Genomic DNA, 57671 nt, shown 5'->3' with positions numbered 1-57671 from the left:
TGTCTTTAGTAACCTGGTTATTCATTAATTGATGAATCGCTTCTTTTTTCTTTTCTCCAAATGCAAGCAAAATAATACGTTTAGCCTTTAAAATACTTGCTAATCCCATTGAAACAGCTTGTTGTGGAACATCTGATTCACTTTCAAAATAACGACTGTTTGCACGTATCGTACTCTCTGTCAAATCAACAATGTGCGTTTCACTATGTAAATCAGTACCAGGTTCATTAAATCCAATATGACCATTTTCACCTATACCTAATATTTGTATATCAACAGGACCTCTATCATTAAGCAATTGGTTATAACGTTCAGCCTCATCCTCTAATTGAGAGCTGTAACCATTTGGTATATGAATATTTTCTTTATTGAAGTTCGGATATTGATCAAATAATACCTCATTCATATAATAATGATAACTTTGAGGGTGTTCAGCTTTTAATCCAACATATTCATCTAAATTAAATGTTTCAACATGAGAAACATCTAATTGATTCTTTTCTAATAACTCAACTAAATATTTGTATACCTCAGTCATTGTGCCACCAGTAGCTAAACCTAATTTACTTGTAGGTTGGCAACTCATTTCTTTATATAATTCACATGCAACATAAAATGACGCAAGTTTCTTAGAACCTAAGTTGATGATTTTCAATTTTTAAACACCTCGATTTTTAAATCTATGTTCTTACACCTTTCCAACTCCACTTATATAATATACCCTTCAAATACATATTTAACAAAATTTAATTCTTAATTTAAAGAAATTTAACAAACTTCATTATCTATCTTTTTATCTATAACTAAAAAATTTTCCTAATTATTTCAAGCATTCGTGTACAAATATACATCGCTTTCTAGTAAAATATATAGATAAACACATTTACTGATTTTTTATAAACACATTAGTACACGTTGTAAAATATTAAAGAGATAATATAAGTAGTCACTAATAATAAAGCGTAAAAAATCGCGACTTTGGAATCTTTTTAGTGAAGTACTTAACACTAAAATAAACATCTCTAATTTTAATAACTACAAAACCTGTGAAGACTCACACAACTCGGCTACGCATAAAGGCGTCGTAACTCATCGAGTTATAAACGCTCTATTACTATTGATGTAATATGATAAAGTCTTTAACTAATGTTTAAAATTTCGACAGTTTACAATCAACACACTGCAAAATACAAGGGAGTGAACGTGTTGGAACCGATTAATGAACAAGAAGTACTTAACTTACTTACTTCTTATGCAAATAAACCCGTGTACTTACATGTCGAAACTACAAATGGCGCATACGCTAACCATTTCGACGAACGCGTTTTTAACGCAGGTACCTTTTTAAGAAATATACAAGTCACATATGAACACGCACAACTTAAAGGTGGCGAAAAAGATCCATATCGTGTCGGATTAAAATTACGAGAAGGTGGTTGGGTTTATGTACAAGGATTAACGCACTATGAAGTTAATCACGACAACGAATTCCTCATCGCCGGATTTAATTATGAAGGACAATTGGCAGCTACAATAGAAATTAGCGTTAAGCCATTCACAATATAGAGGAGGTTATGAATCATGACTGATGAAAGACACGTACTTGTAATCTTTCCACATCCAGATGATGAAACCTTCTCATCTGCTGGAACCATTGCAAGTTATATTGACGCAGGCGTGCCAGTCACGTACGCATGCTTAACACTAGGACAAATGGGACGTAACTTGGGTAACCCTCCTTTTGCGACAAGGGAATCTTTACCTAATATTCGAGAACGAGAACTTGAAGATGCTTGCCGAGCAATTGGAATTACAGACCTAAGAAAGATGGGGTTACGAGATAAAACGGTTGAGTTTGAACCACATGATCAAATGGACGATATGGTAAAAAATCTCATTGATGAAACTAACCCGTCGTTAATTATTTCATTTTATCCTAAATTCGCCGTGCATCCAGACCATGAAGCTACAGCAGAAGCTGTTGTACGTACAGTAGGACGTATGCCAGAATCAGAACGTCCACGACTCACACTTGTAGCATTTAGTAATGATGCACCAGAAATACTTGGTCAACCAGACATTCAAAATGACATTTCTAAATATAGTGATTTAAAACTTAAAGCCTTTGAAGCGCATGCTTCTCAAACAGGACCATTCTTAAAACAAATTGCGAGCCCTGACATTGATGGACAAGCACAAAGTTTCTTAAAGGTTGAGCCATTTTGGACTTATCACTTCGAATCTTAAATGGAGGTAAAACATGACAGAATTTGATTTATCTACTCGAGAGGGTCGTTGGAAACACTTCGGTTCTGTAGATCCTATCGAAGGTACGAAACCTACAACTAAAAATGAAATGACTGATTTACAAAGCACTCATAAAAATTTCCTATTTGAAATAGAAGAAGTAGGAATTAAAAATTTAACGTATCCTGTATTGATTGATCAGTATCAAACTGCAGGATTATTTAGCTTTTCAACAAGTTTAAATAAAGATGAAAAAGGCATTAATATGAGTCGTATATTAGAGAGTGTTGAAAAGCATTATAATAATGGAATTGAGCTTGAATTTAATACACTTTATCAAGTATTACGCACACTTCAAGAAAAAATGAATCAAAATGCTGCTGGGGTGGATGTCTCAGGAAAATGGTTCTTTGATCGCTTTAGTCCAGTGACTAATATTAAAGCTGTAGGTAACGCAGACGTCACGTACGGACTTGCAATTGATGGCGAGAAAGTAACACGTAAAGAACTAACGATTGAAGCTACTGTTACAACACTTTGTCCTTGTTCTAAAGAAATCAGTGAATACTCAGCGCATAACCAACGTGGAATCGTTACAGTTAAAACTTATTTAGATAAAGATGCTAAAGTCGTGGATGATTATAAAGATAAAATTTTAGACGCTATGGAAGCTAACGCGAGTTCCATATTATACCCTATCTTGAAACGTCCAGATGAAAAACGTGTCACAGAACGTGCTTATGAAAACCCACGTTTCGTAGAAGATTTAATTCGACTCATTGCTGCTGATTTAGTTGAATTCGACTGGATTGATGGCTTTGATATTGAATGTCGCAATGAAGAATCTATTCACCAACACGATGCGTTTGCTCGTTTAAAATATAGAAAATGATAGAAAAAAGAGAGTTGCTCCACACTTCTTTAAAGCAACTCTCTTTTTTTATGCGATATAAAATTTTAATATATCGTGTGCGTATTACATAGACATTTTCAAAAATAAATTAATATTAAGTTAATGTCTACTCATATTCTTCTCCCCTGGTCTAACGAAACACATTGCAATAATACTAATCAATGAAGCTACAACCGCTGAAATAAACATTGTTGAATAACCGTGAGTAGCGACTAAAATACCTGTAAGTGTAGGCGCAATCACTGTCGCTGTATTAACAAAGAAGTGAGTTATACCACCATAGGTACCAGTTTTATTTGGTGCTGTATCAATAATCACTGACCAGTAAACTGCGTTAGGTAAGAAGATAAACGCATTCCCTATCATCATTAATATCATGACTGCAACGATACTATGTGTGAATGGAATGATTAGGAAACATATTGCTGCACAAATCATGCCTGCAATCGCAAAGTATGAACGTGCGATACGTAAGCTACCAGTCTTTTTACGTAGCCAGTCAGACATTTGACCACCAAAATATGCTGTAAAACAAGCACCGATCCAAGGAATCATCCCCAAATACCAAAGTGAATGGATTTCAAAATGATATTCATCCTGCAAGTATTTCGGTGTCCATGTTAATATAAGAAAATTAACATATTGGAAACCAAAATAACCAATCATGTTTCCTACGAGTGTTGGACTTTTAAAGAAATGATACCACTTTTCACTTGAATCTTCTGTTTCTACTGTTTTTTCAACATTTAAACTCTCATTTGTAGAGCGAATATCATTTAATTCTTCTTCTGAAACTTTTTTATTGTCCTCGGGATAATCTGTAAATACCTTTGCCCAAATAATTACCCAGACTAACCCAAGTATGCCTAATAGGACAAAGAGTAAACGCCAACTTGCTATAGTTAAGAAACCAGATACGATAGGTGCAGTAATAAGTGCTCCTAAAGGTACGCCAATTAAACCAAGAGCTGATAATAAACCACGTTCTCTAGGTGCCGCCCAGTTCGCATTAGTTTTACTAATCGTTGAAAAGATAGGACCTTCTGAAATACCGAAAAGCACTCGAAGTAAACCAAATCCAGCAATAGCTGAACCTCCAAATATTGCCATACCAAGTTCACCTGCAAAAGCCATTGCAATTTCAACTAAAGACCAAGCCGTCCCAGCCAATATCCAAACAAATTTAGGTCCCTTTTTATCGGCAGTAATTCCACCAAGCAATGAACCAAACATGTAACCATAGCCAAAGTATCCTAGTATAGATCCCCAAGCAATCGTATCAAAACCAAATTCTTTAATAATATCTTCTTGAGCATATGAGATTGCACCACGATCGATGTAATTAATCATCGTCATAATAACAATCATGGTAATGATAAAATAACGATAACGTTTCATAGTCATCCCCACCCCTTTGTTCTAAACATCTCTACCGTGTAAGTTTATCACAAAGTTGAGTGTAAGCGCTAACATTATTTTAAATATTCAGAATGTTAAGGTGTTAAAAAAGTGCTATAGATAAGGAGGTTAATAATTTCGGACTAAGTAGAATAGGAATGTTTTTAATATTATTGAATTTTTATTTTTAGTTTATTTAATATTTGAAGATTTTATTATGTTATAATATTTGTAAAATAAATTAAACAGATGAGGTATCGAATGTTTTATTTTGTAGGAAACAATATTGGTCAAAAAATCACAGGTATTGAAAAAGCTATTATTAATCGTTTAAACCTTTTTAAAGAAAATAAATATTCATCAAAAGTTATTCTATTAGCATGGAATCGTTACTTAACTGATACAGCATCAAATTATTTAATGCATGAAGATTACATAAATATGTACGATTATTTTCAAGAAGCTACGCAAGTAACTATAAATATTGAATCGATAAATAGTAAAAATTGGTTACATGATTGGCAGCATGATTGTGGATACACAATTAAGTATGTTGAACATTCTAATGATGTACGCGTTTATGATGGTAACAACTTTATAATGTATGCCCATTTTACAGATGAGACTTATAAAAAACTTGATTATCTTAATTATTTCGATACATCTCGTAGGAAAATCAAAAGAGAGCTGTATGATACTCGAGGATTCTTAAGTTGTACTAGAATTTTATCAACTGATCAAAAAATTCAATCGGAGTTTTACTATTCTCCTCAAAAAGAAGTTAAATTAGAGAAATATTATGATATTGATTCAAATGAACCTAATATAGCTAAGAAAATACTATTACATCATCAGGGGAAAACGTATTTCTTCAATAATGATACTGAGTTAAGTGCATTTTTCATAGAACAAATTTATTGCAGTGGTGATCTTTTCTTTAGTGACAGAAATTTAATTTCATCACATGTTTTTAATTCTACAATTCATACAATACCGGTTGTAGCCGTTTTACATAGTACTCATGTCAAAGATATTAATGATTTGATGCATTCAAGGATTAAAAATGTCTATAAAGGCGTCTTCGATCATTTAAAACGCTACAAAGCCATTGTAGTTTCAACGGAACAACAAGCCGAAGATGTACGTCATAGAATTAAGGACTGTATTCCAGTTTATGCGATACCTGTAGGTTTCTCTGAAAGTACATCACAACATAATATAGGATATACATCTCAAAAATTAATTTCTGTAGCAAGATACTCCCCTGAAAAGCAATTAGAACAACAAATTAAGCTGGTTAGTAAATTAAAAGGGGTATTCCCCAAAATTGAATTACATTTATATGGTTTTGGGCCTGAAGAAAGTAAGCTTAAAACATTAATTAATGATTATCATGTAGAAAATCATGTATTTCTAAGAGGATTTCTTAATGACTTAACAGAAGAATTTAAAACAGCATATGTTAATTTAATTACAAGTAATATGGAAGGATTCTCATTAGCATTATTAGAAGCTCAATCGCATGGTGTTCCTTCTATTAGCTATAATATTAAATATGGACCAGGTGAATTAATTATTCCTGATTATAATGACTCATTAGTAGAATTTAACAATGAAGATCAACTATATGAAACTGTGAAGGCTCTACTAGAAGAACCGGAATTACAACAAAAATATGCTCAAAATAGTATTGAATCATCCAAAAATTTTAGTAAGGATGCCATTATAAATAGATGGCAACAATTAATAAATGATATCAATACATAGATTTTAGAATATCAGCCCATAAAAATAATAGCAGTAAGTCGGTTTTAATTAAGAACCTTCTTACTGCTACTTTTATTTAAAATTATATTGTATAACTGTACGTTTTATTTTAAGTGTTCATAAGGACTGTTATTTACAAATGAAACGATTTGATCTACGAATAATTTTGCACGTAATTGGAATTCACTATCCTCTAGGTATAATGTGCCATCGTCTAATTTTGCGTAATCTGAATCATGTGTAGCAATTTGTGTAGGAACTGCAATACCTAATAAACTGCGTATAATCACTCTTAAATGTGATAATGGTTCTGAACTTACAATACCTCCACTATTTCCAATGAGACCCACCGGTTTCATTTTGAAATAATCCATATTCAAATGATCTAGAGCGTTCTTAAGTATGCCAGAAAATGAGCCATGATAATTAGGCGTTCCAAGAATAAAGAAATCCGCTTCCATTACTTTATCCTGAAGCTCTTTAACATTTTTTTTAATATCTTCAGCAGCTTGTGTTGTACCAGAAAAGTCCAATTGATGAATTGGTTTCTCAGCTAAATCAAATATATCTACATCAACATCATGTTCATCTAATTGACCTATAAGGTATTTAGCTAAAGCATTTGTATGAGAACCTACTCTAGCACTGCCTACAATTATTAATCCTTTCATCTTTTACACCTCTTAATTATGTTAATTGATTCTCTTCTTTTAAAAATTTCTTAATTGCTTTACCGACTCCGCTGTTTTCATTTGAATCAGTCACATACTTAGCGACTGTCTTAACTTCTGGTGCAGCATTATCCATTGCGACCGAATAACCGACTCTTTCAAGCATAGAGACATCATTTAAGTTATCCCCTAGTGCCATGACATCTTTTAAATCAATGCCGAGTTGTTTCGCAATAGTAGATAAAGCTATGCCTTTTTGCGCATCTGAATGTGTAATTTCTAAATTACCTCTTGAAGATGAAGAAACTGCAAGGTTTGGTGATTGAGCTAATTCTTGACCTACAAGATCAATTTTTCCTAAATCAGAATCGAACGCTAAAATTTTCATGATTAATTCACCAGGAATATCTTCAATTTTGTCATAATTATCAACAATTTTTAAAGTTCCATTATCTATACGTTTTTGAATACTGTTCTCGATTTTCTCAACATCTGCTTTTTGACCAGCACGTTCAGCGATATCAATATAAATTTCTAAGTCTCTTTGAGGATTTTCCGTATAAATCCCTCTATTTGTGTAAACTTGATAATATATGTCTTTTTCTTTCAATGTAGACGTTATCTTACTCACTAAAGAATGATTAAGATGAGATGTACTCATAATATTGAACGTTTCATCGCGAACTTCGGCTCCGTTCAAGCAGATATATGGTACTTTTAAATCTGTTTCAGCAACTGGTGTATTCGCTTCGTAAAATGCACGCCCTGTCGCGATAACAACAGTGATACCATGTTCTTGTGCAAATTTAATCGCTTCTTGGTTCTCTTGAGAAATTTCGTGTGCAGCATTAAGGAGCGTTCCATCCATATCTGTTGCAATTAGCTTTATCATTCGTTGACCTCGTTTCTTCCCGTTTGTAGTTATTTATTTTTAATTTAGGTTTTTAAATTTAATTTTTGAAAAGGTTAGCATGTATTGTCACTCTTTTCATACACAATTATTCTAACAAATTTGTGTCATTTTGTATCTTTGCTTGTTTGAGTGCCTTCTTTTGTTGGCGAATATTTTTGAAGAAATCACGTAAAAGTGTGCTGCATTCATTTTCCAAAATACCCGACTCAACAATAGCTCTGTGGTTGAATTGAGGCTGCTCTAACAAGTTCATCAAACTGCCGGTACATCCTCCCTTAGGATCAACAGCACCATAAACCACTCGTGGTATTCGACTCATCACGATGGCTCCTGCACACATCACGCAGGGTTCAAGGGTGACATAAAGAGTACATTCTTCTAAACGCCAACTACCCACTACCTTAGATGCACGTTCAATCGCAATGTGTTCAGCGTGTGCAGTAGGTAGTTGTAAGGATTCTCTTAAATTATGAGCGTGTGCAATGACTTGATCGTTTTTAACAATGACAGCTCCAATGGGCACCTCCCCTAGAGCTTGTGCTTTCTGAGCTTCTTTGATTGCTAAACGCATGTAATCTTTATCAGTTCTCATATGTGTTGCAATACCTCACTTATGGTACAATACTCATTGTCTATTTTAACATTTGGAGAAGTGAATATGAATAAACCATTTATTGCAATTGAAGGACCTATAGGTGTTGGTAAATCTTCACTTGCACGAATGCTAAGTCAAACGCTTGGTTATTACGAAGAGAAAGAAATTGTTGACGAAAATCCTTTTCTATCAGACTTTTATGACGACATAGAAAAGTGGAGCTTTCAAACAGAAATGTTCTTTTTATGTAACAGATATAAACAAATTCAAGATATTAAGGCGTTAGAACAAGGCGTTGTAAGTGATTACCACATACATAAAAATAAAATATTTGCAAATAACACATTAGATTCGAAAGAGTTCGATAAATTCAGTCGCATTTATGATATTTTGACTGAAGATCTTGAAATGCCTAATATGATTATCTTTTTAGATGCAGATTTAGATGTTCTCAAAACTAGAATAGCTAAACGCAATCGCGATTTTGAACATACTATTGAAGATGATTATTTATTAAAGCTGAAACAAGATTATAAAGCTTATTATGAATCCTTAAAAAATGAGGGCGCGAATGTCATACGTATTGACACAACTGAGAAAGATTTTGTTAACAATAGTGACGACTATAAAGAAATTTTAGAATTAATAAAACCAATGATTGGAGATAATATAGATGAATAATTTTGGTATTCCTCAAAATGCAATTATCACTATTGCAGGTACTGTGGGCGTCGGAAAGTCAACATTAACACAGGCGCTTGCTGATAAATTAAATTTTAAAACTTCTTTTGAAAATGTTGATCATAATCCTTATTTAGATAAATTCTATCATGATTTTGAGCGTTGGAGTTTTCATCTACAAATATACTTTTTAGCGGAACGCTTTAAAGAACAAAAGCGTATGTTTGAATATGGTGGTGGCTTCGTACAGGACCGTTCTATTTATGAAGATGTTGATATTTTTGCGAAAATGCATGAAGAACAAGGTACAATGAGCCCGGAAGATTTTCACACGTATTCAGAATTATTTAACGCTATGGTAATGACACCTTATTTTCCTAAACCAGATGTGTTAATTTATTTAGAATGTGATTATGATGAAGTGATTGATCGTATTAAGCAACGTGGTCGTGATATGGAAATTAATACAGACCCTGAATATTGGAAAAAATTATTCAAACGTTACGATGATTGGATTAATAATTTTAATGCTTGTCCAGTGGTGCGCGTCAATATTAATGAGTATGATATTCACGAAAATCTGGATTCACTAGACCCAATTATCGATAAAATAGCTCATATCATCCAGACTCATCGCCAAGTTGATACAAGACCTTAAAGTGAATTGAAACTTTGCTTATATTCTATTTTTTGACAAACGATCTAATTATATATAGGTTAATACTACAAGTTAATGATTTACACTAGGGGTGTTTTTAACTGAGATGGAATCTATCCAAACCCTTTGAACCTGAATCTAGTTTAAACTAGCGTAGGAAAGTGTGATGACGCTCTTAATATTAATTTGTCATAATATGTGATGACTAAGAAGCACAACTTTTTTACGGAAGTTGTGCTTCTTTTTTTAAAAAATTTTAGGAGGATTAAAAATGTCAAAAACTGCAATTATTACTGGAAGTAGCCGTGGTTTAGGAGCGGTAATTGCTCAAACATTAATTAATAAAGGTTATAACGTTGTTGTGAATTATAAACATAGCAGAGAAAAAGCTGAAAAATTGATTGAGAATATTAGTCATGAAAAAGCAATTGCAATTCAAGCTGATGTGACAGAACGTGCCGAAGTTAACCGAATGGTCAAAGTTGCAAAGGAACATTTTGGTAATATAGACATTGTTATTAATAATGCACTAGTTAATTTTAAGTTTGATCCAAACCAACAAAAGAACTTCAAAGATTTAACTTGGGAAGATTATCAACAACAACTTGATGGCACTTTAAAAGCTGCATTTAATGTTACACAAAGTGTCATACCTCAATTTATTGAAAAACAGGAAGGCAGAATTATTAATATCGGAACAAATCTATATCAAAACCCAGTCGTCCCCTATCATGAATACACGACTGCTAAAGCTGGCTTAATAGGTTTTACCCGTAATATCGCTGCAGAGCTAGGCCAATATGGTATAACAGCCAATGTGGTTTCTGGAGGATTATTAAAAACTACTGATGCTAGTGCAGTAACGACGCCTGAGGTATTCGACTTAATCGCTCAAACGACACCGCTCAAAAAAGTGACTACGCCACAAGATGTAGCAAATATGGTTGCTTATCTAGCTTCTGATGAAGCAAGTGGTATCACTGGTCAGAATTTAACTGTTGATGGTGGGTTAACAATGAATTAATGTATGATGTTAATAGAAAATATCGATTAAAACTTACATCTAAAATTAAATGTAGAGTGAAACCTCTTTTTTTAAAGACAAATATAATAAAAGCATGGTTACTTGAACTCACTCAAATATCCATGCTTTTTAATTAATTTTGTTATTTTTTATATTGATCTAAAATTTGTTTTACATCTTTAGCACTGTCAATAATGACATCCGCATCCGCTTCATGAAGTTCCTCTCTTTTTGCGATACCAGTTAATACACCTATACTTAAACCTAATTTAGCGTTTACCGCAGTTTTCATATCATTTGTAGTGTCACCAATGATGGCAACTTGATCTGGTGAAACATCATAAGCGTCAAATAAAGGATTCATCACTTTTGGATTGGGTTTTTCTTCAGCATGAGTTTCTGTAGAAATAATTAAATCAAATAATTCTTTAGATTGCGTTTCTTCTAGAAATTGATCTACGCCTTTTTTGGTATCACTAGTGACAATACCAATTTTATAACCTTCGTTTCTAAGTTCCTGAATAGTCTCTTGCACACCTTCAATCCAATTATTTTCAGGAACACGAGTATCAACAAGTTCTTGGCTAGTATTTCTTGCCCAATCAGATGTATCTTCTCCAGTAACTTTATTAAAAGATTTAATCATATCTCCTAATGATCCTGAACCCATAATTGAATCAGGAACAATTTTATCGTCAATAATTCCAAGTTGGCGGTGTGCTACTTCTTTGTCGTGTACAGGAAATGTCTCTAATAGTTTATCAACAAGGCGCACACCGATTTTTTCCCAACTCTTATCAAATTCTATTAGCGTGCCATCTTTATCAAATAATATCCATTCCATTTTTACTTCTCTCCTGAAAATGATTTTTTGTAGTACATTCATTTACATATTATTGTAATATAGAGACTTCAATAATTATAGAAAAGTGGATTATGGTTTCTTTATTTCACAAAAAAGAGCTTTCTCGAATGAGAAAGCTCTTTCAGTATATAACACATTAATAGTTAGGGACTTCAACTCTCCAACCATATTTATCTTCTAATTTACCGCTTTGAATACCAGTATATGTGTCATATAATTTTTGAGTGATTTCACCTGGCTCATTATTATTAATAACAATTTCTCTGTCTTCATAGCGTAATGTACCAACTGGAGAAATAACCGCTGCAGTACCTGCACCAAATACTTCTGTAAGTTCACCTTTGTCGTAAGCGTCGAATAATTCGTCAATTGAAACTTTTCTTTCTTCAACTTCATAACCTAAGTCTTCAGCTAATTGAATAATTGATTTTCTAGTAATACCTGGTAAGATACTTCCATTTAATGCAGGTGTGACTATTTTTCCATTTTCAACGAAGAAGATATTCATACTTCCAACTTCTTCGACATATTTTTGTTCCACACCATCTAGCCATAATACTTGGTCATAACCTAATTTGTTAGCATTAGTTTGTGCAAGTAGACTAGCAGCATAGTTACCGGCAACTTTCGCAAATCCTACTCCTCCACGTACGGCACGAACATATTCGTCTTCAACATAAATTTTAGTAGTTTTTAACGTGTCTCCACCATAATACGCACCTGAAGGCGATAAAATGATTAATAACTTATATTGTTGAGATGCACGTACACCTAGAATACCTTCCGTAGCAAATACGAATGGACGAATATATAATGATTGCCCTTCACCCTCTGGTACCCAGTCACGTTCAACATCAATAAGTTGTTTTAATCCCTCTAATAATGCTTCTTCGTCAACTTCTGGCATTTCTAAACGCGCTAAAGAATTATTAATACGTTTAAAGTTTTGGTCTGGTCGGAATAATACCACTTCACCGTTGTGTTTATATGCTTTAAGCCCTTCAAATACCGCTTGACCATAATGTAAACCTTGTGCTGCTGGTGAAATTTCAAATGGTGCATAAGGTACAATCTTCATATCATGCCAACCTTTATCCGCATCATAATCCAAACTTAGCATATAGTCTGAAAAATATTGACCGAATCCTAATTTCGATGTGTCTGGTTTTTCTTTCAATGTATCTCGTTGTTCAAATTTTACCTTTTCTGACATGAATATAGCCTCCTAGTAATTTCTCCGAATTGAATAGTTACTCTAAATTATATCAATCGCATTTATACTATTCAATGAGTTTTCTAAATATTCAAAATAAATATACAAATGTAATTATGTACTCTTTATTAGTTAAACATTACCATATTAAACTTACAAGTTTAGTTATTTACGTATGTTATAGATACATTGGATTTAAAATATAAAAAAACTCCTTTTAAAAGTTTTAATTTTAAAAGGAGTAAGTTTTAGCTAAACTACGTTATTAATTATATAAGATTTTCTATTTAGCAACCTTTTCTTTTTCTTCAATTGCTGCGAGCATCAACTTAGTCATTGAGGCTAAATCATATTTTGGATTAAATCCCCACTCACCACGTGAACAGCTCGTATCGATACTATCAGGCCATGTTGAAGCAATATTTTGACGTTCTGGATCAACATCATAGTCTAGTTCGAAATTAGGGTAGTACTCTTGAATGGCTTTTTTAACCATTTCAGGTTCTATACTCATTGCACTTAAATTATAACCATTACGAGTTTCTAATTTGGCACCATCTGCTTCCATTAATTTTATAATAGCGTCGATGGCATCATCCATATACATCATATCCATATATGTGTTCTTATCGATATAGCTTGTATAACGACCTTCTCTTACTGCTTTAAAATAAATTTCAACAGCGTAGTCAGTCGTGCCGCCCCCTGGCTCCTTCACATGTGAAATAAGTCCTGGGAATCTTACGCTGCGAGTATCTACGCCAAACTTAACATAATAATACTGACACAGTAATTCACCCGCAACTTTATTAACACCGTACATTGTAGTAGGTTGTTGGATTGTTACTTGTGGTGTATTTACTTTAGGCGTTGACGCGCCAAAAGCACCAATAGAGCTTGGTGTAAAGAATTGTAGTTCATACGTACGTGCAGCTTCAAGAGCGTTCATTAATCCTCCCATATTTAAATCCCAAGCGAATAATGGATTCTTCTCAGCAGTTGCGGATAATAATGCTGCCATATGCATTAAAGTGTCTGCCCCAAAATCTTCGATAAGCTTATACATACGCTCTCTGTCTTTAACATCTAAAATTTCAAATGGACCATTTTGAACTGGTGAATTTGCTTCAGGTTCTCTAATATCTGTAGCTAATACATTTTCTGTACCGTAAATTTCTCGACATTTCACTACTAACTCGGTTCCAATTTGGCCAAGTGCCCCTGTAATCATTATCTTTTTCATTACAAAATCTCCCCTTGTTTATTTCATAAGTGCGTTGTCCTTCTAGTATGTACATATTCTTAATTTACATCAATATTATATAATAAAAGCGTTTTCTTGTATATGCAGTAAACACATTATAGGGTTTAATAAGTAGTTTTTAATTTATGATTTTTGTATGAGCGCGTTAGTTGTATTGCTATTTGGTCATTAGACTATGACGTTTTATTAATTAAATTTAAATTCGAAGTAAATATTTTAAATAAAAGAATTATTTATTCTTTTTATATGCTAATATTGCAATGTATATAATTTTTCAAAAGGAGGAACTATATGAAAAAAATCATAATCACTATTATCACTTTATTTATAACCCTTGGTACGATACTAAACTTTAACCTCGTTAATGCTTCAGAACAACACACGCACTCAAATGACAATCAAAGTAAAACTGAACACACAATATTACATACTAATGATATTCATGGTCGCTTCGTAGAAGAAAAAGGACGTGTTATTGGCATGCCTAAATTAAAAGGTCTCAAAAATAAAGAAAAACCTGATTTAGTTTTAGACTCTGGGGATGCCTTTCAAGGATTGCCAGTTTCTAACCATTCAAAAGGTGAAGAAATGGCTAAAGCAATGAATAAAGTAGGCTATGACGCTATGACAATTGGTAATCATGAATTTGATTTTGGCTATAACCAATTATTAAAATTACAAAAACAGCTTCATTTTCCAATGATCTCATCAAATATTTATAAAAACGGGAAGCGCATTTTCAAACCTTCAACTATAATTAAACGTAATGGTGTGCGATACGGTTTAGTAGGTGTTACAACTCCCGAAACTAAAATTAAAACCTCTCCTGATGCTGTGAAAGATGTAGAATTTAAAGATCCATTGAGCAGTGTGAAAGGTGCTATTAAAGAAATGGATGGTAAAGCAGATGTATATGTTGTTTTATCTCATCTTGGCATCGATAAAAATACTAAAAAAGAATGGCGTGGAGATTATCTAATTGAACAATTATCCAAAGATAACTCAATAAAAAAACCAATCATAGTTTTAGATGGTCACTCACATTCTGTTATAAAACATGGCAAAAAGTATAATCATGGTATCTTAGCTCAAACGGGTACTGCTTTGGAAAATGTAGGCAAAATTAGTTTTCTTTTTAACCATCATAAAGTGTCAGATTTAAAAGCGAGTCTGATTAACGTCAAAGATACAAATAAAATAAAAGTTGATCCCTCAATAGAAAAACAAGTAAATAAAGCGAATAATGAATTTAAAAAAGAAACATCTAAAGTGATTATTCCTAATAATAAAGTTGAATTTAAAGGCGATAAAAATATAGCTCGTACTCAAGAAACGAATTTAGGAAATCTAATTACAGATGCGATGGAGGATTACGCAGCGAAAAACTTTAAACATAAGCCAGATTTCGCAGTGACTAATGGCGGTGGTATTCGCGCTTCCATCTCTAAAGGCAAAGTCACTCAAAACGATATTATTACAGTGCTGCCTTTCGGTAATTTAATTTCACAGATTAAAGTTAAAGGTACGAATGTGAAGAAAGCATTTGAACATAGTCTAGGTTCTCCTACTGAAACAAAAGATGGTAAGAAACAACTATCACCAAATGGCGGTTTCTTACAAGTTTCGAAATCAATACGTGTTTATTATGATATGAATCAAAAATCTGGCTCAAGAGTTCGAGATATTCAAGTTCGTAATCGCGAGACCGGAAAATTTGAAAAATTAAATCCTAATAAAACATATTATGTTGCTACCAATGATTTTACCGCTAACAAAGGTGATGGCTACGATATGTTTGGAGGACAACGTGAGGAAGGTATTTCGCTTGATGAAGTCGTAGGAAATTATATTCAAAAGCACAATTTAAATGAATATAATACTAATAATCCTGAAAGAATCATTAATGGAAAATTAGATTCAGTGAAAAAATCAACACATAAATCAGACAATGGTAAACAATCAAGCAATCATACTCACAAAAAGTCAGCCTAAATATACAAGAGACTCTGAGATAAAATAGTCATTCTCAGAGTCACTTTTTTATGATTAAACTCTATTTTATTAAGAAACATATATAGTTAATCAAACGCATAAAGATTATTTACTTACGGAAAATATTAAATAAGACAAAGTTGATTTTTAATTTAGTCCAAATTAAAAGATACTCACGCTTATCGCAGATAATCAAAATGATTAGAGTAAGTCCCGAAAAGGGGTTCAAATACTGAGACTATTAGTCCAAAAGATGGCATTGAAAGGTGACAGTCATATTTCTTGGGAAATAATTCTCCATCCACTTATAGCAGTCTGCCGTTTGTGCGAGGTTACAGTGCCCTCCTACTACTTCAACTACGTTTGCAATTCATAAAGGCAAACGTTATCATTAATTTAAGTTAAATATAATGTAGGTGATCGTAATGAATGGTGGTTTGAAAACGTATAAACAACGACAAGTAGGTTTGCTATCTAGCTTATTAATCTTTTTAGCATTTATCTTTCAAAATATTTATGTACTTGTAACTAAACATGAGTTAGTGCCTGAGATGCTAAGTACATTTAGCCTACTCGTTTTTCTAATTTTAGCTACACTTTGTGTTAAACAGGTTATATATAATTATAGACATCGACCATGATAGAACCCATATAAAATCCCGCTAGTTAATTTTAACGGGATTAATAATATGATTAATTATCACTTTCAAGTGCTTTTTTATAGAAATACTGAGCTACTACAATATCAACAATGGCTAGACCCACTGATTTAAATAAAGTTACCTCTTTTTCGTCCTCACGTCCTGCTTTCTTACCTGAGACAATATCACCTAACTCACCATATAACATATTGTGAGTTAATATACCCTCTTCCTGAGGCACTTTTAAATCGCCTGTCTCTTCCATTGCCGCTTCGGTCGATTCAACAACAATCTTATTAGCGATCATCATAGACTCTGACGGTAATTCTTGCATATCAGGTTTGAATGAACCTACTGCATTAAGATGGACGCCTGGGTGTAACGTGTGTGAATATACTGGTTCTGAAGCATTTGTAGCGGTAACTATAATATCCGCAGCCTCCATTGCTTCATCTGCTTGATCATACGTTTTGGCTTTAACTCCATATTTTTGTTGAGTTGCTTCAGCAAGCTTTTCAGCTTTTTCCTTAGTTCTACTTGAAAAGTGAACTTCCTCAATATTTCTCACAGCCATGACAGCTTCTATGAGACCTTCAGCTTGTACTCCGGCACCAATGACAGTTAATACTTTAGCATCTTCACGAGACAAATATTTTGTAGCCACACCAGAAATCGCGCCTGTTCTAATTTTAGTTAAATAACCACCATCTAGTACTGCTAGTGTTTCCCCCGTTTCATAATCGCTTAGTATTACTGAGCCTGTAATTGTTGCTTTACCTTTTTTAGGATTATCAGGAGCAAATGAAACGGTTTTTAATCCGACAATTTTTAATTCATCTGATAATGCTGGCATCACTAAGTATCGATTGTGTTTATTAAATGGCAACACATGTCGCAATGGGGTTTCAGTTTTATCTTCTGAAAATGCTTTTAGCGCTTGTCCAACCTCTTCAATAACTTCATTCATATTTAATAACTCTGATTGAGTTTGTTCATCTAAATATCGCATTTTAAACTCTCCTTTATACCATGACGCTTTTAAATAACATTCCCTTAGATTTTAGTATCTAACATAATTGAATGATTAAAATAGTATTGCTAAAAGTATCGATGTGAGTACCACTAAATTAAATAAATTGATAAAAATACTTATATTAAGCGTATCCTTAATATCGTCTTGAGTTCTTGATATAAAACTAAATATCAATGAAATGATAAGTAAGAAAATGCTAAATAAAGCAAAAAATGAGACTATATCTGGTCCTACTTCACTTATACGATTTAAAGATAGGCTGATCCAAGTGATTAAAATAATATAATTAAATAGGTTCATTCCATATATTACATACTTCATTAATACCACCCGATTATTTAAATATATTTTTTACTATCGTTTCAAATTTGAATTATAATTTACATTGTTACTTTCACTCATATAATAATACACTCTGATTAAAATAATAAGTAATCCGATAAATGAAGCTAAAATGTCGGATTTATTAAATTTTTGTTGTGACAATGTAAATTCCGTGCTATTCTATTATTTATAAATAAAAGGCAATGTGCATTAACACATTACCTTGCGATTTTGCTTCTTTTTAGCAAAACTATTTAATTAACTTTTGACAACTATCACCCTTCTTTTGAAGGGTGATTTTCATTTATTCAAAATTTGATATCGATTAACAACTTTCCCATTCTTTTTAATATAGGGTTCGATTTCATAACCACCATATTTTTTTATGACATTTTGAGATGCGTAATTGAATGGATTTGTAGTCATAAGAATTGTTTCAACATTTCGTATTTTTAAGTAGTCAAGGGCTTGTCCTAATAAGGTTGAGGCATATCCTTTACCTCTATATGATCGAGCTACGCCATACCCAATATGACCCCCAATGTTTCTTAATCGATGATTGAGTTCGTGTCTAATATCCACCGCACCCACAATATTTCCATCAACAAAATAAAATAATGTTGTGGTGGGAACCCAATCTTTACTTGGTCTTTCTTGATTAAGAAAATCAACCATATCTTTGAAGGACTGATATTCTTTTAAATTCGTATTTCCTGGTACAACTTTTTCATTATTGTCATACCATTCTTGAATATAAACGTTGAATGTTTCTTCATCTTTATACGTAAGTTGTCTTAATTCTTCCACTCCGTTATACCTCTTCTCATCCATTCATTTCACTATTATTGTAAAATGAATAAACCACTATATTAAAGTATTTTAAATCAGAAAAATTAAAGGCACTCACTCTCTAAGAGACAAGTGCCTTAAGAATAACAATCTATATAATATTTAATTCTTTTCCAACCTTCTCATAAGCATTAAGGGCTTTATCTAACATATCTTTAGTATGAGCAGCTGTAGGCATATTTCTTACACGACCGGTACCTCTAGGAACTGTTGGGAATACTATTGACTTAACATAGATTCCTTCTTCTTTAAGACGTTTACTAAACTCTTGCGTATCTTTTTCATCTCCAATAATGACTGGAGTAATTGGTGTTTCAGATTCCCCAGTATTAAAACCTAATTTAGAGAGTCCATCTTTTAAATATTGTGCGTTATCCCATAATTGATCATGTAATTCTGTAGATGCCATTAATTTTTTAACAGCTTCAGTAATAGCCTTAGTATCTCCAGGTGCTAATGAAGTCGAGAATAAGAACGGTCTTGATTGTGCTTTTAACCAATCAATTAATTGTTTAGAGCCTGCTACATAACCACCTACAACACCAATGGCTTTAGATAATGTGCCAATTTGGAAGTCAATTTTATCTTGTAAACCGAAATGTTTAACTGTACCTGCACCTTTACCCATAACACCTGAACCATGAGCGTCATCAACATAAGTTAATAAACCAAATTCTTCAGCAATTTTTACAATTTCTGGTAGCTTAGCAACATCCCCATCCATACTAAATACACCATCAGTAATATACATTACTTTATTGTATTGTCCAGACTCAACAGCTTCTTTAGCTTTTGTACGTAAATCCTCCATATCTGAATGATTTACTCGAATAATTTTAGCTTTAGATAAGCGACAACCATCAATAATAGAGGCATGGTTTAATTCGTCAGATAAAATAGCATCATTTTTATTCATAACAGCTGATATAGCAGCCATATTACAATTAAACCCTGATTGATATGCAATAGCTGCTTCAGTACCTTTAAACTGTGCAAGTGTATCTTCTAACTCATCATGTAAGTCCAATGTACCATTAATTGAGCGTACTGCACCTGCACCCACTCCGTGTGAATCAATTGCTTTTTTAGCTGCTTCTTTTAAATCTTCATTCGTAGCAAGTCCTAAGTAGTTATTTGATGATAAATTGACGTAGTTTTTACCATTAATTTTGATTTCAGGACCATTTGCTCCCTCAATTGAGTCAATTTCGTTATATAAGCCATTGTCTTTTAAATATTGTATATTTTCATCTAAAAACTCATTTAGTGATTGAACCACAATTAAATCCCCCTTGTGTTGTCTATTTTCTTTAATCATACCTTAATTTTCAGAATCATGAAAGTCTTATCATTTATAGGTGTTATCACCTTGTTTTATTGAAAAATAATTAATATGAAAGCCTACTTTAGCTTAATCAATAATGATATACTAATTACGATAATAAGAAGGAAGAAGTGATAAATGTGTTTGATTGGTTCCAATTGGCTAGCAAAAAAGAGAAAAGAATGGTACAACTACGACGATATTTGCATCAATATCCCGAACTCTCTTTTGAGGAAAAGCGTACGCATGACTTTATCGTGAATCAATTAAGCCAGTTGTCATGTGATATTGTTACTCCAGTTGGCCGTAATGGTATCAAAGCTACATTTAAAGGTAGTGAAAACGGCCCAACTATAGCATTTCGTGCAGACTTTGATGCCCTACCTGTTCAAGAATTAAACGACGTCCCATACCGTTCTAAAAACGAGGGCTGTATGCATGCATGTGGTCATGATGGTCACACGGCAATATTACTTGGAGTTGCTGAAATAGTAAATGAACACCGCCATTTATTAAAAGGAAACGTTGTATTCATCTTCCAATATGGGGAAGAAATTATGCCTGGTGGCTCTCAGGAAATGATTGATGATGGCTGTCTTCAAGATGTTGATAAAATCTATGGTACACATTTGTGGAGTGGTTATCCTTCAGGTACTATTTACTCTAGACCTGGTGCGATCATGGCATCACCTGATGAGTTTAGTATCACGATCAAAGGTAGCAGTGGACATGGGGCTAAACCCCATGAAACCATTGATCCTATAGTCATTATGGCTGAATTTATTTTAAGTGCACAAAAGATTGTCTCTAGGACGATAGACCCAGTTAAAGAAGCTGTTGTGACATTTGGGATGGTACAAGCTGGATCAACAGATAGTGTTATTCCGGATACCGCCTTTTGTAAAGGAACTGTTCGTACATTTGACACCGAGCTACAAAACCATATTAAGAATAAAATGGATAAACTATTACAGGGCTTAGCTGTTGCTAATGATATTACTTATGACATGAATTATATTAAAGGCTATTTACCTGTACACAATCATCCGCAATCTTATGAGGTTGTTAAACAAGCAGCGAATGATTTACATTTAAGATTTAATGAATCAGATTTGATGATGATTGGCGAAGATTTTTCACATTATCTTAAAGTACGTCCAGGTGCCTTTTTCTTAACAGGTTGTGGTAATGGGGATAAAGGTATATCCGCGCCACATCATAATCCATACTTTGATATAGATGAATCATCTTTTAAATATGCTGCAAGCGAATTTCTTAAAATACTAGAAATTGAACATGTATTTTAACGATTTATAATATATAGAGCGTGTTCTACCTTACTTTTAAATAAGTAAGATAGAACACGCTTTTTGTGTGAGAAAAAATTAAAAATTTAATACTAAGTTGACTTACTCTCAGCTAAACGAGCTTTTCTGAATAAAAAAATAGGAAATATATGTAAAAATTGGAATAAAAAAAGACTCCCAAACTGGGAGTCCTTAGAAATAATGAATAATAAATATTATTCGAAGATTTCAGTTACAACGCCTGATCCAACAGTACGTCCACCTTCACGGATTGAGAAACGAGTACCGTCTTCAATAGCGATAGGAGCGATTAATTCAACTGTCATTTCAACGTTGTCGCCAGGCATAACCATTTCAGTACCTTCTGGTAAGTTAACAACACCAGTTACGTCAGTAGTACGGAAATAGAATTGTGGGCGGTAGTTACTGAAGAATGGAGTGTGACGTCCACCTTCGTCTTTAGATAAAACGTAAACTTCCGCTTTGAATTTAGTGTGTGGTGTGATTGAACCAGGAGCAGCTAATACTTGACCACGTTGTACGTCTTCACGAGCAACACCACGTAATAAAGCACCGATGTTGTCACCAGCTTCAGCGTAGTCTAATAATTTACGGAACATTTCTACACCAGTAACAGTTGTTTTAGAAGTTTCGTGGATACCGATGATTTCAACTTCTTCACCAACTTTGATTTGACCACGTTCAACACGGCCTGTAGCAACAGTACCACGACCAGTGATTGAGAATACGTCCTCAACTGGCATCATGAATGGTTTGTCAGAATCACGTTCTGGAGTTGGAATGTAATCATCAACTGCTTGCATTAATTCTAAGATTTTTTCTTCGTATTGAGCATCGCCTTCTAAAGCTTTTAATGCTGAACCAGCGATTACAGGTACATCATCACCTGGGAAGTCATATTCGCTTAATAAGTCACGAACTTCCATTTCAACTAATTCTAATAATTCTTCGTCGTCTACCATGTCAACTTTGTTTAAGAATACAACTAATGCTGGTACACCAACGTTACGTGATAATAAGATGTGTTCACGAGTTTGTGGCATTGGACCGTCAGCAGCAGATACTACTAAGATACCGCCGTCCATTTGAGCAGCACCAGTGATCATGTTTTTAACATAGTCAGCGTGTCCTGGGCAGTCAACGTGAGCATAGTGACGTTTGTCAGTTTGATACTCGATGTGTGCAGTATTGATTGTAATACCACGTTCTTTTTCTTCTGGAGCGTTGTCAATCATGTCGTATGATTGTGCAACAGTGTCACCATTTTTAGCTAATACAGTTGCGATAGCAGCTGTTAAAGTTGTTTTACCATGGTCAACGTGACCGATAGTACCAATATTGGCATGTTCTTTTGAGCGATCAAATTTTTCTTTTGCCATTATTAAATCTCTCCTATTCTTAGTAAAAGTTATTTCAAATTTATCTCTCATGATAGTTTCTCACCATCATGAGAAGATAATTGATTGAGTTAAGCCTAAAAGAATTTATAATTCTTTTATAATGCATTTACCCTTAAAAATCAAATCATAAAAGTGATAGCTTAACAATAAGCTCAACCTGTATTTTAACCTAGCATGGCTAGTCTTAACAAGTTAAATTACTCACCTTTATTTTTCTTGATGATTTCATCAGCGATTGATTTAGGAACTTCTGCATAGTGGTCAAAGTACATAGTGTAAGTACCGCGACCTTGAGTGTTAGAACGTAATGAAGTTGCGTAACCAAACATTTCTGAAAGTGGTACAAAGGCATTTACAACTTGTGCATTACCACGAGGTTCCATACCATCTACACGTCCACGACGAGCAGTTACGTCACCCATGATATCGCCCATGTATTCTTCAGGCATTTCGATAGTTACTTTCATCATTGGTTCTAAGATAACTGGATCACATTTTTTAGCCGCTTCTTTAAGCGCTAATGATGCAGCAATTTTGAAGGCCATTTCAGATGAATCGACATCGTGGTAAGAACCATCAAATAATTTTGCTTTAACATCGATTAATGGATAACCAGCTAAGACACCATTTTCCATAGCATCTTTAAGACCTTGTTCAACTGATGGAATGTATTCACGTGGAACTACACCACCAACGATAGAGTTTTCGAATTCGAAACCTCCACCTGTTTCGTTAGGTGTGAATTCGATATGAACATCACCGTATTGACCACGACCACCAGATTGACGAGAGAATTTACCTTGAACTTGTGCAGATTGCTTGAATGTTTCACGGTATGAAACCATAGGAGCACCTACATTACATTCAACGTTGAATTCTTTCTTCATACGGTCAACTAAGATGTCTAAGTGTAATTCACCCATACCACCGATGATAACTTGTCCAGTTTCTTCATCAGTATGTGCATGGAATGTTGGGTCTTCTTCTTGTAATTTAACTAAAGCTTGAGTCATTTTATCTTGGTCAGCTTTAGATTTTGGTTCAACAGATAAGTGGATAACTGGCTCTGGGAATTCCATTGATTCCAAGATAATGTCGTTTTTCTCACCACATAAAGTATCACCAGTACCTGTTTCTTTAAGACCTACCGCAGCAGCGATATCACCTGAGTAAACAGTATCGATTTCTTGACGTGAGTTTGCGTGCATTTGTAATAAACGACCTACACGTTCACGTTTATCTTTAGTAGAGTTCTTCACGTATGAACCTGAAGTTAATGTACCTGAGTACACACGGAAGAATGTTAATTTACCAACATAAGGGTCAGTCATAACTTTGAATGCTAATGCAGCGAATTCAGCTGAATCGTCTGGTTTAGCAACAACTTCTTCTTCAGGGTCATTAGCACGGTGACCAATGATTGGTTTAACGTCTAATGGTGAAGGTAAGTAGTCAATTACTGCATTAAGCATTAATTGAACACCTTTGTTTTTGAATGCTGTACCACAAAGTACTGGGTAAAATTCTACGTCAGTAGTTGCTTTACGGATAGCAGCTTTTAATTCATCGATAGAAATTTCTTCGTCACCAAGATATTTCTCCATTAATTCGTCGTTGCTTTCTGCAACAGCTTCGATTAATTGAGCACGAGCTTCTTCAGCTCTTTCTTTGTGATCGTCAGGAATTTCAATTTCATCGATTTCTGTACCTAAATCGTTAGTATATCTAAAGCATTTCATTTCAACTAAGTCAATGATTGCTTCGAATTCATCTTCGGCACCAATTGGTAATTGGATAGGTGCAGCATTTGCTTGTAAACGATCATGTAAAGTGCTTACTGAATATTCGAAGTTAGCACCTAATTTATCCATTTTGTTTACGAATACGATACGTGGTACGCCATAAGTAGTTGCTTGACGCCAAACTGTTTCAGTTTGAGGTTCTACACCTGATTGAGCATCAAGTACAGTAACCGCACCGTCAAGTACACGTAATGAACGTTCAACTTCAACAGTGAAGTCTACGTGTCCAGGTGTATCGATAATGTTGACACGGTGGCCATCCCATTGTGCTGTTGTTGCAGCAGATGTGATTGTGATACCACGGTCTTGTTCTTGTTCCATCCAGTCCATTTGTGAAGCACCTTCGTGTGTTTCACCAATTTTGTGGATACGACCTGTGTAATAAAGAATACGTTCAGTCGTAGTAGTCTTACCAGCATCAATGTGAGCCATGATACCGATGTTACGAGTATTTTTCAAAGAAAAGTCTCTTGCCATGTGTTTTTCTCCTTCCAGTATTTACTGAATAAGTACTATAGATATGGCGATGCCCTAAGCATGAGCCATTATTGGTAAACCTTATAACGGAACACACTCAGGGTAAAAGCTTTCATCTTACCAACGGTAGTGAGCAAATGCTTTGTTTGCTTCAGCCATTTTGTGAGTGTCCTCACGTTTTTTGACTGCACCACCTGTATTATTTGCAGCGTCTAAGATTTCGTTAGCTAAACGATCTTCCATAGTTTTCTCACCACGAAGACGAGCGTAGTTTACTAACCAACGTAATCCTAAAGTAGTACGACGTTCTGGGCGTACCTCAACTGGTACTTGGTAGTTAGAACCACCCACACGACGAGCTTTAACTTCTAATACTGGCATAATGTTATTGATTGCTTCTTCGAATACTTCTAATGCATCACGACCACTACGTTGTTCAACTAAGTCGAATGCAGAATAAAGAATTCTTTGAGCTGTTCCGCGTTTACCGTCTAACATAATTTTGTTAATTAATTTAGTAACTAACTTAGAGTTATGAATTGGATCCGGTAATACGTCTCTTTTTGGTACTGATCCTTTACGAGGCATAATGTAAATCCTCCCTTCCTATTATAGTATAATCTTTAAAAATGTATTTAAAATTTACGTAATCTTAAACTTAATTTTTAGGTTTTTTAGTTCCGTATAATGAACGACCTTGTCTACGTCCATCAACACCTGAAGTATCAAGTGCACCACGTACAATATGATAACGCACACCAGGTAAGTCTTTAACACGTCCACCACGTACAAGTACTACACTGTGTTCTTGTAAGTTGTGTCCGATACCAGGGATGTATGCGTTGATTTCAATGTTATTTGATAAACGCACACGCGCATATTTACGTAACGCTGAGTTAGGTTTTTTAGGTGTCATAGTACCTACACGAGTACAAACACCACGTTTTTGAGGTGAGTTTAAGTTAGTAAATTGTTTCTTTTTACTATTGAAACCTCTGTTTAAAGCTGGTGAATCTGATTTCTTAGTTTTGCTTTTTCTTGGTTTACGTACTAATTGGTTAATAGTTGGCATTGAATGTGTCCTCCTCTCTTCATTTTTTAATCCCACACATCCAGGTGGTTCATTTTAAGGTTAAATAAAATTTAGTAAGCATCATACTTACTAATTCTCATTCAATAACGCAACAATAGTTGCATTAACATTGATACCTACATATTCTCCTAAAGCCCGCTGGCTAGAAAAAAATGTCACTGGTATATTTTCTTGATTGATATAGCTTAACACGCGAGTTAATAAATGAACTTCAACGTCTTTAGCGATAATCAATGATGCAACTTGATCTTTCTTTAACGCTTTAAGCGTTTCTTTAAGACCAACTACATAGTGTTGTTTGTTAAAGCGTGCAACTTTTTCATTAGACATGTACATATCCTCCAAAGTTCTGCTTGCATCAACCTTTAATATATTAACATTTTTTAATACACATAGTCAACAATAACTCTAAGCTTTTAAAAATAAATATATAAGAGAGTGAGGTATTAACTCCTCACTCTCAAGTTAAAATTTATTCAGTAATCTCAACATCTTCAGTTACATCTGCTACAGGAGCTGATGTTTTATCATATTGAACATCACTGTAACGTCTCATACCAGTACCTGCTGGGATTAGCTTACCGATAATAACGTTTTCTTTAAGTCCAAGTAAGTCATCGCGTTTACCTTTAATTGCTGCATCTGTAAGAACGCGTGTTGTTTCTTGGAATGACGCAGCTGATAAGAAGCTTTCAGTTTCAAGAGAAGCTTTTGTAATACCAAGCAATACTGGTTTAGCAGTTGCTGGACGTTTACGGTGTTTAAAGGCTTCTCTGTTAGCATCAGTAAAGCTGTGAATGTCCACAAGAGAACCTGGTAATAATTTAGTGTCACCAGCTTCAATGATACGAACTTTACGTAACATTTGTCTAACCATAACTTCAACGTGTTTATCGTCGATTTCAACACCTTGCATACGGTAAACTTTTTGAACTTCTTTTAATAGGTAACTTTCAGTCGCATTAAGTCCTGCTACTGCTAAGTAGTTTTTAGGCTCAATTGAACCTTCAGTAAGAACTTCACCACGTGCCACTGATTGACCAACTTCAACTTTAAGTCTTGAAGTACCTGAAGCTAGATATGATCTAGTTTCGTTAGCACCTTTAACAACAATTTCTTGTTGACGATCTTTAGCTAATTTAATGTCTTCTACTACACCTTCGATTTCAGTAATAACCGCTTGTCCTTTAGGGTTACGTGCTTCAAAGATTTCTTGGATACGTGGAAGACCTTGAGTGATATCGCTTCCTGCTACCCCACCAGTGTGGAATGTACGCATTGTAAGCTGTGTACCTGGCTCACCGATTGATTGAGCGGCAATCGTACCAACTGCTTCACCGACTTCAACTTTTTCACCTGTAGCAAGGTTTTTACCGTAACATTTTTCACAAACACCGTGACGAGTGTTACATGTAAACGCTGAGCGGATGTACATTTGTTCAATACCAGCATCAGTAATTTTCTTAGCGATATCTGCAGTAATTAATTCGTCTGGACGAATGATTACTTCATCAGTTTCAGGATGACGAATTGTTTCTTTAGAATAACGACCTTCGATACGTTCAATAAATGGTTCAATCATTTCTGTACCTTCTTTGATATCAGAAACTAATAAACCACGGTCAGTGCCACAGTCTTCTTCACGTACGATAACATCTTGCGCAACGTCAACAAGACGACGAGTAAGGTAACCAGAGTCAGCTGTTTTAAGAGCTGTATCGGCAAGACCTTTACGAGCACCGTGAGTTGAGATGAAGTATTCTAATACTGTTAAACCTTCACGGAATGAAGATGTGATTGGCAATTCGATAATTTTACCTGATGGTGCAGCCATTAATCCACGCATACCTGCTAATTGCGTGAAGTTAGATGCGTTACCACGGGCACCAGAATCACTCATCATGAAAATAGGGTTTGTTTTCTCAAGAGATTGCATTAATTCGCCTTGAATTTGGTCTTTTGCGTCAGTCCAAATTTCAACAACAGCGTTATAACGTTCATCTTCAGTGATTAAACCACGATTATATTGTTTAGTTACACGTTCAACTAATTTTTCATGTTCATCTAAGATATCTTGTTTGTCTGGAAGTACCACGATGTCAGATACACCAACAGTAATACCAGCTTTAGATGAGAATTTGAAACCTAAGTCTTTCATTCTATCTAACATCATAGATGTGTCAGTAATACTAAATCTATTGAATACTTCAGCAATGATGTTTCCTAAGAATTTCTTATTGAATGGCTCAATAAGTTCTTCATTTTCAAAGTATTCTTTTAAGCCACCCTCACCTAATTGAGTCGGATCTATGAAGTATTTATCTGGCGTAGTATCTTCTAAATTTGCTTGACTAGGTTCATTAATATATGCAAATGAATCAGGAATGATTTCATTGAAAATAATTTTACCTACTGAAGTAACTAAGATTTTACTATTTTGAGCATCTGTGAACGTTGGGTTGTTGAATGAGCTTGCATGCACACCAATACGAGTGTGTAAGTGTACATGACCGTTCGCATAAGCTTTTAATACTTCATTAGTGTCATTGAAAATCGCACCAGTATTAACAGCATCTTTACGTTCTAATGTTAAATAGTAGTTACCTAATACCATATCCTGAGATGGTGTAACAACTGGTTTACCATCTTTCGGGTTAAGGATGTTTTGTGCCGCAAGCATTAACATACGTGCCTCAGCTTGTGCTTCTTTTGATAATGGTACGTGAACCGCCATTTGGTCACCGTCAAAGTCCGCATTGTAAGCTGTTGTTACAAGTGGATGAAGACGGATTGCACGACCCTCAACTAATGTTGGTTCAAATGCTTGGATACCAAGTCTATGAAGCGTTGGTGCACGGTTAAGTAATACTGGGTGTTCAGTGATAACATCTTCTAATACATCCCAAACTTCATCATCCATGCGTTCGATTTTACTTTTCGCATTTTTGATATTTGTAGCAATTTCACGTTGAACTAATTCCTTCATAACGAATGGTTTAAATAGTTCAAGTGCCATTTCTTTAGGCAATCCACATTGATACATTTTTAAGCTTGGCCCAACGGCGATAACCGAACGACCTGAATAGTCAACACGTTTACCAAGTAAGTTTTGACGGAAACGACCTTGTTTACCTTTTAACATGTGTGAAAGTGATTTTAATGGACGGTTACCTGGTCCAGTAACTGGACGACCACGACGTCCGTTATCAATTAAAGCGTCTACAGCTTCTTGTAACATACGTTTTTCGTTTTGAACGATGATGCCAGGTGCACCTAAGTCTAATAAACGTTTCAAACGATTGTTACGGTTGATTACACGACGATATAAGTCGTTTAAATCACTTGTAGCAAAACGTCCACCGTCTAATTGAACCATTGGACGAATTTCAGGTGGGATGATTGGAAGTACATCTAAAATCATCCATGAAGGATTGTTTCCTGAATTTCTGAATGATTCAACCACTTCTAAACGTTTAATTGCACGAGTTAGTCTTTGACCAGTAGCAGACTCTAACTCATCTCTTAACAGTTTTAGTTCTTCATCTAAATCAATTTCTTCTAATAGGTCTTTAATACCTTCAGCACCCATTTTAGCTACGAATTGATTAGGATATTTGTCATAATATTCTCTGAACTCTGCTTCAGATAATAATGTTTTCTTCTCTAATCCAGTAGGGCCTGGATCTACTACAACATAAGAAGCGAAGTAGATGACTTCTTCTAATGCTCTTGGAGACATGTCTAGCAATAGACCCATACGACTTGGAATTCCTTTGAAATACCAAATATGTGATACAGGTGCTGCTAATTCAATGTGTCCCATTCTTTCACGACGCACTTTTGATTTAGTTACTTCAACGCCACATCTGTCACATACCATACCTTTGTAGCGTACACGTTTGTACTTACCACAACTACATTCCCAGTCTTTCGTAGGTCCAAAAATTCTCTCACAGAAAAGACCATCTTTTTCTGGTTTTAAAGTACGATAGTTAATTGTTTCAGGTTTCTTAACTTCACCATAAGACCATGAACGAATTTTTTCAGGTGAAGCTAATCCTATTTTCATATAATGGAAATTATTTACATCAATCAAGGAGCCTACCTCCTTCAATTTAGATTAGCTGTGCTATTTGATTGATTTATCTTCATTGAAATCGAATACCTTAAAGAGGTTGAAATGATTCACATTTCATTACCTCTTTAAGAATCCTTTTATCTTAAGTGCTTTTTAATCAGTTGTTTTCTTTTGTGATTCAGGAGCATCTTTTTGTTGTAAATCTACTTTGCGTTCTGTTGCATCTTCATCATCAACGTCCGCCATTTCAATTTCGTTGTTTTGCTCATCCATCACTTTAACATCTAATCCTAAACTTTGTAGTTCTTTCATCAATACTCTGAATGATTCAGGAACACTTGGTCTAGAGATGTTTTCACCTTTAACGATAGATTCGTAAGTTTTTACACGACCTACAGTATCGTCAGATTTATAAGTTAAGATTTCTTGTAAAGTATATGCAGCACCATAAGCTTCAAGTGCCCATACCTCCATCTCACCAAAACGTTGACCACCGAATTGTGCTTTACCACCAAGTGGTTGTTGTGTAACAAGTGAGTATGGACCAGTTGAACGTGCGTGTAACTTGTCATCAACCATGTGAGCAAGTTTAAGCATATACATAACACCTACAGAAATACGGTTATCGAATGGTTCACCTGTACGTCCATCATATAATACAGTTTTACCATCGCGAGCCATGCCTGCTTCTTCGATAGTAGACCATACATCCTCATCGTTAGCACCATCAAATACTGGAGATGCAACGTGGATGCCTAGGTTTTTAGCAGCCATACCTAAGTGCAACTCAAGGACTTGTCCGATGTTCATACGTGATGGTACACCAAGTGGGTTTAACATGATATCAATTGGGCGTCCATCTGGTAAGTAAGGCATATCTTCTTCAGGAACGATTTTAGAAATAACACCTTTGTTACCGTGACGACCACACATTTTGTCCCCAACATGAATTTTACGTTTTTGAACAATATAAACTCTTACTAATTGGTTTACACCTGGAGATAATGTGTCGTCTCCTTCTTCACGATTAAACACTTTAACATCTAGTACAATACCACCTGCACCGTGTGGCACACGTAATGAAGTATCGCGAACTTCACGAGCTTTTTCGCCGAAAATTGCATGTAATAATCTTTCTTCAGCTGTTAACTCAGTTACACCTTTAGGCGTCACTTTACCAACTAAAATGTCGCCATCCTTAACTTCAGCACCTACATAGACGATACCTCTATCATCTAGGTTTTTAAGTGCACTTTCAGATACGTTAGGGATATCTCGAGTGATTTCCTCAGGTCCTAATTTAGTATCACGAGCTTCTGATTCATATTCCTCTATGTGAATAGAAGTGTAAACGTCATCTTTAACTAAACGTTCACTCATAATTACAGCATCCTCGTAGTTGTAACCGTCCCAAGTCATGAAACCAACAACTACATTTCGTCCTAATGCCATTTCACCTAATTCCATTGAAGGACCATCGGCAAGGATTTCATTATATTCAACCACGTCACCAACTGAAACAATTGGACGTTGGTTATAACAAGTACCTGTGTTAGAACGTTTGAATTTAGCTAATGGATAACGGTCTAATTCACCTTCGTGTTCAGTGCCATTTTCCTCAACTAAACGACGCACTAAAATTTCACTAGATTCAACGTGCTCAACATGACCTCTGTGTTTAGCAGTGATTGCAGCACCAGAGTCACGTGCAGCCACATGTTCCATACCAGTACCAACAAATGGTGCTTCAGTGTTCATCAATGGTACCGCTTGACGTTGCATGTTCGCACCCATTAATGCACGGTTAGAGTCATCGTTTTCTAAGAATGGAATACATGCTGTAGCTGCTGATACAACTTGTTTAGGTGATACATCCATGTAATCCATTTTTTCTTTCGCCATAACTGTGTTATTACCACGGAAACGACAAACAACCTCGTCATCTAAGAAACGACCATTTTCGTCTAAACGTGAGTTGGCTTGGGCAACTACATAGCTATCTTCTTCATCAGCAGTTAAGTAATCGATTTGATCTGTAATAGAGTTCGTATCTAAATCAACTTTACGATACGGTGTCTCAATGAAACCAAATTCATTTACTCGTGCATAACTTGATAATGAGTTAATTAAACCAATATTTGGACCCTCTGGTGTTTCAATTGGACACATACGACCATAGTGTGAGTAATGAACGTCACGTACTTCCATTTGAGCACGTTCACGAGTTAAACCACCAGGTCCTAATGCTGATAAACGACGTTTGTGAGTCAACTCAGCTAATGGGTTAGCTTGGTCCATGAATTGTGATAATTGAGAACTACCAAAGAATTCTTTAATTGATGCAATAACTGGACGAATATTGATTAATTGTTGTGGTGTAATTGAATCAGTGTCTTGGATTGACATTCTTTCACGCACGACACGTTCCATTCTTGATAAACCGATACGGAATTGGTTTTGTAATAATTCACCAACTGAGCGTAAACGACGATTACCTAAGTGGTCGATATCATCTGTATAACCAATGCCATTTAATAAGTTAAAGAAGTAACTCATTGAAGCTATGATATCAGCTGGAGTTATACATTTAACTTCTGAGTCTGGTAATGCATTACCGATAACAGTAGTTGTACGACCTTCCTCGTCATTAGGTACGTATACTTTGATTGATTGAATTTCAACTGGTTCGTCAATAACGCTACCTTCAAGTTCAAAGACTTCGCTATTAGCGTTTGTTTCTAGAACTTCCATAATTTCATCAATCTTACGACGATCTAGTACTGTGCCTTCTTCAGCTACAATTTCGCCTGTTTCACTGTTAACAATAGGCTCTGCTAATTTTTGATTGAATAAACGATGTTTTAAGTGTAATTTCTTATTAGCTTTATAACGACCTACGCTTGCTAAATCATAACGTTTAGGGTCAAAGAAACGTGAGTATAATAAGCTTTTAGCATTTTCTACTGTTGGTGGTTCGCCAGGACGTAAACGTTCATAAATTTCTAATAAAGCTTGTTCTGTGTTTTCAGTACCATCTTTTTCTAATGTATTACGTAAATATTCACTTTCTCCTAGTAAATCAATGATTTCTTGATCACTTGAAAAACCAAGTGCACGTAATAATACAGTTAATGGTAATTTACGAGTTCTATCGATACGAACGTACACTACATCTTTTGCGTCAGTTTCATATTCTAACCAAGCACCACGGTTAGGAATAATAGTTGCATCGTAGTTTTCACGTCCATTTTTATCAATCTTTTCATTGAAGTAAACGGATGGTGAACGTACCAATTGAGATACGATAACACGTTCAGCACCATTGATTACAAATGTACCTGTGTCTGTCATTAATGGGAAATCACCCATGAAGACTTCTTGTTCTTTAACTTCGCCTGTTTCTTTAATAATAAGACGTACTTTGACACGAAGAGGTGCAGCATAAGTAGCGTCACGATTTTTTGATTCTTCTAAATCGTATTTTGGTTCACCTAATCTATAATCTACAAATTCTAAAGATAGGTTACCTGTGAAATCTTCAATTGGAGAAATGTCTCTGAACATCTCTAATAAACCTTCTTTAAGGAACCAATCGTAAGATTTTGTTTGAATTTCTATTAAGTTTGGTAATTCTAATACTTCTGAAATTCTCGCGTAATTTCTACGTTTACGATGTCTTCCATATTGGACAACTTGACCTGCCAAACAGATTCACCCCTCAAAAATTGTGTGTTTTACTTATACATTGAAATAGGACACAATAAAGAATATAAAAGACAAAAAGAAAACGGCAACACTTATGATGACACCATTTTCGATTTATATTTATACTTAATTTATTTATCCTTTTACGTAAAAGTACACACTTATTGAACATAAATTTTTACATTTTATAACTATATCAGAATACGATTTTGAAATCAACCTTTTAAACTTTTCAAAATATAATATCCTTTACTCTTATTAACGACTTCTACATGGTTAAAGCATTCTTGCATTTTCTTCTTTGCAGATGGCATACCTTGTTTCTTTTGTATCACAACATAGAGTGCACCTTGATCTTTTAATTTGCCATAAGCCTCTTCAAAAATTCTATGCACTACATCTTTACCAGCTCTAATAGGTGGATTTGTCAGAATGTAATCAAATTGTTGATCACTTACACCTGACAAGCAGTCACTTTCTATTATTTCAGCATTTTCAATTTGATTTTTAGTTTTATTCATTCCAGTAAGAGCCAATGCTCTATTATTTACATCTAACATATATAATTGATGATGTGGTGAAATTTTAGCAATAGTTAATCCGATAGGCCCATATCCGCAACCAACATCGGCAATATATTTACTAGGTCCAGGCGGATGTTCCTTTAAAAATGTTTTAATTAACAAATCCGAACCATAATCTACTCTATCTTTTGAGAACACACCTGTGTCAGTCGTGAACTCTAAATGCACCTTATCAAAATGATAACTTATTTTCTTTTGATTGCTTTTCACTTCAGGATTTTCATCATAGTAGTGACTCATGTCCACACCTCAATTAAAATTTATTCGTATGCTTAAGCTAGTTAATCTATAATACTAAATATAATTACAAGGTAATTAAAAACCCCGTTATCGCAATAACGGGGTTTTAATTTCTCAAAGAATTCAGGTTGTATTTGACTCGACAAAACTTATAAAGTTGGTCGAACAAATCTCTTCAACCTAACTATTTAATTAGAGAGTAGAAACTATTTTAATTCTACAGTAGCTCCAACTTCTTCTAATTGTTCTTTAAGTTTTTCTGCATCTTCTTTAGGCATAGCTTCTTTAATTACTTTAGGAGCTCCGTCTACTAATTCTTTAGCATCTTTTAATCCTAAGCCAGTTGCTTCTTTAACTGCTTTAACAACTTTGATTTTTGAAGATCCAGCTGAAGTTAATTCAACATCAAATTCAGTTTTTTCAGCTGCTGCGTCGCCGCCACCAGCTGCACCTGCTGCTGCTACTGGAGCTGCTGCAGTTACACCAAATTCTTCTTCAATTGCTTTTACTAAATCGTTTAATTCTAATACTGACATTTCTTTAATTGCTTCAATGATTTGTTCTTGATTAGCCATTTTAAAATTCCTCCATTTAATTTAATTTTTTATGCGCGATTATTCAGCGCTTTCTTCTTTTTGTTCACCAACGGCTTTAACTGCATAAGCGAAGTTGCGTACTGGAGCTTGTAATACTGATAAAAGCATTGATACAAGACCATCGTGTGAAGGTAATGAACCAACAGTTTTAACTTCTTCAGCTGAGATTACGCTACCTTCCATAACGCCTGTTTTAACTTCTAAAGCTTCGTGTTCTTTAGCAAATCCTGCGATAACTTTCGCTGGAGCTACAACATCTTCAGTTGAAGTTGCGATAGCTGTAGGACCTGTTAAGAATTCATCTAAGCCTTCGATACCTGCTTGTTCAGCTGCACGACGAACCATAGTGTTTTTGTAAACTTTGTACTCAACACCTGCTTCACGTAATTGTGAACGTAATTCAGTAACTTCTGCTACTGTTAAACCACGGTAGTCAACGATAACTGTTGATACTGAATTTTTAAGTTGTTCAGCAATAGTATCTACTTGTTGTTTTTTTGCTTCAATGATAGCAGACATTCAGACACCTCCATTTAAATTTTTTCGGTGCTTTTTTTAATAGCAATAAAAAAAGCACTTTCTACCCACGGCAAAAAGTGCTTGAAAGATCATTAATCATCACGTTCAAGTCAATTTTAGCCTCGGTAGGATGAGTTTTAAGTTATAAATAACTCCTACTGTCTTAGGTAAAATAATCACAATTAATAATATAACTGCTTTGTTGTAATAAGTCAACAAAAAATTTACAGACTGAAAGATTGCTTCCTTCAGTCTGTAATCATGTTGCATTATTTAAAATTTATAGTTTGAAAGATGAAGTATCAACTTTAACTCCAGGGCCCATTGTTGTAGTTACAGCAACAGATTTGAAGTAAGTACCTTTAGCAGAAGATGGTTTAGCTTTTGCTAAAACGTCTTGTAAAGCTTTAAAGTTTTCAACTAATTTTTCATCGTCGAATGAAACTTTACCGATTGAAGCATGTACGATACCTGCTTTTTCAGCACGGTATTCAACTTTACCAGCTTTGATTTCTTCTACAGCTTTTTTAACATCCATTGTTACTGTACCTGTTTTAGGGTTAGGCATTAAACCTTTAGGTCCTAATACACGACCTAATTTACCAACTTCGCCCATCATGTCAGGAGTAGCAACAACTACGTCGAAATCAAACCAACCTTGTTGGATTTTTTGTACGTAGTCTGATTCTCCTACATAATCTGCACCTGCTTCTTCAGCTTCAGTGATTTTATCGCCTTTAGCGAAAACTAATACACGTTGAGATTTACCAGTACCGTTAGGTAAAACAACTGCACCACGGATTTGTTGGTCATTTTTACGTGTATCAATTCCTAAACGGAAAGCTACTTCAACAGACGCGTCAAAGTTAGCAATGCTAGTTTCTTTAGCTAATTTAATTGCTTCTTCAACACTATAGTGTTGAGTACGATCAACTTTGCTAGCTGCTTCTTGATACTTTTTACCTTTTTTAGCCATTTATTGTTCCTCCTTTAGTGGTTTTAGCGGAATTTCCTCCCACATTTACTTGCCTATCGCAAGTTAAGAGCAGATAACAGTGGAAAGAGAGTGGTCCAGAAATATAATTTATGTCCCGTCCTCTTACTCATAGACAATATCAATTGTTTACCTTCTCTGTTACCTGCTTTTATCGTCTAAATTAAGTTCATTTTTAAAATTAAATTCGTTAATACGCTTAATTATTCTACAGTGATACCCATGCTACGTGCAGTACCTTCGATAATACGCATAGCTGCTTCTTCGTCTGCAGCGTTTAAGTCTTGCATTTTAGTTTGAGCAATTTCGCGTACTTGATCTTTAGTTACTGATGCAACTTTTGTTTTATTAGGTTCACCTGAACCTTTTTCAACGCCAGCTGCTTTTTTAAGTAGTACTGGAGCCGGTGGAGTTTTAGTAATGAATGTAAATGAACGATCTTCATATACACTGATTTCTACCGGAATGATTAAACCTGCTTGTTCTTGCGTACGTGCGTTGAACTCTTTACAGAATCCCATGATGTTCACACCTGCTTGACCTAATGCTGGACCAACTGGTGGTGCTGGATTCGCTTTACCTGCAGGAATTTGTAATTTAACTACTTTTTCTACTTTTTTAGCCACGATGTGCACCTCCTTGATATCGTGATGTGGTCACAGGGCTCAGTTTTGCCCTCCCACTCTTAAACATTTCGTGACGAAATGAACGCTCTAAAAGCGCGACCACATTATTTTAACACTCGCTCTATTAAAAAATCAATAGTAAAATTTCATCTTTTAGTTGAAGTTTTATAATAAATTTTTGATAGACGTTTAAATTAAAGTTTCTCAATTTGATCGAATTCAACTTCGACCGGTGTTTCTCGACCAAACATATCTACAAGTACAGTTAATTTAAATTTATCCGCTTCGATTTCTTGAACTTCGCCTACTTGGTTAGCAAAAGGTCCTGATTTGATACGAACTTGTTCACCAACATCAAGTTCAACATCAATAGTTTTCTCTTTAAGACCCATTTGCTTAAGAATGAAGCGCACTTCTTCAGGAAGTAGAGGATTAGGTTTAGAACCCGCACCTGCAGAACCTACGAATCCTGTAACACCTGGTGTGTTACGAACGACATACCATGACTGATCCGTCATTACAAGCTCAACTAGCACGTAACCTGGGAATGTTTTTTTAACAAGTTTCTTAGCTTTACCATCTTTAACTTGTGTTTCTTCCTCTTCTGGTATGACAACTCTAAAAATTTGCTCTGTCATATTCATAGATTCTACTCTTTTTTCTAAATTCTTTTTAACTTTGTTTTCATATCCAGAATAGGTATGCACAGCATACCAACGCTTTGCGCCAACTTCTTCAGACATGTCTCCACTCCTAACCTAATAATAATTGTTTCAATGCATTAATACCTACGTCTAAGGCATAGAAAAAGACTAAGAAGAATATAACTGTAGATACAACGATTACAGTGTATTTGAATAGTTCTTCTTTTGTCGGCCAACTTGTCTTTTCCATTTCTGATTTAACGCCTTTAAAGAAGTTCTCTTTTTTAGCCATTAGTTAGACCTCCACATTTTAAGCCTCAACTTTAAAGTCTCATTCAGCTTAATAATCTATTTCGATTCTTTATGAACTGTATGCGAATTACACTTCGGACAATACTTTTTCAGTGTTAATCTCGTTGCCGAACCTTCCTTTTTAGGGACGTTGTAATTTCTATTGCCACAAACCTCACAATTTAAAGGTACTTTCTTCACGATTATTCACCTTTACTCATTATAATACCAATATACTATACATAAATGTCGTAATAAATGTCAAACATACATTCTTTGCTATAATCACCTAATTACTAGGGAATAATACAGACAATTTCATTTCCTTAATTGTCGTTTCATTTTCATTTTACAACGTTGTATGGCATTGTAAACGTCTTTATCTTTAATTTCTAATGCTTGTGCAATTTCTCTCGGTTTATATTCTTTAATAATTAGTTTTAAGACGTCTCTTTCCAATCCGCTTAATGTAAATGCTTGGCTCATAATTTCCTTTGATAATTCTTCTCTTAAAAATGACCTTTCAACTTCATCAAGTGCTAATGCACAATGATAATCTACAACGTACTCGTTGATAAGCATCACATGTCGATGACGTTCAGCTCTACTCTTTCTTAAGTAGTCATACTTAACAGAGCGAATGAGAAAGTACAAATATCTTTTAAATGGAATTGCTCTACTAAAGTCATAATGTTGAAGTGCTCGATACATTTTTATGATAATCTCTTGATACATATCCTCAATATCAAATTGATTCGATGTTATGTATCCAATTTTTCTAAAAATGAGTGTACTCAACTCTCTAAGTAGCGTCTCAAATATACGCTCGATATCTTCAGTTTCGATGTTGAAATGATACTGTGTTAATTCATCTTGATGTCTTTGATTCAATCACGTATACCTAACCTTCCTTTATTGTTAGGTTAGTTTATATGACTTAGATTAAATTTATCAATACCACTGTATTAATCATTTCGATGGTTTCCACGTCTGATTTTTTCAAATTCTTCTAGTATCTCATTTGATAACTGAATTCGAGTTCTGGGTTTCTTTTCACTAAAATCATCAATTGATTTGCTCACTGTGATTTCATTTTCTTTTAAATCGCGCCACATTTCCCTCGAAGATATGCGGTATGCCCCAGATCCAAAAATGGCATGTTGCTCACTCATATCACTCGTAACAACGGTGATATGCGTTGTATGTTTATCATATAACTCATATACATAACGTTCGATAAAACTATCTGCTGTTTCTTTCTCTTTAGTAAACACCGTTCTAACGCCATGGTATACGTATTCTCTTTCAATTCCGGATTGTTCATATGCATCAAATACACACACAATTTCATCAGCAATAAGTGCATTATAGTTTGCTATGGCATCCAAAAGTTGCTCTCTTGCTTCTTCTAAACTCTCTTTAGCAATCGCACTTAATGCTGAAGATTGACCTATCATATTATAGCCATCGATAATTAGATATCTTTCCTTCATGACATCTCTCCAGTCTCATCTCTTTTACGAAATACTTCATACATCATCAAGCTTGCTGCTACAGAAGCATTGAGACTATTAACATGTCCAACCATAGGTATTTTAATGTAAAAATCACATTTATCGCTCACTAAGCGACTCATTCCTTGTCCTTCGCTTCCTATCACGATAGCTAAAGACATATCCGCCTGTAAGTCACGATAATCCGTAGCATTACTTGCTTCGGTACCTGCGACCCAAAAACCATTTTCTTTTAATTCATCGATTGTCTTAGAAAGGTTCGTAACGCGTATAACTGGAACATGTTGAATAGCTCCAGTTGAAGCTTTTGCAACAGTCTGCGTGAGCGCTACTGAACGTCTTTTAGGAATAATGACTCCGTCTACTCCAGTTGCATCAGCAGTCCTTAATATAGAACCAAGATTATGCGGATCTTCTAGACCATCTAAAATTAATATTGTAGAAAAGCCATCTTTATTCTTCTGGCTTTGTAAAAATTCATCAAAATCTTCATATTCATATGGAGCGACTAATGCAGCAACCCCTTGATGAGGTGCATTTGATAAAAAATCTAATTTAGATTTTGGCACGGTTTGAACTATCAATTTTTGAGCTTTTGCATTTTTTAAAATTTCATTAATCTGTTGTTTTTTTATACCATCTTGAATCAAAATCTTATTTATAGCATGCCCCGAAACAATCGCTTCTTTAACTGCATGTCTTCCTACTATGACAGTATCTTCCACGTTCTCACTACCTTTCATTTACTATTTCAACAATAGTTTGAAGTAATTCTTCTAAACGCGCATGTTGATGATCTAAATATAAAAAACCTATAACTGCTTCCAAGGCTGAACTTTTTCGATATGTTTGAACATCAGTATTTTTAGCTTTGGTATAGCTTTTAGCATTACGTCCCCTTCTCAAAACATTTAACTCTTCTTCAGTAAACCAATCATTAGATATTAAATACTCTAATGTCTGAGCTTGGCTTTTAGCAGAAACATATTGTTTTGATACCTGGTGTAGACGATTCGGTTTACTTTGTAATTTAAGAACAATATATTCTCGTACATGTTGATCTAATACGGCATCGCCCATATAAGCAAGCGTCAATGGATTTAATAATTTAACATTCATTATTTAGCCACGCTTAAATCTGACACCTTGTGGCGTATCTTCTAAAATAATGTTACGTTCTTTCAACATGTCTCGAATTTCATCAGCACGTGCGAAATCTTTATTTTTACGAGCTTCATTACGTTCTTCTATAAGCTTTTCAATATCCTCATCTAGTAACTCGTTTTCATTTTCACCTTTAAGTGGGACGCCAAGAACATCACTGAAGATTTGATATACTTCTTTAAATCTATGAAGTACCTTCGTAGACGTTGTGTTCTCTAGAACATATTTATTCGCAAGTTTGGCTAAATCATACCAAGCAGTGACAGCATTAGCTGTATTAAAGTCATCATCCATAACCGCTTCAAATTGTCGGAGAATCGTTTCTATTTGATCAATGTATTCAGAATGTTCTTCTAAATCTGTAGCAATGGCTTCACGTTCTTCAATCAATTTATAACTATTGCGTATACGTTCTAAACCGCTTCTCGCAGCTCCTACTAGTTCTAAATTATAATTAATCGGGCTACGGTAATGGACACTAATCATAAAGAAACGTAGTACATCTGGATCTATTTCTTTAATAATGTCGTGTACTAAAATGAAGTTACCTAATGATTTACTCATTTTTTCGTTATCTATATTTATGAATCCATTGTGCATCCAGTAATTCGCAAATGGTGCATGATTGTGTGCTTCTGACTGGGCAATTTCATTTTCATGGTGAGGGAATTGTAAATCTGACCCTCCTGCATGAATATCGATTGTCGCTCCTAATTCATGATAAGCCATAACTGAGCATTCGATATGCCAGCCTGGACGACCTTTACCAAATGGACTATCCCAACTGATTTCGCCAGGTTTCGCTTTTTTCCATAAAGTAAAATCGAGCGCATCTTCTTTTTGTTCTCCCGCTTCAATACGCGCGCCTACTTTGAGGTCATCTAGAGATTGATGACTTAATTTACCATATCCATCAAATTGACGCGTTCTAAAGTACACATCTCCATCACTCTCATAAGCATACCCTTCATCTACTAATTCTTTAATGAAATCTATAATTTCTTGCATATGGTTCATCACACGCGGATTGGATGTTGCTTTCTTAACGTTCAATGCACCTACGTCTTCATAGAATGCTTTGATGTACTTTTCTGCAATTTCAGGAACACTTTCATTTAGTTCTTTAGAGCGATTAATTAATTTATCATCCACATCAGTGAAATTGGAAACGTAAATCACTTCATAACCTTTGTATTCAAAATATCTTCTAACAACATCATAGTTAATAGCAGGTCTTGCATTTCCGATGTGTATATAATTGTAAACTGTCGGACCACAAACATACATTTTCACCTTGCCTGGTTCAATCGGCTCAAATGTTTCTTTCCGACGTGTTAACGTATTATATAATGTAATCATCTTGAATCTCTCCATTCTTAGCTTTTTCAAGTTGTCGTTCTAAATGTTTGATTTGTTCGAAAAGTGGATCAGGTAAGTTGCGATGGTCAAATGTTTTACCGATACGCTTACCTTCTTGTTTAACGATATGACCCGGTATACCTACAACAGTGGTATAGCTTGGTACAGATTGTAGTACAACTGAATTCGCACCAATATTTACATTTGATTCAATTTGAATATTCCCCAACACCTTAGAACCAGCTGCAATTAAAACATTATCTCCAATGTCCGGGTGACGCTTACCTTTTTCTTTACCTGTACCACCTAAAGTAACACCTTGGTAAATCGTGACGTTATCCCCAATTGTACATGTCTCACCAATTACAACACCCATACCGTGATCAATAAATAATCGTTTACCAATTTTTGCTCCGGGATGAATTTCTATACCCGTAAAAAAGCGTGACACTTGTGAGATGACTCTCGCTGCTGTATAACGTTTCTTATTATATAATTTATGGGCTATCAAATGACTCCATACCGCATGTAATCCTGCATAGGTAGTAACTACTTCTAAAGTTGAGCGTGCTGCTGGATCCTGTTCAAACACCATTTTTATATCGTCTCTCATTCTTCTTAACAAGATCTTCTCCCCCTTGGTTCAATCATTAAGATATCTGTTCTTTACATGAAATAATTTTTCGACCGTCATGCACAATTTTAAAATTAATGTTATTAAAAAAGCACCTCTAACAACTGATGTTAGAGGCGCTCTTAGCACGGTTCCACTCTTCATTTAGTAACGAAACTTTAAAATGTTAGCGTTACTCTCATTTGTATTATTCATCTTAGTTCAACAAAGGTGCATTCATTAATATTAATGATGTGCTCACAGCGACCGCACACTCTCTGAGTCATGTAATAATTAATTACTAATCCTTTGATTCATTTTTATAGTTATAATAATAGGTCGTTAATTGTGAAATTTCAAGTCGAAACACACGTTTTTTAATCATACTGCACTAGATAAAGCTAAACTTCGTTATTAATTTACTATACATACTTTTGTAATCGTGATAATACTTTTTCTTTACCTAAAACTTCAATCGTATTTGGTAATTCTGGTCCATGCATTTGACCTGTAACGGCTACACGAATTGGCATGAACAATTGTTTACCTTTAATACCTGTCTCTTTTTGAACTTCTTTAATTGTTTTCTTAATTTCTGCTGCTTCAAATGGTTCTAAAGCTTCTAATTTACCGTATAAATGATTCATTAACTCAGGAACTTGTTCACCATTTATAACTTCTTGCTCCTCTTCACCAAGTTCTGGCATTTCGTGGAAGAACATTTCTGATAATGGAACAATTTCACCTGCGTAACTCATTTCTTTTTGATATAAAGCAACAAGTTTTCTACCCCATTCTTTATCTTCTTCAGAAGGATTTTCTGGGATAAGATTTGCTTTGATTAAATGCGGTAATGCTAATTCAAATACTGTATCAGTGTCTTTCGTTTTCATATATTGGTTATTTACCCAAGCTAACTTTTGTCTGTCGAACATAGCTGGTGATTTAGATAAACGTTTTTCATCGAAGATTTTAATAAATTCTTCTTTAGAAAAGATTTCTTCTTCACCTTCAGGTGACCAACCTAATAAAGTAATAAAGTTAAATAGTGCTTCTGGTAAGTAACCTAAATCACGGTATTGCTCAATAAATTGTAAAATTTGACCGTCACGTTTACTTAACTTTTTACGTTCTTCATTAACGATTAATGACATATGACCAAAGCGTGGTGGTTCCCAACCGAACGCTTCATATATCATCAATTGTTTAGGTGTGTTAGAAACATGGTCATCACCACGAATAACATCTGAAATTTTCATATAATGATCGTCTACAGCAACTGCAAAGTTATACGTTGGAACGCCATCTTTCTTAACAATGACCCAATCACCCATATTATTTGAATCAAAAGAAATTTCACCTTTTACCATATCTTTGAAACTATAAGTTTTATCTTTAGGCACGCGGAAGCGAATAGATGGTTTACGTCCTTCAGCTTCGAACTGTTTGCGTTGTTCTTCTGATAAATGTGCGTGTTGTCCGCCATAACGAGGCATTTCTCCACGAGCAATTTGCGCTTCACGTTCTTCTTCTAATTCTTCCTCAGTCATGTAACACTTGTATGCTCTATCTTCATCAAGTAATTGTTGAATAAGTGGATTATAAATATCAGCACGTTCAGACTGACGATATGGACCAAAACCTTTATCTTTATCGATAGATTCATCCCAGTCTAAACCTAACCATTTTAAGTTATCAAATTGTGAAGATTCACCATCTTCTAAATTACGTTTACTGTCCGTATCTTCTATACGAACTACAAAATCTCCATCATAATGTTTCGCAAATAAATAGTTAAATAATGCTGTTCTAGCATTACCAATATGCAAGTAGCCTGTTGGACTTGGCGCATATCTTACTCTGATGCGTTCACTCATTATATTCACTCCTACGATTATTATTTATGTGGTTGATGAACTGATTGAAAATAAATGACCTATGATAACTCATTTTATGAAGCAATCGCATTTAATATTTTCAAGTCATGTTTCAAACCATTAAGCATGTAAGCTTTCATGTTTTCAGTAGTTTAATTCAATTTTAAAAAAAGTTATTCAAAAGTTTATGATGTGTTTAACCATTACTTTGTGAATAACTTTCGTGAAACATTGATTATTCATTCTTACATAACATTCAATAATATTGTAGCACTTAAACACGCCTTTGATAAGTCTATTGTTTTAACAGTCTTTCATAGTTAATAGTTTTTTATATGAGAAAAGGTTTCATGTAAAATACATACTTAATTATAAAATATGTAGTTTCACATGAAACCTCTTTTTAGAATTAATTTTCAAAATCAGAACTATTGTCATCGACATGTTTCGCAAAAACGATTCTACCAGATGAAGTTTGTAGTAAACTGATGACTTCTAAGTTAACATGTTGGCCCACTAATTTCTTAGCGTTATCAACAACGACCATTGTGCCATCATCTAAATACCCAACGCCTTGACCAGGCTCTTTCCCCATTTTAGTTAAAAGGATATTGAGGTGGTCACCTTGATGTACGTTAGGCTTAATAGCTTCAGATAAATCATTAACATTAAGTGCCATAATGCCTTGGACATGACACACTTTATTTAAATTAAAATCCGTTGTAATAACGTGAGCGTGGTAATGTTGTGCTAATTTGATTAATAAAGTATCAATATCATTATGAGATTTCGTTGGATTTATGACTCGAGTAGGATAGTCTAAATCATAAAGTTGATTAAGAATGTCTAATCCACGCTGACCCTTTTCTCTTTTTACACTATCATTCGCATCAGCTACGACTTGTAATTCATTTATAACACCTTGAGGGATAAGAATATCTCCATCAATAAATCCACAACGAATAATATCTAATATACGCCCATCAATAATTGCGCTTGTATCGATGATTTTAGGGATTGCTTTACGTGTGTTGTAGGACATTGAGCGTGCCATATTTTCAGGCAAAAACATTAACATCTCATCACGTTTCTTTAAACCAAATTGGAATCCAAGATAACATAAAATAATTGTTATTATAATTGGGATAAAATGATTGAGCATTGAATTTCCTATTAGTTCTAAGATGAAAGAAACCATCACAGAAATAAATAATCCAATAATCAAACCAATTGTTGCGAACAAGATTTCAACCGCACTGCGGCGCATTATAATTTGTTCTAGTTCTTTAAAAGCGTATGTGACCTTTTTTAAGAAAAATCCAAATATAATGAAGAACAATATGATCCCTATTAATCCATCTATGTAATGATTAGTGATAATTGGGTAAGTGTTAATCCCTAAATCAGATACTACTTCTGGGATGATGATAATCCCTAGTGCAGCACCGATAATGATATAAATAATTACCACCATTAATCTAATGATATTCAATCTTATCCTCCTCTCATGGCTGTCTATTCATTGTATGTAAATCACTTATTTAACATAATTATAATGAAATTTGTGAAAACTAAATTAAAAAACTATATGCGTTTAAATCTTAAAACTCACTAACTACTATGAGGGAGGATTATGAAGAATGAAGCGCATATTTTAAAGCCTCATGCACAGAAGACACTCCTATGACTTGAATACCTTCCGGGAAAGTCCACCCACCAATATTAGTCTGAGGTATAATCGCTCGTTTGAATCCAAGTTTAGCCGCCTCTTGCACGCGTTGTTCAATGCGTGACACACGTCGAACTTCACCTGTTAGACCAACCTCTCCAACAAAGCAATCTAAACCGTCTACCGCTTTATCCTTAAAGCTTGAAGCTGTCGCAACAATAATACTTAAGTCAACGGCTGGTTCTGTTAATTTCACACCACCAGCAACTTTGATATAAGCATCTTGTTGTTGAAGTAAATAATTCTCCTTCTTCTCTAAAACTGCCATAAGCAAACTTAATCGATTATGATCTATGCCCGTAGCCATACGTCTTGGATTGTTGAAAGTGGTCGGTGTGACTAACGCTTGGACCTCTATTAATAATGGTCTTGTACCTTCCATAGTCGGTACAATTGTTGAACCTGGCACGTTTGTAGAACGTTCTTCTAAGAACATTTCAGACGGATTTAAGACACCTTTCAAACCACTTTGCTTCATTTCGAAAATACCCATCTCATTCGTGGAGCCAAAACGGTTTTTAACCGCACGTAAAATTCGATAAGCATGATGTTCATCACCTTCAAAGTAAAGCACGGTATCCACCATATGTTCAAGTAATCTTGGACCGGCAATTTGTCCTTCTTTCGTAACATGACCGACGATGAACGTTGCGATATCCATTTGCTTTGCGATATTCATTAGACTTTGGGTACTTTCTCTTACTTGAGATACAGAACCCGGTGCAGAACTGATTTCAGGATGATAAATAGTTTGAATTGAATCTACTACAAGTAAATCTGGGCGTTCATCCTTAACTGTTTGATGAATGACTTCTAAATCAGTCTCTGCTAATACATTGAGTTGACTAGAATCTTCTTCTAAGCGATCGGCACGTAGTTTAGTCTGATTGATAGATTCCTCACCTGTAATATATAAGACATCCTTATTTTGAGATAATGCCGCACATATTTGAAGAAGCAACGTAGACTTCCCAATACCAGGATCGCCACCTATAAGTACGAGTGATCCACTGACAATCCCTCCACCAAGGACTCTGTTAAATTCTTTAGAATCCGTTAGAATTCTAGGGGTAGATTCATGTTTAACATTATCCAATTTTTGAACTTTTCCAGCTGCTTCTTTAGATTTCACTCCATGTTTAGGGTTTGCAGCTTTCTCTACAATTTCTTCCATCTGGTTCCATGCACCACAGTTTGGACATTTCCCCATCCATTTAGGAGATTGATAGCCACATGCCATACACTCAAATATTACTTTTTTCTTGGCCACTTCTGCACCTCCAAATTATTATGAACAAATCTATTTTAAACTGACATTTTGATTATGACAAATTAAATGTAAATGATTATGATATAGTCTATTTTTATGTGGTTATTAAACTATGATTTTTTATAAATAATTTTATTTTTGTCTATTTTAATTTCTGCAATTTTGTATAATCGCTAGTGTATTGTTTTTTATTTTCCGGAAAATGAATATCCCATCATCAGTTTTAAACAAATTGAAAAATATGTAAAAAAATGACATCCCTCAAACAGCGAGAGATGTCATTTATTAATGATGCAAATAGCAAACATTACTTTAGTTATTCAATATATTAGTAATAATCAATTAAGCTTCAGTGGTTTCTTTATCATCTGACTTTTCATGGATATCATATTTGAATTCATCGCCATCATGATCGATTGTGACTTCTTTACCTTCAATTTGATTACCATCTAAAATTAATTCACTAAGATTATCTTCTACAGTTTTTTGGATGGCTCTAATTAATGGTCTAGCACCGTATTCTGGATCGTAACCTTCTTCTGCGATTTTTTCTTTAGCTTTATCAGTTACAGAAATATTGATGTTTTGTTCAGATAATCGATCAGTAAGTTTCTTAACCATCATAGTAACAATTTCTTTCAATTCTTCTTTAGATAGTTTATGGAATACGATGATATCATCCACACGGTTTAAGAATTCAGGACGGAATGAATTTTTGAGTTCTTTCATCATTGTTTTGCGAATTGTTTCGTAGTCATTACCCTCTGAAGCACCGCCAAATCCTGCAAATCGTTGGTCTTGTAATTCTTGCGCACCAACATTTGATGTCATAATAATGACTGTGTTACGGAAATCTACAGTACGACCTTTAGTATCAGTTAGATGACCATCGTCTAATACTTGTAGCAAGATATTAAATACGTCAGGATGGGCTTTTTCAATTTCATCAAATAAAATAACTGAGTAAGGTTTGCGTCTAACTTTTTCAGTTAATTGACCACCATCATCATGACCTACGTAGCCTGGAGGTGCTCCAACTAAACGACTCACAGCATGTTTCTCCATAAATTCACTCATATCAACACGAATCATAGCATCATCTTCACCAAACATAGATTCAGCTAATGCACGAGCTAATTCTGTTTTACCTACACCTGTAGGACCTAAGAAGATAAAGCTACCGATTGGACGTTTAGGATCTTTTAATCCAGCGCGAGCACGTCTTACAGCTTTACTAATTGAATTAACAGCGTCATTTTGACCGATAACTCGGTTATGAAGTGTATCTTCAAGGTTGAGTAAGCGATCTGATTCAGTTTCATTAATTTTAGTTAATGGAATACCTGTCCATCCTGCGATAACTTCAGCAATATCTTCTTCAGATAAAGCTGTACTTACACCACCTTGAGAGTTTTTCCATTCGTTTTTAGCTTCTTCATATTGTTTTTCAAGCTTAGATTGTTTGTCTCTTAAGTTTGCTGCATTTTCAAATTCTTGTGCATGAACGGCAGCATCTTTTTCATTTTTTACATTTTCAATTTCTTGTTCAATCTCTTTTAGATTGTTAGGAGTTGTATGACTTTTCAATCTAACCTTAGAACTTGCTTCATCAATAAGGTCAATCGCTTTGTCTGGTAAGAAACGATCTGATACATAACGATTACTTAATTTTGCCGCAGCTTCTAAAGCCTCATCAGATATATTAATTCTATGATGAGCTTCATAACGATCACGTAATCCTTTTAAGATTTCAATCGTATCTTCAACTGTTGGTTCATCAACTTGAACAGGTTGGAAACGACGTTCTAACGCAGCGTCTTTCTCAATATTTTTACGATATTCATCTAATGTTGTAGCACCAATACATTGTAACTCTCCTCTAGCTAATGCTGGTTTAAGAATATTAGAAGCGTCAATTGCACCTTCCGCACCTCCAGCACCAACTAATGTGTGTAACTCATCTATAAATAAAATGACGTTACCTGCTTGATGAATTTCTTCCATTACTTTTTTCAAGCGTTCTTCAAATTCACCGCGGTATTTTGTACCAGCAACGACAGTTCCCATATCGAGTGACATCACTCGTTTATCTTTTAGAGTTTCTGGGACTTCATTATTAACGATTGCTTGTGCTAAACCTTCAGCTATAGCAGTTTTACCCACACCAGGTTCACCGATAAGTACTGGGTTATTTTTAGTACGACGGCTGAGCACTTCAATCACACGAGTAATTTCTTTATCTCTTCCAACTACAGGATCTAAAGTGCCATCTTTAGCAATAACTGTTAAGTCTCTAGCTAAACTATCTAATGTTGGAGTGTTATTTGATTTATTTGCTTGAGCATTTTTATTACTCATTTCTGGACTACCTAAAGCTTTTACTACTTGCGCGCGTGCTTTTGTAATATTTAAATCTAAATTGGCAAAGACACGTGCTGCGACACCTTCATTTTCACGGATTAAGCCTAGAAGAATATGTTCTGTTCCCACAAAGTTATGATGTAGTTTTCTCGCTTCATCCATTGAAAGCTCAATAACTTTTTTAGCTCTAGGTGTGTAATGTAAAGTGCCCATTTGTTCTTGACCATGGCCAATTAACTTTTCAACTTCTTCAATAACTTTATCTTCAGTGATATTAAAGCTTTCTAACACTTTGGCAGCGATACCTTCAGGTTCTTTCATTAAACCTAATAAAAGATGTTCCGTTCCAATATTTGAATGGTTCAAGCGAATTGCTTCTTCTTGTGCGTGCGCTAGTACGCGTTGTGCACGTTCTGTTAATCTACCAAATAGCATATATAAAATACCTCCTATTTTATATGTTTCCTTAATAAATCAGCTCTTTTTTCATTTACTGTTTTATCATCATCTTCATCTATTAAAAATGGCGATTGAATAGCTACCATTAATTCATTAAATTTAAAATCTTCAAGCGAAATATAGTTTAAATCAATGCCAAGCTTAACTTCACTCAAGCGAAATGATGCTTCTTCCATTGATATGATTCTACTATTTTGTAAAATCCCTAGTGAGCGATAAACTCTATCAAGTGTCTCTACAGGATTATGTTTATCAAGTCTTTCTCTGATTTGTTTTTCCTCATTGATAATTTGATTAACTACTTCAGTTAAGTTATCAATGATGTCGGATTCAGTTTTCCCTAAAGTAAGTTGGTTTGAAACTTGATAAATATGTCCATATACTTGTGAACCTTCTCCATAAATACCTCGAATCGTAAATCCAAAACGATTAATTGTTTGAGCGATACGATTCATTCTCTTCATAATAGAAAGTCCTGGTAAATGTAGCATGACACTTGCGCGCATTCCAGTGCCTATATTAGTTGGACATGTTGTTAAATAACCTAAGTGTTCGTCATAACTTATATCTAAATCACTATCCAACTCATCATCAATATTTGAAGCCCTTTGATATAATTCACGCAACGATAAATCTGTTCCTAACGCTTGAATTCGAATATGATCTTCTTCGTTAATCATTACACTTAAAGATTCATCTTCATTTAACAGCACCGCGGATGCTGGCTGTTTGATAAGTTCTGGACTGACAAGATGTTTCGCAACTAATTTCATTTTACTTTGTTGATCCATAGTGTCTAAACGTTGTAACTTTAAGTTTGGAAGCGCATCTTGAACTTCGTTGATAACTCGAAAACCCTCTTGTTCAGAAGGAAACATCAAAGGATGGACGTGATTTTCTAGATTTCTTGCTAATCTAATACGAGAAGAAATAACTACAGGTGCCTCTTCTGTCATCTTCATCCATTCACTTATATTAGTATGAATGTCACTCATTACGAGACACCTCACTCTCATCTTTTAATGCTTTAATTTCATCACGTACAACAGCCGCTTCCTCGAAATTTTGTTCTTCAATTAATTTGTTTAGATATTTTGTTTTTTCTTCGATTTGCTTTTTAATTGCAAGTTTCTTATATGAAGATTGAGGCGTTTTACCTACATGTTCAAATTGGCCTCCCTGTACACGTCTAACAATATCGATAATGTCTTCTTTAAAAGTTGCGTAACAATTCGCGCAACCGAATTTACCAACGTGCGCAATATCTTTTAAAGTCATTTGACATGTTGGGCATTGCTTTTCCTCTTTGAACGCCATTTCTTGAAAATTAATACCATGTTTCGTAGCAAGATGTTGTAAAATCTGTTTAACTACAAAAGCTTCCTCTATATCATCCTGATGCACATGGTAAGAAGTATCCTCATGAGATTGGTGCCATGGATTATCACCTTGAGCACATATTGAGCATACCCATTTTTCGTGAGTACCGTCTTTACTTTTAACTGTTAATTTTACTTCTGCTTCATTTAAATGACAGTTTTCACAAAGCACGTTCAGACACCTCACTTCATTAATAATAGTTTATAACTGGAAGTAATCGTTTTAAAATATTAGCGCGTATAATATCTCTTGCGACCACATCCATTTTTAATGTCTCTCTATCTATAACTGCTTGGATCATTTTAGCTTCTCTTTGGTTAATTAGACCTTTATCTAGTAAACCATCTATAACATAATACGCTTGTTGTTGAGAAATAGAAGGCCCTATCAATTGAAGTAAGTGATTAATATAACCTGATGCATCTTTATTTTCAATTTTAGTGATTCGGATGTAGCCTCCGCCACCCCGTTTACTTTCTATTTCATAACCATGTTCATTTGTGAAGCGTGTTTTAATAACATAATTTAATTGAGAAGGAACACAATCGAAGCGTTGTGCAATATTAGCGCGTTGTATTTCGACCACATCTTCATTTGTTTCCTCGAATAAATGTTTAATGTATTGTTCTATGATGTCAGACATGTTATGCATGGATATCACCTCTTTTTGACCTTCTTTGACTTTATTATACGACCACCTTTGACCTTTTTCAACCAATTTGATTTTTAAAATTTAAATTTTATGATGTTAGCGCGTTCATTTTATTGTATGATAGAGAATAGAAAAATTTAAAGGAATGAAAAACATGCATATTTTGATTGGGATTATAGGAATTATATTCTTTTTAGCACTCGCATTTTTATTTAGTTCAGATAGAAAAAATATCCGTTGGAAATATGTCGGATTACTCTTAGTAATTCAATTGATATTTGCATTTATTTTATTAAAAACAAATATAGGTATCACAGTTATTGGTGGTATTTCGTATGGTTTCAGTTATTTATTAAAGCAAGCTGCTGAGGGTGTCAATTTCGTATTCGGTGGTTTTAAATTAGATCCAAAAAACCCTCCATTCTTCTTTAATGTATTGTTACCTATCGTGTTTATCTCAGCGCTTATCGGTATTTTACAATATACAAGAATTTTACCGCTTATAATTAACATTTTAGGTTTTTTAATTTCTAAAATTAATGGCATGGGACGTTTAGAATCTTACAATGCTGTAGCAGCAGCAATTTTAGGACAATCAGAGGTATTTATCTCATTAAAACAACAATTGCCATACATACCTAAACAACGTTTGTATACATTAACTGCATCTGCAATGTCGACAGTATCTGCTTCAATTATTGGAGCCTACTTCACATTAATAGAACCTAAATATGTTGTAACAGCTGTGGTACTTAACTTATTTGGTGGTTTCATCATCGCGTCTATTATCAATCCGTATAAAGTGAATGAAGAAGATGATAAATTATTAGTCGATGAAAGTGAAACTAAAAATCAATCATTCTTCGAAATGCTTGGTGAATATATTTTAGATGGTTTCAAAGTAGCAGTGATTGTCGGTGCAATGTTAATTGGTTATATTGCTCTTATTGCTTTACTTAATGGTGTAGTAAGTGGAATCTTTAGTCTATTATCAGGTGGAACATTGGATTGGAATTTCCAAACGTTAATCGGTTTTGTCTTTGCACCATTCGCATTCCTAACTGGTGTTCCTTGGCATGATGCTGTGCAGTCAGGTTCAATTATGGCGACAAAATTATTATCAAATGAATTCGTTGCTATGCAAGCACTCGGTAAAACACATGGTTTATCTGAGCATGCTAAAGGTGTCACTTCAGTATTCTTAGTATCATTTGCTAATTTCAGTTCAATAGGTATTATTTCCGGTGCGATTAAATCACTAAATGATAAAAAAGGTGATATTGTAGCACGATTTGGATTAAAACTATTGTTCGGTGCAACATTAGTATCATTTATTTCTGCAGCAATTGCAGGATTCTTTATTTAATCAAACGCGAGAGTAACTTAGGAAAGTTGCTCTTGCGTTTTTTTATTTTATGAGCTTACATTTGCTTTTGAAATTCATTTTCCGAAAAATTAAAAACGGCCACCTTTAAGATGACCGTTTATCAAAAGATTAATTAATTATTCTTTATCATATGGTTAATGAAGTATTCAGTTACACGATAATCGTCGGTGAATTCAGGATGGAAAGAGACACCAAGATATTTACCTTGTTTAACCGCAACAATCTTATCTCCTACTCGGCTAAGAATGTCTACACCTTTCTCAACTTGAGCAATATGTGGTGCGCGTATGAATACACCTTCAATATCTTTAGCAACACCTTTTATATTAAGTTCCGATTCAAAACTATCAACTTGACGACCAAATGAATTACGTTCGACTGTAATATCCAACTTTTTTAAATAGCCAGATTCACCTTCAACATCTTTTGCAAGTACGATCAATCCCGCACATGTGCCAAACATTGGTAAATCAGATTGCTTTAACGCTTCCTTAAAGCCATATAAGTCCATTAGTCTTCTTAGTGTTGTAGATTCACCACCTGGCAAAATCAAACCAGCAATATCTTCAAGTTGTTCAACTCTTTTTACTGCGACACCTTCATGACCACTTAACTCTATGTGACGAATGTGTTCACGAACTGCACCTTGTAATGCTAATACACCTATTTTCATAAATTACCATCCACGCTCTTGCATACGTTCTTCTAAAGAAATTTGGTTGATATCTAAACCTTTCATCGCTGTACCAAGTTCACTAGCCAATTTTCCAATTAATTCATAATCTTGATAATGAGTCGTTGCTTGGACAATTGCTTTAGCAAATTTTTCAGGATCTTCTGATTTAAAAATACCAGAACCAACAAATACACCATCAGCACCTAATTCCATCATTAAAGCAGCATCTTGAGGTGTTGCTACGCCACCTGCTGCAAAGTTTACTACTGGTAAACGTCCATTATCTTTAATTTGTTTTAATACTTCAAAAGGTGCTCCCAAATCTTTAGCGAAAGTCATAATTTCATCATCATTCATTACTGTTAGACGACTAACTTCAGCATTAACGCGTCTCATGTGACGTACAGCTTCTACGATATTGCCTGTTCCAGGTTCACCTTTCGTACGTAACATTGCAGCACCTTCTCCAATACGTCGTGCAGCTTCACCTAAATTACGGCAACCACAAACGAAAGGCACTGTAAATTGATCTTTTCTTAAGTGATACTCTTCATCAGCTGGAGTCAATACTTCAGATTCATCGATATAATCAACACCCATTGATTCTAATACTCTAGCTTCAGTAATATGTCCTATACGGGCTTTAGCCATAACAGGTATAGACACAGCATTCATTACTTCCTCTACAATTTTAGGATTAGCCATACGTGCCACGCCACCTGCTGCTCGGATGTCTGATGGAACGCGTTCTAAAGCCATTACTGCAACAGCACCAGCTTCTTCAGCAATTTTAGCTTGTTCTGCATTTACGACGTCCATAATAACGCCACCTTTTTGCATTTCAGCCATTCCTCTTTTTACTCTTTCTGAGCCTACGATTTTTGACATGTTATTACCCCTTTACTTATTGATTAAATTCATTTTAAGAGATAAACTGATATTTAAAAAGGTTCAATTTATCCATAATAATAGGGGTCAGATTTATGAAATCATCACAACCACTTTACTTATCTCTTTATGAAAAGTTAAAAAATCAAATTATCGAAGGTCAATACCATTCCAATGATAAGTTTCCTTCGAAAAGACAATTAAGCGAACATTTGTCAATGAGTCATACAACTATTGAACACGCTTATCAACTGTTATTAGATGAAGGATTTATATACTCTAAGCCGAGATCTGGATACTATGTATCAGATATTGAATCATTGCCAGTTATCAATAGAGAAACTTATCCTAATAATGTTCATTTAGAGATGCATAATGAAAGTAATGAAAACTCGCAATTCAAATTCGCCTTCAACTTAGCTGAAATCGACTCTGAAAATTTTCCTATGCATATATTTAGAAAATACGCAAAAGACGTCTTTGAAGAAGATCACTTATCACTATTACAAAGAGGCGAAATTCAAGGAGAGTTCGTATTACGTCAACAAATTGCACATTATTTATTTAATAGTAGAGGCGTAACATGTCACCCTAATCAAATAGTCATTGGTTCTTCTACTAGCCAACTCCTCGATATGATTACTAATTTACTTAATCAAGAAAAGTTTATCATCGAGAAACCGAGTTATCCTCCGATCAAACATGTCTTAGACAAAAAGAATATGAACTATTTACAAGTTCCTGTTGAAAAAAATGGCATACAAGTTCGCCCTATCTTAGAATCAAAATATAATATTTTATATATTACACCTTCACATCAATTTCCTACTGGTCATGTCACCAATTTAAAAAAGAGAACTCAACTTATTCAATGGGCACAACAAGATGAACAACGTTACATTATTGAAGATGATTATGATTCAGAGTTCAGGTACTTTGGTAAACCTATACCAGCTCTACAAAGTTTAGATACTAAAGGAAAAGTTGTTTATATAAGTACATTTTCAAAATCACTCTATCCTAGCTGTAGAATTGCATATATTGTTTTACCAAAAGAAATATTATCAAAATATAAACAAAGAAAATTAAAAGAAGGTAATACTGTACCTGTGCACATTCAACATATGGTTGCACAATTTATGGCAAGTGGTAGCTTTGAAAGACATTTAAATAAAATGAGGAAAATTTATAGAGACAAATTAAATTATATATTGCACCATCTCGAAAAATATAAAGACCAATTGCAAATTGAAGGAGCACTTACTGGGATGCATTTTAATTTAACAGTTCTGAATGGTCTCACTACACAGCAATGCTTAGACAAGGCTAAGAATAACAAATTAAAACTCGAAATATATAACTATGATGATATCCCCTTAGAGTATCCTAAATTTATTTTAGGATTCGGTGGAATTAAACAACGTGAACTTGCAGATTATGTTAAAGCTCTCATCAACTCGTTAATTATAAAGTAACACTTCTTTTTTAAAAGTTAGTGTTACTTATGCGATAGCTAATTGGCTATCGTATTTTAATTAACTTCCTCTTATTAATTTCTCATCTTTATTTTTTCGCATAAAAAAAGAGACCTTA

At 34.5% G+C, this 57671-nt stretch carries 54 protein-coding genes, 1 riboswitch and 1 other annotated feature (1 of these 56 running past the window's edge); of the genes, 12 read left to right on the top strand and 42 right to left on the bottom strand.

Going from position 1 to position 57671, the window contains the following annotated elements:
- Positions 1-655, bottom strand: partial view of a glucosamine-6-phosphate deaminase gene (gene nagB, locus HMPREF3154_RS07555; protein WP_002433147.1) — the 5' portion only. It extends 86 nt beyond the left edge of the window; only the first 655 of its 741 coding nucleotides appear in the window; the start codon lies at positions 653-655; its stop codon lies off the left edge, out of view.
- Positions 656-1203: 548 nt separating this feature from the next.
- On the opposite strand from nagB, the gene HMPREF3154_RS07550 reads away from it, so the two are divergent.
- Genes HMPREF3154_RS07550 through folE2 form a run of 3 tightly spaced genes read left to right on the top strand, consistent with a single transcriptional unit; the run spans position 1204 to position 3139 of the window.
- Positions 1204-1566 (top strand): YojF family protein, encoded by a 363-nt coding sequence (locus tag HMPREF3154_RS07550; protein WP_172969464.1) that lies wholly within the window; start codon positions 1204-1206, stop codon positions 1564-1566.
- A gap of 15 nt (positions 1567-1581) precedes the next feature.
- The gene (bshB2, locus tag HMPREF3154_RS07545) at positions 1582-2247 is read left to right on the top strand and encodes a bacillithiol biosynthesis deacetylase BshB2 (protein WP_002433272.1); all 666 of its coding nucleotides are present in this window, start codon (positions 1582-1584) and stop codon (positions 2245-2247) included.
- Positions 2248-2260: 13 nt separating this feature from the next.
- Positions 2261-3139 carry a GTP cyclohydrolase FolE2 gene (gene folE2 / locus HMPREF3154_RS07540; RefSeq protein WP_002433461.1) on the top strand — a complete coding sequence of 293 codons (879 nt, stop codon included), beginning with the start codon at positions 2261-2263 and terminating at the stop codon, positions 3137-3139.
- A gap of 120 nt (positions 3140-3259) precedes the next feature.
- Here the strand turns inward: folE2 and HMPREF3154_RS07535 are convergent, their stop codons facing one another.
- Positions 3260-4558: an MFS transporter gene (locus tag HMPREF3154_RS07535; RefSeq protein WP_023350763.1), complete on the bottom strand. Its 1299-nt coding sequence runs from the start codon at positions 4556-4558 to the stop codon at positions 3260-3262.
- Between the two features lie 261 nt (positions 4559-4819).
- Here HMPREF3154_RS07535 and HMPREF3154_RS07530 point away from each other — a divergent pair, with 261 nt between their 5' ends.
- A complete protein-coding gene (locus tag HMPREF3154_RS07530) occupies positions 4820-6325 on the top strand; it encodes a glycosyltransferase family 4 protein (protein ID WP_070474578.1) in 1506 nt (501 codons plus the stop codon).
- Positions 6326-6429: 104 nt separating this feature from the next.
- On the opposite strand, the gene HMPREF3154_RS07525 is transcribed toward HMPREF3154_RS07530, so the two are convergent.
- The 3 genes from HMPREF3154_RS07525 to tadA all read right to left on the bottom strand — a co-directional run bounded on the left by HMPREF3154_RS07525 (position 6430) and on the right by tadA (position 8501).
- On the bottom strand, positions 6430-6996 hold the full coding sequence (locus tag HMPREF3154_RS07525) for an NADPH-dependent FMN reductase (protein ID WP_070474573.1): 567 nt from the start codon (positions 6994-6996) through the stop codon (positions 6430-6432).
- 16 nt (positions 6997-7012) lie between these two features.
- A complete protein-coding gene (locus HMPREF3154_RS07520; RefSeq protein ID WP_002452494.1) occupies positions 7013-7888 on the bottom strand; it encodes a Cof-type HAD-IIB family hydrolase in 876 nt (291 codons plus the stop codon).
- A gap of 106 nt (positions 7889-7994) precedes the next feature.
- Entirely contained in the window at positions 7995-8501 is a 507-nt protein-coding gene (gene tadA, locus HMPREF3154_RS07515) for a tRNA adenosine(34) deaminase TadA (RefSeq protein ID WP_030059911.1), read from the bottom strand.
- 66 nt (positions 8502-8567) lie between these two features.
- Here tadA and HMPREF3154_RS07510 point away from each other — a divergent pair, with 66 nt between their 5' ends.
- The 3 genes from HMPREF3154_RS07510 (at position 8568) to HMPREF3154_RS07500 (ending at position 10867) form a co-directional block, all read left to right on the top strand.
- Positions 8568-9185, top strand: a complete 618-nt coding sequence (locus HMPREF3154_RS07510) for a deoxynucleoside kinase (protein ID WP_070474570.1) — start codon at positions 8568-8570, stop codon at positions 9183-9185.
- Positions 9178-9843, top strand: a complete 666-nt coding sequence (locus tag HMPREF3154_RS07505; RefSeq protein ID WP_002433233.1) for a deoxynucleoside kinase — start codon at positions 9178-9180, stop codon at positions 9841-9843. The genes HMPREF3154_RS07510 and HMPREF3154_RS07505 overlap by 8 nt, the downstream gene beginning before the upstream one ends.
- 77 nt (positions 9844-9920) lie before the next feature.
- Positions 9921-10020: riboswitch (TPP riboswitch) on the top strand.
- Between the two features lie 94 nt (positions 10021-10114).
- Positions 10115-10867: a 3-oxoacyl-ACP reductase gene (locus HMPREF3154_RS07500; RefSeq protein WP_030059908.1), complete on the top strand. Its 753-nt coding sequence runs from the start codon at positions 10115-10117 to the stop codon at positions 10865-10867.
- Positions 10868-11009: 142 nt separating this feature from the next.
- Here the strand turns inward: HMPREF3154_RS07500 and HMPREF3154_RS07495 are convergent, their stop codons facing one another.
- The 3 genes from HMPREF3154_RS07495 to HMPREF3154_RS07485 form a co-directional block, all read right to left on the bottom strand.
- Positions 11010-11711 (bottom strand): HAD family hydrolase, encoded by a 702-nt coding sequence (locus tag HMPREF3154_RS07495; protein ID WP_070474566.1) that lies wholly within the window; start codon positions 11709-11711, stop codon positions 11010-11012.
- A 157-nt stretch (positions 11712-11868) separates the two neighbouring features.
- Complete coding sequence (locus HMPREF3154_RS07490) at positions 11869-12945, bottom strand: branched-chain amino acid aminotransferase (RefSeq protein ID WP_030059905.1); 1077 nt, start codon at positions 12943-12945, stop codon at positions 11869-11871.
- A 283-nt stretch (positions 12946-13228) separates the two neighbouring features.
- A complete protein-coding gene (locus HMPREF3154_RS07485) occupies positions 13229-14188 on the bottom strand; it encodes an NAD-dependent epimerase/dehydratase family protein (RefSeq protein ID WP_030059903.1) in 960 nt (319 codons plus the stop codon).
- A gap of 312 nt (positions 14189-14500) precedes the next feature.
- Between HMPREF3154_RS07485 and HMPREF3154_RS07480 the strand changes: the two genes are divergently transcribed.
- Both HMPREF3154_RS07480 and HMPREF3154_RS07475 read left to right on the top strand, forming a co-directional pair.
- Positions 14501-16201, top strand: coding sequence for a 5'-nucleotidase C-terminal domain-containing protein (locus HMPREF3154_RS07480; RefSeq protein ID WP_070474562.1), 1701 nt, complete (start codon positions 14501-14503; stop codon positions 16199-16201).
- A gap of 425 nt (positions 16202-16626) precedes the next feature.
- Positions 16627-16842 (top strand): hypothetical protein, encoded by a 216-nt coding sequence (locus HMPREF3154_RS07475; protein ID WP_002433257.1) that lies wholly within the window; start codon positions 16627-16629, stop codon positions 16840-16842.
- A gap of 52 nt (positions 16843-16894) precedes the next feature.
- Here HMPREF3154_RS07475 and HMPREF3154_RS07470 read toward each other — a convergent pair whose 3' ends face one another.
- From HMPREF3154_RS07470 to HMPREF3154_RS07455, 4 genes are all read right to left on the bottom strand, one after another.
- Positions 16895-17851: an ornithine cyclodeaminase family protein gene (locus tag HMPREF3154_RS07470; protein WP_030059899.1), complete on the bottom strand. Its 957-nt coding sequence runs from the start codon at positions 17849-17851 to the stop codon at positions 16895-16897.
- A gap of 75 nt (positions 17852-17926) precedes the next feature.
- Positions 17927-18196, bottom strand: a complete 270-nt coding sequence (locus HMPREF3154_RS07465; RefSeq protein ID WP_030059897.1) for a hypothetical protein — start codon at positions 18194-18196, stop codon at positions 17927-17929.
- Between the two features lie 303 nt (positions 18197-18499).
- Positions 18500-19006, bottom strand: coding sequence for a GNAT family N-acetyltransferase (locus HMPREF3154_RS07460; RefSeq protein WP_030059895.1), 507 nt, complete (start codon positions 19004-19006; stop codon positions 18500-18502).
- A 133-nt stretch (positions 19007-19139) separates the two neighbouring features.
- A complete protein-coding gene (locus tag HMPREF3154_RS07455; RefSeq protein ID WP_030059893.1) occupies positions 19140-20327 on the bottom strand; it encodes a glycine C-acetyltransferase in 1188 nt (395 codons plus the stop codon).
- A 185-nt stretch (positions 20328-20512) separates the two neighbouring features.
- Between HMPREF3154_RS07455 and HMPREF3154_RS07450 the strand changes: the two genes are divergently transcribed.
- Positions 20513-21679 (top strand): M20 family metallopeptidase, encoded by a 1167-nt coding sequence (locus HMPREF3154_RS07450; RefSeq protein ID WP_070474559.1) that lies wholly within the window; start codon positions 20513-20515, stop codon positions 21677-21679.
- A gap of 215 nt (positions 21680-21894) precedes the next feature.
- On the opposite strand, the gene tuf is transcribed toward HMPREF3154_RS07450, so the two are convergent.
- The 28 genes from tuf to HMPREF3154_RS07315 all read right to left on the bottom strand — a co-directional run bounded on the left by tuf (position 21895) and on the right by HMPREF3154_RS07315 (position 53127).
- Positions 21895-23079: an elongation factor Tu gene (gene tuf / locus HMPREF3154_RS07445; protein ID WP_002432994.1), complete on the bottom strand. Its 1185-nt coding sequence runs from the start codon at positions 23077-23079 to the stop codon at positions 21895-21897.
- 218 nt (positions 23080-23297) lie between these two features.
- Complete coding sequence (gene fusA, locus HMPREF3154_RS07440; RefSeq protein ID WP_002469900.1) at positions 23298-25379, bottom strand: elongation factor G; 2082 nt, start codon at positions 25377-25379, stop codon at positions 23298-23300.
- A gap of 117 nt (positions 25380-25496) precedes the next feature.
- Positions 25497-25967: a 30S ribosomal protein S7 gene (gene rpsG / locus HMPREF3154_RS07435; RefSeq protein ID WP_001137495.1), complete on the bottom strand. Its 471-nt coding sequence runs from the start codon at positions 25965-25967 to the stop codon at positions 25497-25499.
- 70 nt (positions 25968-26037) lie between these two features.
- On the bottom strand, positions 26038-26451 hold the full coding sequence (rpsL, locus tag HMPREF3154_RS07430; protein WP_002433334.1) for a 30S ribosomal protein S12: 414 nt from the start codon (positions 26449-26451) through the stop codon (positions 26038-26040).
- 90 nt (positions 26452-26541) lie between these two features.
- Positions 26542-26802 (bottom strand): ribosomal L7Ae/L30e/S12e/Gadd45 family protein, encoded by a 261-nt coding sequence (locus HMPREF3154_RS07425; protein WP_002433271.1) that lies wholly within the window; start codon positions 26800-26802, stop codon positions 26542-26544.
- A gap of 142 nt (positions 26803-26944) precedes the next feature.
- Positions 26945-30541, bottom strand: coding sequence for a DNA-directed RNA polymerase subunit beta' (rpoC, locus tag HMPREF3154_RS07420; protein ID WP_161799215.1), 3597 nt, complete (start codon positions 30539-30541; stop codon positions 26945-26947).
- 162 nt (positions 30542-30703) lie between these two features.
- The gene (gene rpoB, locus HMPREF3154_RS07415) at positions 30704-34255 is read right to left on the bottom strand and encodes a DNA-directed RNA polymerase subunit beta (RefSeq protein ID WP_070474554.1); all 3552 of its coding nucleotides are present in this window, start codon (positions 34253-34255) and stop codon (positions 30704-30706) included.
- 215 nt (positions 34256-34470) lie between these two features.
- On the bottom strand, positions 34471-35079 hold the full coding sequence (locus HMPREF3154_RS07410) for a class I SAM-dependent methyltransferase (protein WP_070474551.1): 609 nt from the start codon (positions 35077-35079) through the stop codon (positions 34471-34473).
- Between the two features lie 206 nt (positions 35080-35285).
- Positions 35286-35654, bottom strand: coding sequence for a 50S ribosomal protein L7/L12 (rplL, locus tag HMPREF3154_RS07405; RefSeq protein ID WP_002433406.1), 369 nt, complete (start codon positions 35652-35654; stop codon positions 35286-35288).
- Between the two features lie 39 nt (positions 35655-35693).
- Positions 35694-36194 carry a 50S ribosomal protein L10 gene (rplJ, locus tag HMPREF3154_RS07400; RefSeq protein WP_002433246.1) on the bottom strand — a complete coding sequence of 167 codons (501 nt, stop codon included), beginning with the start codon at positions 36192-36194 and terminating at the stop codon, positions 35694-35696.
- 39 nt (positions 36195-36233) lie between these two features.
- Positions 36234-36380, bottom strand: a sequence feature (ribosomal protein L10 leader region).
- Positions 36381-36474: 94 nt separating this feature from the next.
- On the bottom strand, positions 36475-37170 hold the full coding sequence (rplA, locus tag HMPREF3154_RS07395; protein WP_002452478.1) for a 50S ribosomal protein L1: 696 nt from the start codon (positions 37168-37170) through the stop codon (positions 36475-36477).
- A 221-nt stretch (positions 37171-37391) separates the two neighbouring features.
- On the bottom strand, positions 37392-37814 hold the full coding sequence (gene rplK / locus HMPREF3154_RS07390; protein WP_002433084.1) for a 50S ribosomal protein L11: 423 nt from the start codon (positions 37812-37814) through the stop codon (positions 37392-37394).
- Positions 37815-38008: 194 nt separating this feature from the next.
- Positions 38009-38557, bottom strand: coding sequence for a transcription termination/antitermination protein NusG (gene nusG / locus HMPREF3154_RS07385; RefSeq protein WP_002432993.1), 549 nt, complete (start codon positions 38555-38557; stop codon positions 38009-38011).
- Positions 38558-38567: 10 nt separating this feature from the next.
- A complete protein-coding gene (gene secE, locus HMPREF3154_RS07380) occupies positions 38568-38750 on the bottom strand; it encodes a preprotein translocase subunit SecE (protein WP_002433350.1) in 183 nt (60 codons plus the stop codon).
- 56 nt (positions 38751-38806) lie between these two features.
- Positions 38807-38950, bottom strand: a complete 144-nt coding sequence (gene rpmG, locus HMPREF3154_RS11280; RefSeq protein WP_002452476.1) for a 50S ribosomal protein L33 — start codon at positions 38948-38950, stop codon at positions 38807-38809.
- 117 nt (positions 38951-39067) lie between these two features.
- Complete coding sequence (locus tag HMPREF3154_RS07375) at positions 39068-39640, bottom strand: sigma-70 family RNA polymerase sigma factor (protein ID WP_070474548.1); 573 nt, start codon at positions 39638-39640, stop codon at positions 39068-39070.
- A 74-nt stretch (positions 39641-39714) separates the two neighbouring features.
- Positions 39715-40242: an NYN domain-containing protein gene (locus tag HMPREF3154_RS07370; protein ID WP_002433453.1), complete on the bottom strand. Its 528-nt coding sequence runs from the start codon at positions 40240-40242 to the stop codon at positions 39715-39717.
- Complete coding sequence (gene rlmB / locus HMPREF3154_RS07365; protein WP_002452475.1) at positions 40239-40988, bottom strand: 23S rRNA (guanosine(2251)-2'-O)-methyltransferase RlmB; 750 nt, start codon at positions 40986-40988, stop codon at positions 40239-40241. The genes HMPREF3154_RS07370 and rlmB overlap by 4 nt, the downstream gene beginning before the upstream one ends.
- A gap of 7 nt (positions 40989-40995) precedes the next feature.
- Positions 40996-41382: a Mini-ribonuclease 3 gene (locus HMPREF3154_RS07360; protein WP_002433421.1), complete on the bottom strand. Its 387-nt coding sequence runs from the start codon at positions 41380-41382 to the stop codon at positions 40996-40998.
- A 3-nt stretch (positions 41383-41385) separates the two neighbouring features.
- Positions 41386-42786 (bottom strand): cysteine--tRNA ligase, encoded by a 1401-nt coding sequence (gene cysS, locus HMPREF3154_RS07355; protein ID WP_002452474.1) that lies wholly within the window; start codon positions 42784-42786, stop codon positions 41386-41388.
- Positions 42770-43399, bottom strand: coding sequence for a serine O-acetyltransferase (gene cysE / locus HMPREF3154_RS07350; RefSeq protein WP_171002259.1), 630 nt, complete (start codon positions 43397-43399; stop codon positions 42770-42772). The genes cysS and cysE overlap by 17 nt, the downstream gene beginning before the upstream one ends.
- Before the next feature lie 422 nt (positions 43400-43821).
- Entirely contained in the window at positions 43822-45276 is a 1455-nt protein-coding gene (gene gltX, locus HMPREF3154_RS07345) for a glutamate--tRNA ligase (protein ID WP_002433261.1), read from the bottom strand.
- A gap of 409 nt (positions 45277-45685) precedes the next feature.
- Complete coding sequence (locus HMPREF3154_RS07340) at positions 45686-46750, bottom strand: PIN/TRAM domain-containing protein (RefSeq protein ID WP_161799216.1); 1065 nt, start codon at positions 46748-46750, stop codon at positions 45686-45688.
- Positions 46751-46907: 157 nt separating this feature from the next.
- Positions 46908-48275 carry a DNA repair protein RadA gene (gene radA, locus HMPREF3154_RS07335; protein WP_070474545.1) on the bottom strand — a complete coding sequence of 456 codons (1368 nt, stop codon included), beginning with the start codon at positions 48273-48275 and terminating at the stop codon, positions 46908-46910.
- A 342-nt stretch (positions 48276-48617) separates the two neighbouring features.
- Positions 48618-51071, bottom strand: a complete 2454-nt coding sequence (locus tag HMPREF3154_RS07330) for an ATP-dependent Clp protease ATP-binding subunit (protein ID WP_002433302.1) — start codon at positions 51069-51071, stop codon at positions 48618-48620.
- Between the two features lie 14 nt (positions 51072-51085).
- Complete coding sequence (locus HMPREF3154_RS07325) at positions 51086-52090, bottom strand: protein arginine kinase (RefSeq protein ID WP_002433454.1); 1005 nt, start codon at positions 52088-52090, stop codon at positions 51086-51088.
- Positions 52083-52646, bottom strand: a complete 564-nt coding sequence (locus HMPREF3154_RS07320) for a UvrB/UvrC motif-containing protein (RefSeq protein ID WP_030059233.1) — start codon at positions 52644-52646, stop codon at positions 52083-52085. Before HMPREF3154_RS07320 ends, HMPREF3154_RS07325 begins: the two co-directional genes overlap by 8 nt.
- A 19-nt stretch (positions 52647-52665) precedes the next feature.
- Positions 52666-53127, bottom strand: coding sequence for a CtsR family transcriptional regulator (locus HMPREF3154_RS07315; protein ID WP_002433457.1), 462 nt, complete (start codon positions 53125-53127; stop codon positions 52666-52668).
- Positions 53128-53281: 154 nt separating this feature from the next.
- Between HMPREF3154_RS07315 and HMPREF3154_RS07310 the strand changes: the two genes are divergently transcribed.
- Positions 53282-54493, top strand: a complete 1212-nt coding sequence (locus HMPREF3154_RS07310; RefSeq protein WP_002452470.1) for a NupC/NupG family nucleoside CNT transporter — start codon at positions 53282-53284, stop codon at positions 54491-54493.
- Positions 54494-54626: 133 nt separating this feature from the next.
- Here HMPREF3154_RS07310 and pdxT read toward each other — a convergent pair whose 3' ends face one another.
- Together pdxT and pdxS are read right to left on the bottom strand one after the other, a co-directional pair.
- Positions 54627-55187: a pyridoxal 5'-phosphate synthase glutaminase subunit PdxT gene (gene pdxT / locus HMPREF3154_RS07305; protein WP_030059231.1), complete on the bottom strand. Its 561-nt coding sequence runs from the start codon at positions 55185-55187 to the stop codon at positions 54627-54629.
- 3 nt (positions 55188-55190) lie between these two features.
- On the bottom strand, positions 55191-56078 hold the full coding sequence (gene pdxS / locus HMPREF3154_RS07300) for a pyridoxal 5'-phosphate synthase lyase subunit PdxS (RefSeq protein ID WP_002433503.1): 888 nt from the start codon (positions 56076-56078) through the stop codon (positions 55191-55193).
- Positions 56079-56173: 95 nt separating this feature from the next.
- On the opposite strand from pdxS, the gene HMPREF3154_RS07295 reads away from it, so the two are divergent.
- Positions 56174-57553 carry a MocR-like pyridoxine biosynthesis transcription factor PdxR gene (locus tag HMPREF3154_RS07295; RefSeq protein ID WP_070474542.1) on the top strand — a complete coding sequence of 460 codons (1380 nt, stop codon included), beginning with the start codon at positions 56174-56176 and terminating at the stop codon, positions 57551-57553.
- The last annotated feature ends 118 nt before the right edge of the window (positions 57554-57671 follow it).

This window comes from Staphylococcus sp. HMSC06C11, assembly GCF_001808345.1.
GTDB classification, from domain to species: domain Bacteria; phylum Bacillota; class Bacilli; order Staphylococcales; family Staphylococcaceae; genus Staphylococcus; species Staphylococcus capitis.
Note: the sequence above shows the minus strand (reverse complement) of the source record. Positions and strands in the feature narration are given on the sequence as shown.

Coding starts and splice junctions, on each gene's coding strand:
- fusA (WP_002469900.1), bottom strand. CDS start 25,379: ATGGCAAGAGACTTTTCTTTGAAAAATACTCGTAACATCGGTATCATG.
- HMPREF3154_RS07360 (WP_002433421.1), bottom strand. CDS start 41,382: ATGAATGTTAAATTATTAAATCCATTGACGCTTGCTTATATGGGCGAT.
- HMPREF3154_RS07425 (WP_002433271.1), bottom strand. CDS start 26,802: ATGTCTAATGAAAAAGTTGCACGCTTTAACAAACAACACTATGTAGTT.
- HMPREF3154_RS07330 (WP_002433302.1), bottom strand. CDS start 51,071: ATGCTATTTGGTAGATTAACAGAACGTGCACAACGCGTACTAGCGCAC.
- cysE (WP_171002259.1), bottom strand. CDS start 43,399: ATGAGAGACGATATAAAAATGGTGTTTGAACAGGATCCAGCAGCACGC.
- HMPREF3154_RS07340 (WP_161799216.1), bottom strand. CDS start 46,750: ATGGTGGTAATTATTTATATCATTATCGGTGCTGCACTAGGGATTATC.
- HMPREF3154_RS07310 (WP_002452470.1), top strand. CDS start 53,282: ATGCATATTTTGATTGGGATTATAGGAATTATATTCTTTTTAGCACTC.
- secE (WP_002433350.1), bottom strand. CDS start 38,750: ATGGCTAAAAAAGAGAACTTCTTTAAAGGCGTTAAATCAGAAATGGAA.
- rplA (WP_002452478.1), bottom strand. CDS start 37,170: ATGGCTAAAAAAGGTAAAAAGTATCAAGAAGCAGCTAGCAAAGTTGAT.
- HMPREF3154_RS07480 (WP_070474562.1), top strand. CDS start 14,501: ATGAAAAAAATCATAATCACTATTATCACTTTATTTATAACCCTTGGT.
- tuf (WP_002432994.1), bottom strand. CDS start 23,079: ATGGCAAAAGAAAAATTTGATCGCTCAAAAGAACATGCCAATATTGGT.
- HMPREF3154_RS07530 (WP_070474578.1), top strand. CDS start 4,820: ATGTTTTATTTTGTAGGAAACAATATTGGTCAAAAAATCACAGGTATT.
- folE2 (WP_002433461.1), top strand. CDS start 2,261: ATGACAGAATTTGATTTATCTACTCGAGAGGGTCGTTGGAAACACTTC.
- bshB2 (WP_002433272.1), top strand. CDS start 1,582: ATGACTGATGAAAGACACGTACTTGTAATCTTTCCACATCCAGATGAT.
- HMPREF3154_RS07500 (WP_030059908.1), top strand. CDS start 10,115: ATGTCAAAAACTGCAATTATTACTGGAAGTAGCCGTGGTTTAGGAGCG.
- HMPREF3154_RS07505 (WP_002433233.1), top strand. CDS start 9,178: ATGAATAATTTTGGTATTCCTCAAAATGCAATTATCACTATTGCAGGT.
- rpsL (WP_002433334.1), bottom strand. CDS start 26,451: ATGCCAACTATTAACCAATTAGTACGTAAACCAAGAAAAAGCAAAACT.
- HMPREF3154_RS07410 (WP_070474551.1), bottom strand. CDS start 35,079: ATGAGTCACTACTATGATGAAAATCCTGAAGTGAAAAGCAATCAAAAG.
- rplJ (WP_002433246.1), bottom strand. CDS start 36,194: ATGTCTGCTATCATTGAAGCAAAAAAACAACAAGTAGATACTATTGCT.
- HMPREF3154_RS07510 (WP_070474570.1), top strand. CDS start 8,568: ATGAATAAACCATTTATTGCAATTGAAGGACCTATAGGTGTTGGTAAA.
- nusG (WP_002432993.1), bottom strand. CDS start 38,557: ATGTCTGAAGAAGTTGGCGCAAAGCGTTGGTATGCTGTGCATACCTAT.
- rpsG (WP_001137495.1), bottom strand. CDS start 25,967: ATGCCTCGTAAAGGATCAGTACCAAAAAGAGACGTATTACCGGATCCA.
- HMPREF3154_RS07495 (WP_070474566.1), bottom strand. CDS start 11,711: ATGGAATGGATATTATTTGATAAAGATGGCACGCTAATAGAATTTGAT.
- rplL (WP_002433406.1), bottom strand. CDS start 35,654: ATGGCTAATCAAGAACAAATCATTGAAGCAATTAAAGAAATGTCAGTA.
- pdxT (WP_030059231.1), bottom strand. CDS start 55,187: ATGAAAATAGGTGTATTAGCATTACAAGGTGCAGTTCGTGAACACATT.
- HMPREF3154_RS07295 (WP_070474542.1), top strand. CDS start 56,174: ATGAAATCATCACAACCACTTTACTTATCTCTTTATGAAAAGTTAAAA.
- HMPREF3154_RS07525 (WP_070474573.1), bottom strand. CDS start 6,996: ATGAAAGGATTAATAATTGTAGGCAGTGCTAGAGTAGGTTCTCATACA.
- HMPREF3154_RS07520 (WP_002452494.1), bottom strand. CDS start 7,888: ATGATAAAGCTAATTGCAACAGATATGGATGGAACGCTCCTTAATGCT.
- cysS (WP_002452474.1), bottom strand. CDS start 42,786: ATGATTACATTATATAATACGTTAACACGTCGGAAAGAAACATTTGAG.
- HMPREF3154_RS07315 (WP_002433457.1), bottom strand. CDS start 53,127: ATGCATAACATGTCTGACATCATAGAACAATACATTAAACATTTATTC.
- HMPREF3154_RS07470 (WP_030059899.1), bottom strand. CDS start 17,851: ATGCGATATTTAGATGAACAAACTCAATCAGAGTTATTAAATATGAAT.
- HMPREF3154_RS07475 (WP_002433257.1), top strand. CDS start 16,627: ATGAATGGTGGTTTGAAAACGTATAAACAACGACAAGTAGGTTTGCTA.
- tadA (WP_030059911.1), bottom strand. CDS start 8,501: ATGAGAACTGATAAAGATTACATGCGTTTAGCAATCAAAGAAGCTCAG.
- HMPREF3154_RS07490 (WP_030059905.1), bottom strand. CDS start 12,945: ATGTCAGAAAAGGTAAAATTTGAACAACGAGATACATTGAAAGAAAAA.
- HMPREF3154_RS07465 (WP_030059897.1), bottom strand. CDS start 18,196: ATGAAGTATGTAATATATGGAATGAACCTATTTAATTATATTATTTTA.
- HMPREF3154_RS07485 (WP_030059903.1), bottom strand. CDS start 14,188: ATGAAAAAGATAATGATTACAGGGGCACTTGGCCAAATTGGAACCGAG.
- HMPREF3154_RS07535 (WP_023350763.1), bottom strand. CDS start 4,558: ATGAAACGTTATCGTTATTTTATCATTACCATGATTGTTATTATGACG.
- pdxS (WP_002433503.1), bottom strand. CDS start 56,078: ATGTCAAAAATCGTAGGCTCAGAAAGAGTAAAAAGAGGAATGGCTGAA.
- gltX (WP_002433261.1), bottom strand. CDS start 45,276: ATGAGTGAACGCATCAGAGTAAGATATGCGCCAAGTCCAACAGGCTAC.
- rpoC (WP_161799215.1), bottom strand. CDS start 30,541: ATGAAAATAGGATTAGCTTCACCTGAAAAAATTCGTTCATGGTCTTAT.
- HMPREF3154_RS07325 (WP_002433454.1), bottom strand. CDS start 52,090: ATGAGTGACATTCATACTAATATAAGTGAATGGATGAAGATGACAGAA.
- HMPREF3154_RS07370 (WP_002433453.1), bottom strand. CDS start 40,242: ATGAAGGAAAGATATCTAATTATCGATGGCTATAATATGATAGGTCAA.